Here is a 57671-nt window from a genome sequence, read left to right on the forward strand (position 1 = left end):
AACGCTGGTGGAGCTCTTCTACGAACTGGTCATCGTCTACGTCCTCACCTTCTACTACTTCCCGACCCAGCGGGCAGGCGCCTCGCTCTTCGGCGGCCACTGGTACCAACTGCCCTACGCCGTTCTGATACCCGATGGTCTGCTGCTCTCGACTCCGATGACCTACATGTTCTACCGCGCCGTCACGCAAAATCGCGAGATCCATCTGTTCCGGGGCAGTGCGAGTTTCGCTCCGATTCCCCGTACTTGCCTACGCATACTCGCCGGCGCCGGCCTGATGAACTTCGCGTGGGGCACATGCATACTCGCGATCAACCTCGCCGCGCTCATCTTCGGCACAGCGCCGGCCCCCTCCGACACCCCCGACTTCCCCCCGTTCGGACCCGGCGACCTGTAACCCCCGCCATGGCAGAACCAACGGTTGCACGCGTTTCTGGCTACTCATCTGTTTCCCAGGTCTCTGGATAGGAATTCTCATGTCCTCTTCTGCTGTCGCGATTATCGGTGTGGGCTGTCGGTTCCCAGGAGGAGCGGACTCGCCTGCGGCATTGTGGCAAGTGTTGCTGGACAAGACGGACACGGTTGGTTCGGTGCCGAATGACCGGTGGGACGCCGAGGCGTTGAAGTCTTATCAGCATCCCGACGACGCCGACCGGTTCGCCCGTGGCTGCTTCATCCATGGGGACATCTGGGCGTGGGAGCCAGGAGCATTGTCGGCGTCGCCGAAGGAAGCGGTGGTGGTCGATCCGCAGCATCGCCTCGCGGTCGAAGTGTCCTGGGAGGCGATCGAGCACGCCGGCATCGCGCCGACTCGGCTACGTGGCACGCGGACCGGGGTGTACCTGGGCATGTACGCGGTCGATGCGTTGATGAGTTCGCAACGGCCGCTGCGGGATTGGATCGACGGACTCGATATCTTCGGCAGCCACCCCGGCAACGCTCCGGGACGCATCGCGTTCACCCTGGACCTGCGCGGGCCGGTGATGGCGATCGAGACGCTGTGTTCATCCGGTTTGGTCGCGGTGCACACGGCCGCTCAGGCATTGGTCAACGGTGAGTGCGATACCGCGTTGGCGGGCGGGGTCATGTTGATGGTCTCCCCGGAGACGTTGCATTACGAGGCGCAGTGGCTGATGTCCAAACGCGGCGGGTGTTTTGCTTTCGATGAGCGCGCCGACGGATATGTGCGGGGTGAGGGTTGTGGGATGTTGTTGCTCAAGCGGCTCGATGATGCTCGCCGCGACGGGGATCGGGTGCTCGCGGTGATCCGTGGTTCAGCGGTCACCTGTGATGGGCAGTCCGAACGGCTGACCGCTCCGTCGTCGCAGATGCAGCAGGAGGCATTTCGGCTGGCGTTGACCCGAGCCGAGGTGGATGCCGCCAACGTCGGACTGGTCGAAGCGCACGGTCCGGGTACACCGACCGGCGATCCGATCGAGTACACATCGATCAACCGTGTCTACGGCCGGGGACTGGGTCGCTGTGCGTTGGGTTCGGTGAAAACCAATCTCGGGCATTCGGAGCCGGTCTCGGGAATCGCGGGACTGCTCAAGGCGACATTGAGCGTGTACCACGGCGTAATACCGGCGAACCTGCACTTTCGCCGCTGGAATCCAGCTATTCCAGTCGATCCGGAATCGCGGTTGTTCGTGCCCACCGAGACGACCGCGTGGCCGGTCGACGGTGGTCCTCGGCTGGCAGCGGTCTGCAGCACCGGGCTTGCGGGCACTAACGCACATGTCATCATCGAACAGGCACCGACCTGTGCGCCGGCGCAAGAAGACACGAGTGAACGTCGATTGTTCGTGCTGTCCTGTGCCTCCGCGCCCGCGCTGCCTGCCGCGGCACAGCGGCTGGCCGACCGGCTCGATATCTCGCCGCCCGCCACGCGCGATCTCGCCCATACCCTCGCGGTTCGGCGCGCGCATTCGGTGAAGCGACTGGCGATTTCGGCGTCCGACGTAGGTGAACTCAGTACGCGATTGCGCAGATTCGCTGGCGGTGATCTCAGCGCGGCTGTGGTCGGCCACCCGATCCTGCCGCCCGAGCATCGCGGGCCGGTGTTCGTGTTCACCGGTCAGGGATCGCAGTCTCCGGGCATGTGTCAGGGCTTGCTCGATGTCGATCCGGCGTTCACCGCGGTCATCGACGACATCGAACCGCTGATGGCGGCCGAGGCAGGTTTCTCGGTCCGGCAGATGCTCACCGAACCCCATCGCCTCGTCGGTGACCACAGAATCCAGCCGATCCTGCTCGCCGTGCAGTTGGGACTCGTCGCGATGTGGCGGTCCTGGGGCATCGAGCCCGCAGCGGTAATCGGACTGTCCCTCGGTGAGATCACGGCCGCGGTGGTGACCGGTGGGCTGAGCTTGGCCAACGGCGTGACAGTGAGCTGCCGTCGCTCCCGGCTGGCGCTCGACGTCCAAGGCGGCGCCATGGCCTCGGTGCTGCTGGGCGCCGAGCAAGTCGCCGCCGACATCGCCGCGGCAGGCACCGACCGCGTCTGCCTCGCGGTGCTCACCGCACCCGGCACGACGGTGATCTCCGGCGACCGGGACCAAGTGGAAAACCTCGTCGCCGCGTGGCAGGCCCGCGAGATCAGCGCCGAAGTGATCCGAGTCGACTACGCCTCACACTCCCATCACGTCGACCCGATCCTCGATCCGATCCGGGACCAGACCCGCGACCTCGCCCCGACCGCCCGCACTATCGCGTTCTACGGCACCGCATACCTCGATCCCCGCGAACCGGTGCCGCTCGACGGCGACTACTGGGCAACCAACTTGCGCAATCCGGTGCGGTTCACCGCAGCCTGCGCCGCGGCACTGGAAGACGACTACCGCGTGTTCATCGAGTGCTCCCCACACCCGCTGGCCGTGCGCGCCGTCGGCCAGATCGCGGCTGACGCCGGTATCACCGACGTCCTCACCCTGGGCAGCCTGCGCCGCGGCATCGACGACACCGAAGCCTTCCTGTCCCACGTCGCGGCCGCGCACTGCGCGGGGATCGAACTCGACTGGGCCGCACACTGTCCCGGCGAACTGGTCGACGTCCCCACCTTCACCTGGCAGCGCACCCACCACCGGCCCGAACCGGCCTATGAACTCGTCGCCCCCGGCCTGATCGGCGCCCGCCAGCACAGCCTGCTGGGCGGCCACATCCAGGACCCCGACCATCCCGGACGCCACCTGTGGCAGACACCGATCAGTCCGGACCGCGTTCCGTGGCTCGGCGACCACCGGGTGACCGGCACGCCGGTCATGGCGGGCGCCGGACTCTGCGAGATGATGCTGGCCGCGGCATCGGAAATGCTTGCCGCCGACCATGTCTCGATCTTCGATGTCAGTCTCGACGTACCGCTGTTGCTGGTGCCGGAACCGATGGTCACCGTCCGTGGACTATGCGAACCCGACGGCACCGTCACCGTCACCGTGCTCACCGGATCTGTGGGCAACTCGGTGGTCCACGCACGGGCCAGGGCCGGTACCTGTAGTGCCGACGTCGAGAAGCTGGACCCAGATCTTCTCGATCCGCACGGCTGGGACGACGATCAGCCCGCTAGCTTTTACACCTACCTGCGGGAGCACCACCAGGTCGAGCACGGTCCCTCCTTCACCGGCCTGGAACGCATCCGGCTACGCCCCGGCCAGGACGAGGGTGTCATCACACTGCGTATCCCCGACATAGCTCGCGTGTCGAGCTGGATGATGCGCATTCACCCGGTCTTGCTCGATTGCGCCGTGCAGAGCGCCGCAGCCGTGTGGCGCGGCCGCCATGCGCTGGAATCGGGTCCGGTGGTCGTGGCAGGCTTCGGTGCCGTCGAGATATTCGGACCCACCAATCAAGCCCGCGTCGCGCACGCGGTCCTGCACAACGCCGATGAACGTAGCTGCACCGCCGACATATTGCTGGCTACCGCAGATGGTCGCGGACTTGCCAGAATCACCGGCCTGCGACTGGCCAACATCACCCCACCCCACGAGCGGTTCGGCAACAGGCTCTCCCACCTCGCCCTCGATCGCGCCGAAGTGCCCGCGGCGATTCGCGCTTCGACCGGACGGTGGGTCGTGCTGGCCGAAAAAGGCGACAGCTGGACACCTCGACTGGTCCGTGCGCTGGCCGACCACGGCGTCGAGGTCGAGCTGCGCACCGTCGCGCTCGGCGATCCGATCACCCCGGAATTGTTCACTCCCAACGGAAAACCGGCGCCCGAGACAGTGCTGATGACCGTCGGCCCCGGCATGGATAACGACCCGCCGCAGGCCACCCGAGCCCGCGTGCAGCGGCTGTGTCTGGCGCTGCGTGCGCTCTCGGCGCTGCCGACACCACCTCGAACGTGGGTCGCCGCGATGACCGGTGCGATACCGTCGCTGCGCACCGCCGGCCTGCGCGGGGTATTACGAAGCGCCGCATACGAATACCCGGATCTGGCCGCCAGCATCGCCACCATCGACAGCCCCACAGCGATCCCGCAGCTGGTCACCGAACTCCTCGCGACCGAAGACACGCTGCGGGAAGTCACGTGGCAAGGCACAGACCGCTACCTGCTCCGCTTACACACCACACCCCCCGACGGCGCGTTGGACGCTGAGGCGGAACCATGTGTGGTACACCCCGACGGCGCCTACCTCGTCACCGGCGGTCTCGGCGGTCTCGGTCTGCTGACCGTCGGCTGGCTCGCGGCCCGGGGCGCAGGCCATGTCATAGCCATCGGCCGCTCCGCACCCACCGACCAAGCCCGAACCTACCTCGATCGGGCGAGCACCAACGGGACCACCGTCACCGTGGTGACCGGCGACATCGCCGACCCCGCGACCGCGGCGCAGGCGGTCGCGACCACGACCGACTCCGGTCATCCGCTGCGCGGAATCATCCACTGCGCCGCCGTGGTACAGGACGCCACTCTCGACACTCTCGACAGCGATCTGATCGACCGCGTGTGGCGCGGCAAGGCCGAAGGCGCATGGCAACTGCACCACGCCAGTGCCGCCGAGCCGCTCGACTTCTTCGCCTGCTTCTCCTCACTGGCCGCCCAGCTCGGATCCCCCGGCCAAGCGGCCTACGCCGCCGCCAACGCCTTCCTCGACGACTTCGTCACCTGGCGTATCGCGCAGGGTTTGCCCGCCACCGCCATCCACTGGGGCGCCTGGGCCCAAGCAGGTGCCGGACAAGCCATGTCCGATCGAGGCTTCATCATGATCACACCCGAGGACGGACTCGACGCCCTCGACCGGATCCTCGCCACAGAATGCACCCAGATCGCCTACTCCCCCATCGATCTCGACCGCTGGCTCGCCCCCTACCCCAGAGCCGCCGCCTCAGCACTATTCGCTGGAGTACGCGGCGCCAACGGCAACGGCAACCGTACGAACGAATCACCATGGGCCACACGACTTCTCGACGCCACCAACGACCGGCAACGGCACGCACTGCTGCACGAGCACATCATCGCGATCATCCAAGCCCTGCTCGGCAACACCGCCGCTCACATCACGCCCACCACATCGTTGGTGATGCTCGGCATGGACTCCCTCGTCGCCACGCAATTGCGGCAACGGCTACAACGCAGCCTCGCCGTCACCATCGACACCGCAGTGCTGTGGACCACACCCACTGCGGCCGGACTGACCGACTGGATCCTGCATCGCATGGGACTGAAACCGGAAGACGGCTCAGCCACAACCAATTCCCCGTCCACGGCACCACAACAGGTAAACGCATGAACGGCGCGGCGCGAACCACGGCATCCGAACCGCGACAAGTTGATGATTGCCGCTGGTGAGGTCGTGGCCGCCGAGGGAAGCCGTGCGGTGACGGTTCGAAAGGTCCATAACGGGTGATCCTCGGCGACAAGGGCGCGTTCGACGAGGTTCCTTGCTCATGGTCGCGGTAGGCCGAGGCGAACGTCCCACCGTTCGTCACCGTCAGTGCGGCATCGGGTATGTCACCGGTCGTAACCCGGACCTCGTCCGAGGCCGGATGATCCGAGAACAGAAGGCGCCCTATCCTCCCTGATTCGGCCGTTGATGGAGGCAGCGAGCCAGGCGACGACGTAGGCGACTTCGATGTCCCGCTGCGGCGAATCAACTCCGGACGGCGCCTTGAAGGTGGGCGACCAACAGCAGATCGAGTTGGTTTCCACAGTTGCGCAACGGTTGTAGCGAGTGGGTGGCGCGGGCGAGCAGGACCGCTCCCTCGATCGCGGTGACCACGAACGTCGCCAATGGGCGCGCAGTGTCCGCGGCCAGGCCTGCGGACTCGAAAACCGTTGTGTAAGCCTGGGTCCAGCTGCCGAATGCCGCATCGGCGGCGGCGCGAATCGCCGGGGGTCGTCCCATCAACGGTAGCGGCCGCGATCGGGCAGCCGAGCCGGAAATCATGCTCGGACAACCGCTTTTCCCATCGTCTCACTGCCATCGCAACGATGTCACGCGGGTCGCTGCACTCGGCTGCCTCGACAATCGAGCCCAGGATACGTTCGCCGGCGACCCGAGTCGCCACTGCCACGAGCTCATCCTTACCCCCGGGAAAATGCAGGTAGAGCGATTGCCGCGCGGCCGAGCTCTGATCGAGCAAATCACTGACCCCGGTGCCTTGGACACCACGCTCCTGCATGAGTCGGATAGCGCCGTCGATCAGTCGCTCACGTGGCCCTGGTCTCATTTCCCGTCCTCGAATAGAACGATCAGTCTATGATCAACTTTACACATGCAGACCGATCGTTCTATCGAGACGCCGGAGCGGGGGCCAACATTGAAGACACCGAGGAGGTGTAGGCGGGGATGGATCTGTTTTTCGATGGGCGGAAGGTATGCCGCGCCCCAGAACGCCCCTTCGCCGCCGACGGAGTGCCCACCGATGATGGTGCGGCTGAAGTCGACGTGGCCGTGTAGCGGGGAATCAGAATTCGCCTCCTCGCCTACTGTCGCCTGGGTTTCCCAGAATGGATCGGTGGGAAGATATTGATGAAGTTGTAGGGCAACGCGACAATGAATCCGCGGCTGGCCCACAGTCGCGCGGCTTGGTCATAGCTCCCGGGATCGCCGGTGAATCCGGCCTGGAACTGCACTAGAGGTGCTTGTTCCCCGTCCGCGAGATCGGTGGGGTAGTAATACTGCATTCCCCAGGGCGTTTTCGCGCCACGCGGGAATGCGTCGCTGCACAGCGCATCGTCGCCGTCCTTGAAGCCCAGCGGGAACGAGGCCAGCAGCTGCGCAGTCGATACGGCATCGTCGCAGGGATGCAACTGCTGCGTGGCGGCCACCTGGTGCGAGCCGGGCCGGCCGAAAGCGCGGTGGATCTCGCCCTGCACGGTTGCCGGGTACACCACACCCAGCAGGCCGGGGCTCGGCTGGGAGGGCGCGTTCGGATTCAGTGGCGCCGCCGAAGCGATCGCCGACGATGCGAGGATCGCCGTCACTGCGGCAAGCAGCGTCGTTGCCCGGGTCCTTTTCATTCGACTGCTCCGTGATCGTGCGGGGGCGATTGCGTCCAAGCCGGGTCAGCGCGTGTGGCCTCTCCCACTGCGACCGAGAGCGATACATCTGAGACATTCTGTAACAGATACAACTGACTCCAGAGTAAGTTACGGCCCTGCAGGCTCACTGTCAACTGGAAGCAACCGCATGGCAACCGGCCTCGACCACACCGAACGTCGGAGACGAGACGGCTAGCTCGCGTGTCGTAGTCGGCATCGGACCGCGCCCGGCCCCGAGCTCGATACAAGCTGCACCACAACCGATTTCCACCCCTGGCGACCGATGCGTGAGCACTGAATGTACATCCGGGCCGGATCGACTCCCCCAACCCATGTCGAGTGTCCCCACTGCATCCGAGTAGGCGCCGAATTCCCTTGCAGTGCACAGCCCTACCGACGACCCGGACCGCTCCTTCCAAAAATATTTGGGCGGGTGCACACAGCATAAAATTGGGTCCCGCTCTGGTAACAAACCTCGGCCACCGACGGAGCTACAGTGATTGACCGAGGACCGATATCCCCGGCTCCGCCACGCCGGCTGTCCGGCTGACAGCTGACGATCAAAAATGCCATGGAGTGGATCATGACCTCCGACGAGAAAATCTCCGTGCCGGGCGCCTGTATTGTGACCATCGATATCGACGCGTCAGTCGCACTCGACCCCGGAGGCTATGTGGCGTTTGTCAGCGGTAGCGTCATCTGCGCCCCGAGTGGCATCGGATATGTGACGGTACAAGTGGACCAAATGCTCGGCCTCACTTGCGCATTCGGCAACGGGTGCAGTGACGGAATCACCTTCAACGGCTCGCCTCATCACTGGAGCGTTCTGGTGATCACCGACGGAGAGCCATTTCAGGAATATAGCGAAGGTCAGGCATTTGCCGAACTTCGAGACGAGCGGCACCGGCCCATCGCCACCGAAACGAAGTCAGTTGCCTTCCACTAGCTGACCGCCGAGTTTCAGCCGCGCCTCAACAACCGGTCACATGTGTCGCCCCCGTTCCATCCACCACTGTCCGTGGAAGCACGCGGGGGCGGCCATCTCTACCGCTGAACGGCTCTGCGCACTCGGCCGAGGCGCCAATCCGGCTATGTGGCGCGAACCGTGGATCGAGGCAACCGGTGGGCTCAGAATCGCGTTGTACGCCAAGTATTTCGGGGTTCCGATCGGCCTACTGATAAGCCGCCCGAGCAGTGTCATTGTGGGGCACCACTTTCGTGGGACTGTTTCCAGTGAAACTGTTTTAGTTTGGATCGATCACGAAGCGGTAAACAGCAAGACCATTAGCGGCCCTACGGCAGGACACCGGTCGATAGCCGAGGGCGACCAGGTTACTCAATAGGGTGCGGACATGTCGCTGGACTTCGCGGGATTCGGAAATGCTGCCATGGCCTCCGGCAGGAGGAACAGCCAACAGCATGGCGCCGCCCCTGGAATAGGGATCAATCCGGAGGACTCCAAGGACGAGTCCTGCCGGCGGCGCAGGCCAGCTGCGAATGGCGGTGGTCGGATCCCAACTGGCGATGATCCTATCGGTGGGATGGCCTCGGTCGCGGCCGACGTTCTCGAACCTGTAAAGGTTGGGAACGAAATCGTATCCGCGAGCACCGACGACGTCGAGATAGAAGAAGGCGTTGTCGGCTCGCAACGGATCAAAGGCCCCCTAAAGCTATCGCACTTCCCCAGTGCCACACGCTTGCGATCCAGCCTGGACTTGCTGGTGCGCGGCGGCGTGGTCATCGACGGTACGGGCGGTGCCCGGTACCGTGCGGATATCGGTGTGGTAGCCGGGCGTATAAGGGAAATCGGCGTCCTTCATGGTGTCCGTGCCGAAATCGAAGTAGACGCGACCGACCGGTATGTCCTGCCGGGCTTCATCGATGCACATGTACACGCTGACGGCGCTGTCTGGGATCCCGCAGTGCAATTGGCGATGCTGCGCCAAGGCGTAACCACCTTGGCCCTCGGCCAAGACGGACTATCCTTCGCGCCTGCCACAACGGAAGCTCTGTCGTGGGTCTCGCGCTACTTCCACGCCGTCAACGGCCTATTGGGCACCGGCCCGATCGGAACGCTCGAGCGGACAAAGCAGCCGGCCGGCCGTAGCGCGATCTTCGGCGTCGCCGAACTGTTGGGCCGATACCGCGGCACCACCGCCCTGAACACCGTCTATCTGGTGCCGCACGGCACGATCCGATATTCCGTCATGGGCGGTGTGCCTGGCGCCCCCGACAGCGGGCAGTTGGCGGCCATGATCCGGATGGCCGAGGAAGGCCTCGACCATGGCGCTGTCGGGATCTCCTCGGGGCTGGGCTACCTTCCGGGCAAGTACGCAACATCCGCGGAGTTGGCGGCGGTCTGCCGTCCGGCGGCCCGGCGGGGACTGCCCTACGTCACGCACATGCGTAGCTACGGCGACGCCGCGGGATCGGGCGTGTCGGAGGCGTGCGCGATCGGTCGGCTCGCCGGAGCACCCATCCACATTTCGCATTATCACGGTCCGAGCCCCCTACTGATCGGCTTGATCGACGCCGCATTGAAGACCGACCTCGACATCTCCTTCGACACGTATCCCTATCTGCGGGGATGCAGCATTCTTGCCAAGGTGTTGCCAGACTGGCTCGCTACCCCCGACCTCGATCGGACACTCGACGCACTCGGCGACCGAAACGTGCGCAAGCGGCTCGCCGAGGAAACCGAACCTGCCGTATGGCGCCAGCTCACGCTCGCGTACGTGCCCGGTGACCTATTCGGCTGGGCGGTGGGGATGCGCCTGTGCGATGCCGCCCTTCAGGCCTGCCTCACTCCGGCCGACCTGTGCGCCGAGTTGCTCATCGACACCGCGCTCGGCGCCGGTGTCGTCTTCGATTTCACCGACGACGAGAGCTCGATCAGCGAATTGCTGTGCCACGACGTACATATGGGCGGCTCGGACGGTATCTATCTCGGCGGCCGACCGCATCCCCGCGGATACGGTGCATTCGCGCGGCTGTTGCGCCGTCACGTCCGAGACCTCGGCGATTGGACATGGGAACAGGCGGCGGTCCACCTGGCCGCACGCCCCGCCCAGCGGTTCCGGCTCGCCGACCGGGGTGCGATCACCCGAGGTCGAATGGCTGATCTGACCATCATCGATCCGATCGCCGTCACCGACCATGCGACGTATGCTCATCCCCGCCTGCTGGCTACCGGCATCGATGACGTGATCATCGCCGGTACACCCGTGCTCGCGTCAGGACACCTCACAGGGCGGCTGCCCGGCGCTCCGTTGCGCCCTTGTTGAAGGTGTGGAAAACAATCGGTACCGCCCCTTCCCACGTCGCGGTCAGCTCTTGGCATGCCGCCGGCGCGCAGCTGCCCTTGGGTTATCAGACCGAGGCACAGAGCGCGAGCCGTGCTCACCGGACAGGTGAATCATGACGAGCCTGCCTGGGCCAGGACGTGTCGACAACAAGCCGGTACACGGCCAGGCCGTCGGCAGCCCGGCGGCACGACACCGCACGAAAGCCGTTGGTGATCAAGTCGGCCAAGCTCGTGCGGATTCGATGTTGAATTATCGAGGAACCTCGCCCATGTTGGTAACCGGGACCGAAGTCTATGGCCAGCAATACCGTGTCGACCTCGGCGTGCGGATCGACCTCGGGCACGCCGACGACGAGTCCAGCGGGCGGTGCAGGCCACTGGCGGGCAGGCTCGGTGAATGTCCAGTGCACGATAATTCGGTCCGTTGACCGCCCACGGTCTCGACCGGTCTCCTCGATCCCATACAGGTCGGGGATGAAATCACAACCACTCGCGCCGAGCACGTCGAGGTAAAAATGCGCGTTGTCGGCCCGCAAGGGATCGTAGGCCCAGCGCATACTGCGCAAGCCGCGACGCTGCACAATCTCGCGTGTGCGGAACATCATGGCTCGTCCGATGCCGAAATTTCGCCGGTCGGGGCGAACCACCAGCACCTCCAGGTAGTGGTAGACCGAACCGTACCCACCGTCATCGGCGAGATGCAGCCCCGGAAATCCGTAACTGAAGCCGACCAATTGCCCGCCCTCGTGTGCACCGAGTGCGAGCCCGCCATTACGTGCCAAGGCGGCCAGCAATCGTGGGCCGGGTGCCGGATCTTCTGGTCGAAGCCCGAAAACGTTCCGGTAGAGGGCGATCGGTTCCGCGAGCGCATCTGGACTGTTCAGCTCACTGATGACGAACTTTTCGGTCATCGTTGGCATTCCAGGAAGTTAGCGTCCCGTATGGCCGAAACGTCCGCGACGGACGGCTCGTGTTCATTTGGTTACTCAATAGCAAACGGCGGCCAAAATGAAATGGGACCTGCTGGTACGCGGCGGCACGGTCATCGATGGCACAGGTAACCCTGGTTATCCGGCCGATATCGGCGTCATTGCGGGCCGGGTGGGGCACGGCGGTTCCCTCGGAGATGCGCCGGCCGCTGTCGAGATCGACGCGGCACGACGATACGTCGTCCCCATCTGCCAACCGGCCGCCCGGCGCGGCCTGCCCTGCCCTATGTGACCCACATGCGCACCTACGGCACCGCGGCCGCGAGCGGCATGGCGGAGGCGTGCTCATCGATACGGCACTGGGCGCGGGGTGGTGTTCGACCACTCCGACACCGAGGACTCGATCAGGGAATTGCTTCGCCACGATGTGCACATGGGCGGATCCGACGGAATCTATGTCGCCGGGCAACCGCATCCGCGCGGGTACGGTACATTCGCCCGGCTACTGCGCCGCCACGTCCGCGAGCTCGGCGACTGGACGCGGGAACAGGCAACAGTCCATCTCGCCGCACGACCCGTCCGCCATTTCCGTCTGTTCAACAGAGGCACCATCGCCCGCGGCGAGGCGGCGGACCTGGCGACTATCGATCCGACCACCGTCGGGACCGCGCGACCTACCGCGACCCCGATATCTTTGCCACCGGTATAGACGACGTCGCCGCCGCCGGTGCACCGGTCCTGACAAACGGAAAACTGACCGGCCAGTTGCCCGGGCGTTCCTTTACGACCACATTGAAGACCTAGTAGCCAAAGGGTTTCGGCTATGCCGTGCGCCGCCGAACTCACCAGAGCTGGCACCTACGACCTTTGAACTTGACCGCATTGTGTCACTTGACCTTTCGAGAGCCTCCCGTCGCCATGCATTCGGCGTCACACCGTAGGCGGCACGGAATCGCCGAGTGAAATGCGAGGGGTGCCGGAAGCCGTGGCGGTTGGCGATCGCCGCGATCGAGTGGTCCCGGGTGTCGAGTCGCGCGAGATCGCTGCGTGCGCGTTCCAGTCGCTGCGTGATGATCCATTGTTCGAGGCTTAGTCCCGCGCGTGCACATACTTTGTACAGGTGGCGCATCGAAATGTGGTGAGCGCGGGCGATTCCGGCTGGACTCAAGTCCGGATCGGACAGCCGACGATGCACGTAATCACTAATCTGGGACAGCAGGATATCCGCGGGAAGGACCGTGCCGTCCTCGCCACCGTACGCGGCGGTCGAGATCAGAAGGGCACGCACCATTTCCGCGCAGGCATCGCCCAGTACTGGCGCCCCAGGATCGCTCTCGAGCGGGTCGGCTGACTCGGCCGTCAAGACAATGTGTCGGGCAACCAGGCGATGCAACGGGCTACGTTGCGGCTGATTCAAGGCGGCGCGGATCGTGTCACCGGACAGATCCAGTTTGTCGCGCGGAACAAACAGCGACAGCACCGGGCCACAGCGCCAGTCGAGCTCGAAAGGCGCGTCGAGATCTATCAACATCAGCTGATCTGGCCCGATCTCATGTTGAGTGTCGGCCTGTATCAGACGTGAGGTGCTGCGCAACGGCACTGACACAATGAGTGCCGAACCCGGTGAGTTCCGAATCTGTTTCGGGGTCCGGACCATCTTGAATCCGGAGAGCAGCGACCGCTGTAGACGAAATTCCCCGAATTGCCAGCTATCGAAACGAGCGCGAGCCTCACTGTCGGCAGAGTTGTGGACGATGTGCGCCGGGGCAGAAGCCCCCTGCACGGCGGCGGCAACCACATCGGCACGGTCACGAGGGTCAACCTGGTCGGTGTCCAGAAGCAGTGCCATCACGCCCGCCGTCCGTCGATGACTGGAGTTCGAGTGCACGGGCCCCGTCACTGTGCCCTGACAACAATTCTGCCGCTGGCAGGCGCGGTTCGGTGCGAATCAGCCGGATTTCCGTCGCGGTTCAACCTGCCCGTGGTGAGCAAATCGCCACTGCCGACAGGGGCATCGACATGATCGCTTCGTCGTGCGCGGTCATGCGAGTCCGGCCACCGTGAGTAGCTGGGCTAGGTCTCGCTTGATCAAATGATGATTGTTGCGGGCGAGCTTCTGCAGCGTTTGGCGTGCCGTCCAGTCGTAGCGGATATCTTCTGAGCAGGCCTGTTCGACTCGTTGCAGCGCGAAGACCGCCGCGAAGTCTTCCCTCCGCAGGCTATAGGCGTAGGCGGTTGTCAGGTAATAGCGGACTCGAAGGTCGACACAGCTATTGTCCGTTATGTCTGCATCGGCGGCGAGCTTGATCGCGTGATCGATGCGACCCAGCCGCAACGCGATGTTCATCGCGGTGATTACCACCGCGAGCCCCCCGAAGCCCATCCGGTGGTCGACAGCAGAAGGGGCGAGTGCGTCGGCGAACCGCGCGGCGCTGGCCATGAGCTCCTGTGATCTCCCCGGATCGCCGGCGCCGGCCGCGCCCTCGGCGGCGACCAGGTTCAGCGCTCCGCACAACCTGTGATTTACGGAAGGTTCGCAGGCCAGGCGATATGACGCGGCGAGTGCATAGTCCCGGCTTTCGGCGTAATAGCCCAGTGACAACAACGCGCTGGCGACGTGCCAGGAGCTTGCGGCAGCTAGGAGCGGTTGCCGTGTCCGGGCCAGGATGCCGATCGGTCGGTCGGCAACCAGCCATGCGAGGTCGTAATCACCCACGTGGGTGAGCAGGAGCCGGGCGAGGTGATAAGCGTCTACCAGCAGCTGGCCGGCTTCCTCGACCGAGCCGTTCGACGCTGCCTGTGCGGCTGAGCGAATCGACCGCGCGGCAATCAGCACGCCGGGGAGTCGGGCAGCGAGTTCGGTATATCGATGGCTCGAGTCGAGCCAGAGGGCCCAGCATTCATCGATCGAGCTGCGCAGCGTGGCCAACGACGGCATCGAATGCTCGGCCTCTGTGACAAACGCGCGTGCGGATGGATGATCCATGACGGCACGGTTCAGCGGGACGAGCGGCAGACTAACGTTTCGCTCGACAGGGTGGCCAGAGAAGGACCCGCCGATCAACTCCATGAGATTGTCGAAACGGAGCACTTCAACGAGCCGGTAGGCGATCTGGATGCTGTCGAAGCGCGTGTGGCCTTGTTCGACTTGACGCAACCACTCCTCACTGCGGCCGATCAGCTGCGCGACGACGCGACGAGAAAGCCCCATTCGGCGGCGACGCAACTCGATGCGCTCACCAACGGTCAACACACGACGATTCACTGTGACCTGAACCCTTCGTCAGTGGCACGGTGATCGGGCGTCAACCTCCGAGATCCGCTGCGGAAAGCCGATCCAATGACGTCTCCCGCTATTCAATCTACTCGAAACTTGTTGCGTTGGTGTAACTTTCGTTTGATGGGAGCCACCGAACCGGTCGGTATCCACGACCACCATGGTGCTGTCGCCGAGTCACATTCCCGGTGTTTGCACGGTGGGTTGATGAACGTGCAGTGACAATCAATTGTCGAGCCGTTCGCGCCCGTATGGTTCAAGTCGGGCGAACAACCGTCGTAGCACAGCCGCCCACGACGGCGAACCGCCCACCGAAGAATCACCTGGCACGGTGTTCCGGTACTGGTTCTGCTGCACGCCGATCGTGTCGTCGATGTGCAGCAGAACCAGTCTCACTTCGAGGACTGCAATCTCATTGTGTTCATCGGTGTCGCAGCAAGGGGTTCAAGTCCCCTCTCGCGCACAGATTCCCGTCATGGGTGTCACATGTTCGCACCGTGTGTTCGAGAGCTCTCGAACACACGAAGGGAACGGCCGCCAGGCGCCGCGGACCCCGCCAGGTTTGATCTGCGACAGCAACTCACCGCAGTCCACCCCGTGACGGTAGTGAAATCGGTAAAACGAACCGACCGCCGAGAGCTTCCGATTGATCGTCGACGCCGAGCACGGCGCATCCGCATTCGGCAACGCGGTGACCTTTGCCGATCTCATCCCGGGCGGCAGGCGAAGCTATCCGACGAACCGGCCGAAAATGCTCCAACCGCGCTGTGCGCCAGTCGATTTCATGACCGGCCAGGAAAGTGAAATAATCCCGCAGATCGAACGCGTAAGACCGGACCGTGCCCGGAGACCGCTCGATCGCGGTGAGGTAGGCCAGGAACTCGTCCACCGGCTCGACAACCGCGAACTCCGAATCGACCACCGTCCAGGACTCCCGGCCGCCAGCCGGTGACAACACCTGCTGAACCCGCACCCGCGCCTACTCCTCACCCAGTCGGCCAATTCCCCCGGCGGCGACGCTACGACACTCAACCTGGCATACGGCAATCGTCCCCGGCGCGTCGTGGACACCCCGAGATAACGCCATACACCCCAACCATCAACAGGGCCAACGGTTTACGTCGACTACATCGAGGACATCAACGGAGAGACCCTAGGGAACCTATGTTCGATGATTGGCCGGAGGAGTTCAGCCCGTCACTACGTCGGGTCGTCGAACCTCCGCTGCCCGTCGTCGTCGACCTCGGCCAAGCGATTTCGACCCAGCGCGCGACCTTCGGCGCGAAGAAATCGGTGCCTCTACGGGTCAGTTCGGGCGGCTCGCGCCTGACCGGAAACACGCCCGGACTGTTGTATGCCTGGGCCCGGGCCTGGAACGGGGTGTGGCTGGGGCTCGTGGAGTTCACGGCCACTACCGGCAATGGCCGCGGCCAACTCGTCTTCCGGCAATGGTGCCCCGAGCACTCCCTTGCACCGCCGCCGAACCCCGCTGGCCAGAAAGACCGTCGCCATGATCGCAACAAGCCGTAGCCGCGAGAGTCTCACACACCGCAGACCGAGGAATTGTGCAACCAGCGAATACATGCGCTCCACCGGTTGCGGACAACCGCGGTCATATCAAAGCTCGTCAAATGGTGCCCCGAACATACGCTCATCGAACCAGAATGACGAGTCATGACTACCTCTGAGGAGCGGTCCGGTGACGTCCTTTCCGTTGTCGCGGCCGCCTTCGACGACGAGTCGGACTCGGGCAGTTTCGCGACCGCCGATCTTCTTCGAGTCGTGCGCCGCGATCTTGATCCACCGCCGACATTGGAGGAAGTCATCGCGGCGCTGAACTTGTTGGCGCTACCCAATATCAACGGCGTTCGCGCTGATGGCCACAGCTGGCGGGTCGCGGACCCTATGGATGTGGTCGCACGAAGAATCCATTACCTGGCCGAAGCGGTCGCCGACTACCGCCACGGATACGGCGGCAGCCTTCACCTGGATGACGACGCCTACTGATGTCGGATGTTTCGGTGAGGCTTAGTCGGCTCAGCGTAGGAGTCCACACCTGTCTGCCTGGTGCCGCGCCCAACGGGCGAAAAGGTGCGGCCGAGTTCGCACGAGGTGTCCTTGAGTCGATGGATTGCGTGGCACCCCACCCCTAGGGCGAAGTTCATTCGCGCCGTCGGGAGCATCCACTGCCGCAGCGCAGTCGCGTGCCGGCCCATCTACCAGGCATCGAGTACCCCTGAGCAAGGAGGTCGCAGTGACACTTTTCCATGGAACAGGGCACACAGACCCTCGACAGACGATGCCCAAAGGTGTTGGATGTCACAAAGATCAATCGCTTGGCATCACAGAACCTGCAACCGCCGCACGCAAGCCCAGCAGACACATTGCCTGGGATGGGGGCGCTCGTATGAAGATCGACATCTCATGTCCGCGCTGCGGCGACGGTCACGGCGTTCAGAGTGTTCCCGCCGCGCACGCCGAAGGAGTGTCCACAAGCTACGGCACCGACCTCACGACCGGCGTGGGGATCAGCCCGTCTGGGTTGATGCCGATTCTGGGGACTACGACAGTCGAACGCACGCACACGACCGCACTCGCCCGGAGTTTGTCGATGGCACCCGCGCAACGACCGGTAGGCCGACTCCTCGCTATCGGGTTGGTACTACTGATCCCGGATCTCTTGGCACTGGCAGTACTGGCGCTGGCCCTCCAGCAGCCCGACGAGGTCGGGCTGCTGGCGACACTCTTCGGCGCTGTCTTCTTCCTTGGTGCGTTGGCTATCCCTTCGACCATTGCTTTCTGTATCGCAATCGGGAGGGCCCGCTTCAATACCCGAGTGTCGAGGGGACGCCGAGCAGCACACGTGGTGTGGAGTTCGGCCTTGTACTGCCATCGATGCGGCATGGCGTTCTGGCCGTTCTCTCCTGCGCCGAACATCCCAGCTCACCAAGCATTTCCGCCAGAGAATTTTCGCTGGTTCGTCTGGCACGCCGGAGACTACGTCGACGCATGACTGCCAATCCTGCCGGTAGCGAATCCCCTAGTTGACGTTCCGAGGACCTTGATCCTGGTCAGTGAGTCAACGGCCCTCCGCCGTCGGCTCGGTCTCGCCACTTGATCTGGTAGATCCGTCGACAAGCGTCCGGCCCTGGGGTGTCATTTCCGGTCGGGCGTGACCACGGCCGTCAGCCGGTCCGCCCCCGTCAGCAGTCCGGGCAGCTGAGATCAGTTGACGCGCTTGCTTGGCTGTGATTTCGAGCAGCTCAGCGACGTCGTCGTCACTTTGGCCTTCTCCTCGAAGGGCGGCTGCGGCGGCGGCCTGTTGCGCACGGTGCCGGGTCAGTTCTTCCTCGGCGCGGGCTTCGAGCTGTCGTATCTGCTGGCGACAGATCTCGATGTCGCGATCACGCTTGCTCTCGCACTCAGCCACCGCTGCCCATGCCGCGACGTATTGCTTGACGGCTGTGGTGATGGCCTTTTCACGCTGTCGAGCTTGAGCCCGGCGCGCGCGCACCCGTTCACGGTTGCGCTCCAGGCGATCGTGAACATCGGGCCCACGACGCGGGTGGCGTGAGGGTTTCGAACCTGAAGTCGGCATGACAGGACTCCTCGACCCGTCCACCCGATTCTCCCGCCGATCAGCCTACCAATTGTCCGGCCACCGCGATTCCGTGACCGGGCGACGGGGACACCGCGCTGTGAAAAGCAGCGCGCATACGGCACTGCCGACGCCGGCAGCCGCAAATCAGCAGCTCTGCGCTCAACGCCAGAAGCTGACTTTGCAGCCAACGCTCATCCGATATCAACGACTGTGCTGATCTCTGGAAGGAGTTCTACCAATGCCGCTTCCCCGGTTCGATCCGACTGGGTTGATCGTGTCTATCCCGGCACGGCTGCGCTACGCACCCCACCGCCAGCTGGTGATCATGCTGATCAACACCGAGATGGGGCCTGCGGGGGAAGACACCGACTCGCTTGCGCGCACCGCGATTGTCGCTTTCGATCTCACTGGTGATGTCGAGCGCCTTGTCGACGCCGCGGATCAGGCCGCACGTCGCATAGATGCCTCCCTGGCGTTTGTTGTTGTCGTCGATGACCGTCTGATCGGCCCAGCGCACCAACCACTTCCGGCACCTGGGATCGAGCGCACACTCGCTGTGTTGGCCGCCGGACTCGCTGCCGCGGGCGCACCCATCATGCAAGTCTGGGCAACCAGGCACATCACGCCGGGATCGCGGTGGTGGTCGCTGACCGACATCGAGGACCAGGGCGTCCTCACCGATCCATCCGAATCACCCGCTGCCGCTGATCGCAGAGCGAAGGGCCAGACAGTCTTTAGTTCCAGGCAGGAACTCATGAGCGCCTTCGACCCGGATCCCGATCTCAGCGCAGCGGTTGAGACGTTGCTGCCCGCGGCGAGGATTCGCGCCGAGGCGCAGCGGGGACGGGCGATGGCCAACGACTGCTGGAACAGTCACTACCGTCGCGGCCTGGAATTCGTCCTCTGGTGTGCCGCCGACATCGCCGCAGGCGAGGATGTGCCACCGCAGCGGTTGGCTGAACTTGCCATGGTGTTGGCAGACCAGATGGTCCTCGATTGCTTGCACGCGACCGCGAGAAGCGAATACCAGCCCGTCGTAGAACAACTCTGGACGCTGCTCCTTCGCAGTCTCACCGGGCCCGAGCGAGCCGCGCCCGCCGCACTACTCGCCTACAGCCTTTCTCTGCGCGGCGACGGTCCCCTCGCTCTCATCGCCGTAACCGCTGCCCTCGCAGCTGATCCCCACCACTTCACCTCCAAGCTGCTCTACGCCGTCCTCAACCAGCCCGTGCCCCCATCCCATCTCCCGACATGGAGCCGTCTGGGTGCCGCTGCTGCCGAGGATCTCGGCGTCGACCTCGGAACAACGGATCACTGAGCCAGGCACCGGTCTCTGCTTCCCATCTCTCCAGCCCCGCCTCAACCCGACTGCGCCACAACGTCCACCTGAAAGGAGCCGCCGATGTGCGCTGACACGGATGGCCTCTTTGGTCTGCCGTCGTTCTTCGCTGATGGCGCGATGCCGGTGTGCTGGTCACATCACGGATCGTTCCGCTCACCACTCCGACAAGGGGGTATTTCGTCATGTCCGCAACAGATTCCGGCGCCAGCCCGGCCGAGACGTTCTACCGGGTTCGGCGTCGATTCGGCACACCGGTCGCCGAGGCGTACGCACGCGCCGAGGGCTATGCCTGGGGTTGGCAGGACGCGCGATCGGAACAGGCCGACAGCGCTCAGGCCACCACGTTCGCGCATGCCTATGCGCTCTATCTCGCCGAATTCCTGACGCAGCAACGCTGTTTCGTCCATTCGGTCCCCCGAGCGTGGCAGGCATGGCTGCACGCCGGTGACGTAGCCGCCGAACTGGGCAGGTGCGCGTGATGAACCGGGTACCCACCTACGAGCAATGGACAACGGCCTTTACCGATCGCGGTGCGCTGCTGCTGTGCTTCGAGGCAGTCGGCTATGCCCGCGGGTACTGCGACGCCGCCGGCCTGGGCTCTGGTGATGCAATCGATTTCGGTCATTCCTTTGCCGTGCTCGTCGCCACCGGCCGATCACGTCCGTCCATCCAGGACGCCTGGCACAACTGGCGAAACGGCAGACCCATCGGCCAGCGCACAGCCGTCATCTCGGAAAGGTCGTGACCATGTTCCGGTTGACCCTGACCGCCGAGCCGAAGGCCGTCCGCGCGGCGATTCACCAATTTCTGTGGGCTGATCTCAAGTTCTTGTATTTCGATCCGGTCGAGCTCGCAGACTGGGAGCAGTCGTGGATCGTTTTCCTCAAATCAGCCATCGAGCATGCAGCTACCGATCACCTGATTGTCCGCTCCGACACCGGAACCGAAGTCACACTTGTCCTCGACGACGACCGTGAAGACGCCCTGCTGCTAATCGATGCCCTCGACGCCGAGACCGGCGCCACGGTAGCCGTGTTCGTCTACACCGAACCGTTCCCGCCTCGGGCAGGACGCCCGCCGACGGTGCGCACTCTGGGCCACATCGCCGCCGACGCCGCGCACGCACTGCATACGGCGATCGCCGACCTCAACGGTGCCCTCACCGCCGCTGGACGCGAAACCTGACCCGATGCGTTCGTGCCAGGCTCGCCAGCAGGGGTCGCTCTGGTACTCGCACACATGGCATACGCGCGTGAGCGCCACTCGCGCTCGCCGCGCATCGCATCGCATCGCGATCACCCGTCTTCCGCGCTCGCTGCTTCAGATCTAGAGACCTTGGACGGTCTCGTCGGGCGTCTGCTCGCTCCCGAGGATCGGGAATGGCCCACCGACATCCTGGACTGATCGTTTCGTCGGCGACTTCGCCGCCCGGCGCGACCGTGCGCGAACTCAGCAACTGCGCCGCCGCCATCGCGCGCTGCCGTGAGCGCTGTGCGCACCGCATAACCAGCCATCGCCGCACCCTTCCCAGGGTGGACGGACAGGCGCGCAAACCTACTACGGCCTCGACACCACAGGTCCGCAAACAGTTAGGGGACAATGAAATTGACCGACAAAGACACGATCGATCCCGGCGACGCCGACGAACCATTGCGCACAGCGCTCGACCACATCGCCTACCGTGTCCGCAACGCGGACAAGCTTCCCGACAAACGCGCCGCGGACCGGATGGTCCAGCACGCTCCACAGGCGATGCAGATCGCCGCCTACGCCACCGAGGTGCTGAACCTCTACTGGCGCGGGATCGACGAGGCGATAGCAACCGGACGACTGGCGGGCGGCGACGTCAAACAGATCCCACCCCTCGCCGAACAGCAAAGTCTGCTGGCGGACTGGGCGCTCACCCATGCCCGCGCCTACGAAGGCGACGGTCTTATCGACGATATCGACATCGTTCTCAGCACCCAACTCGGCCTCCTTCAACTCGGCATCGATCCGGCGGTGCTACTTCACCCAAAATAGGTGGGAGACAGTCGAAATGGCCGATTACACCCGCCTCGGCCGCACCATCTTCGGACCTCCGCGGATGGATGATCTGTTCGAGCGCCACCAGGGGATCGCCTCGCGCGCTCACTAAATGGTCTTGGCCTGTGACGATCGCGGTCTTGGCCTGCGGGATCGATCGCGCGCGTATTTGCAGCACAAGTCAGCTGATGCCGAGCCTCCCCAGGAGGGCTCGGCTTTCGTGTGTCAGGAGGTGTTCTGTTATGGGCAAGCTGGGACGCGCCGCTGCCGCCGCGCACCGTGATGCCTGCGCGCTGGTCGATCTGCGCCGGGACCTGAGCGAGGACGAGAAGCTGTTCGTGCTCACTCATTATCAGGAATCGACCAGCACCACCCAAGCCACCGATGGGGCGTTCTTCACCCCACCGGGGTTGGCGCGCGACATGCGCCTCGAGGTCGTCGGCAACCGAATTCTGGATCTGGGGGCGGGAATCGGGCACCTGGCCTTCGCCTGCCGCAACCCATGGGGTCAGGTCAACGGCGACCCCGCCCGGGATCTGGTGTGTGTGGAGCGCAACCCGGAGTTCGTGCGCGTCGGGATGAAGGTCGTGCCCGAGGCGAGCTGGTGGTGCGGGGATCTGCTGCGCGTGCACCGGCAACGAATGCGGCTGTTCGACACCGTGATCGCCAATCCGCCCTTTGGTGCCGTCGCCCGCACCGATGATGGCCCCGGCTACCACGGTGCGCGGTTCGAATACCACGCGATCGCGGTGGCCAGCCAGGTGGCTCGTCATGGGGTGTTCTTGATCCCGCAATCCTCAGCGCCGTTCCGTTATAGCGGTCGCCGCGCCATGGAGCACGACCAGGGCGACACCGAGTATCACCGTTTTCAGGCCGGTACCGGGATCGCCCTGCACGCCAACTGCGGCATCGACACCAGCTACTACCGCGACGACTGGCATCACACCCCGATCGCCACAGAGATCGTCACCTGCGATTTCACCGACATCGCCGTCACACGCCGGCGTCGCTCACTCGCCACGGTCACCCCAATCACCCACGCGTTCGCTCATCAGGGCTCCCCCGACCGAGCCGCGAGCTGACCCCCGACATTGAAGGGACTCCGATCTTTCATGCCCACACCAGCTTTCACCCCCCAAGATCAGGCCAACACCGCCGCCCACGGAACCGCTTTCAACATCTTCGCTACCGACGACGCTCCGGTCCGGGGACGGGTGTTCGTTGACATGTCCGAGCACACGGTGCTCATCGACGGCCGCCGCGAGTCTCGCCCAGCGGTCGAGTTCCGGTTCTTCGGCCTCGTCGTCGATGGTCGCCCGCTGGGAAATCCGCGTTGCCGCACCGAATTTCACCCATTCTCGGCCGGGTCGGCCGCGATGGTCAGTCTCGGCGAACCCGGAGCGCTGCATCTGATCCTGGGCCAGCGCCTCACCGATATCGGCGACACCGCGACCACGCTGCTCACCGATCTGTTGACCGCGATCAGCGTCGAGTTCCTCACCGACTACCGGGTCGCGCGCTATCGCCATTGGGCCGCCGAACAGGTGCGCCTGCAGGCCAGCAGCCTCTACGAATCCGCGCGCGGTCTCGAACAGCGAATCAGGCAGGTCAACGTGCAGGCACAGGCCGACGTCGACGCCTCCTACGCGCTGCTGGCCTCGATGAACCGCCCGCTGTCCGCCTAACCCCGCACCATGCTCGAGCTTCCCCAATCTGTGTTCCCGAGAGGAGTTTTCATGCCGATGCCCACTACTGTTCGTCACGCCGACCTCGGTGATCTGGTCGCGTTGCTCAACCGCCAGCAGGCCACCAAGGTCGATGTCGTCGCCTCCGCGTCAGCGTTGCGATCCCGCGACGGACTGCTGGATTTGTCTGGTGTCGAGCCCATCCTCGACGAGCGCGGAGTCACCGATGTCGACGGACGCTACCGCCCGACCGCCGCCGCGGACTCCCACATCGGTACCAGACTCAAAATCCCTGTGGGCTACCTGAAGTGGCTGCGCGAACAATCGCGCACCGACCTCTACGACGCCAACGTCAACGGTCTCCTCCACGGGCCGGGCCCGCTCACCGACGACGCCGACGAACGGTCGTTTCTGTTGCGGCTGTTCACTTCCGGAGTTCCCGGTGAGGCGGGGGTGTTGCGGGCGTTCCTGTCGGATCGTTACGGGATCATCGACAACCTCGATGTGCTGACCGCGGTGCTCGAGGGCATCCGAGAGGCCGACGCCGATGTGGAAGTGCGTTCGTGTGACCTGAGCGAGTCCAGCATGCACTGCAAGGTGTTCTCCCCCAAGGTCTCCGCGCTCGCGCCGGGATTCCTCGACAACTATCGCAACCCGTTCGACAACCCCGACCTCGACGCCGAACGCCGCCGCGTCGCCGGCGACATCGATCGCTGGCGCCGGGCCGCGTCCCGCGAAGGCCGCGGCTACACCCCAGGCAAGGAGCCAGTGGTCTTTGCCGGATTCCGGTTCTCCAACTCCGAAATCGGCCACCACGCGGTGACATTGAAACCGGAATTGTTCATCAGGATCTGCGGCAACGGGCTCACGCTGCCGATGTTCGCCTACACCAAGCGTCATCTGGGTGACAAGCTCGACACCGGCACGATCGGCGGCTGGTCCCAGAACACCTACCGCAAACGGCTCGCGGTGATCACCGCCGAAACCCGCGACAAGGTCACCGAATGGCTGTCCCCAGAGTTCCTCAAGACCCGTGTAGAGGAGCTCGAGCGTCACGCCACGACCCCGGTGACCAAGCCGGACAGGACCATCGAGGTTGTCGCTAAACAGCTCGGGTTCAACGACGACGAACGCGCCGGGATCTTCGCCCACTTCATCGCCGGTGGCCAGCTCACCGCAGCCGGGATCGCCCACGCGGTCACCAGCTACAGCCAAACCATCCCTGACGCCGACCGCGCCGACACCCTCGACGATCTGGCCCTGCACGCCATGAGCCTTATCTGATGGCCACGTTCACCGTCGTCGGTCTGCTGATCAGCAACGAATTGCGGCTCGCCGCCGTCATCCCTGGCACACCAACCTTCGACGGTCCGCACCCCGATGCCGTTGATTCCCAACCCTGGTATTGCGTCGTCGAAGCACCATCGGTTCACCACGCCGAGACCGCCGCCCGGTTCCTCTACAACCACAACATCGTTCTCGACACCGTCACCGCGTGCGGGCTGGCATTGGATTCCGTCGTCGTCGATAGCAGCGGGACCGCGCGACCGGTGATCGCGTTGCGTCGCGACTGCCAAGAGGTCGAGGTGTGGTTCGAGACCGCCCTCGATATCCCGATCGACCCCGACCGCTCCGACCTCGCCTTCGACCTCCACGCCGACGTGCTGGCCCTGCCACCGGGAGCCGAGATCCCGGGGAGCTCCTGAGGTTTGCGGCACTGAGTCGAATCCGGTTGTGCCCTAACACCCCACCGACACGGGAGGTTCCCTATGGACGAGACCATCACCGGCACCGAGGTCGCGCAGGACAGCGCGTCCTTCGGCGGCCCCACCTCTGCCGATGGCACTACAGCTCCAGCTGAGGGAACTGACGTCGACCTCGCCGCAGAGTTTCTGCGCCGCCAGGGCTTCACCATCGTCGCGACGTCGTGGATATGCCGATATGGCGTGCTGGACGTGATCGCGCAAGACAAGGGGTACACGGTGTTCGTCCGCGTCGCCGATGCCTCGCTACCACCCCGGTGCTGGCCGTTCGCCATGCATCAGCGACTTCGCCGTCTTGCTTTGCTCTGGCTGGCCGAGCAGCACGATCCGGTGTGGCAGTTGCGCTTCGACGCCATCACCGTCGACAGGCCCGAGGACCAAGCCCCTGTCCTCACCCATCACCTGGCGGTGTGCTGATGACGATCGGAGTCGCCCGTTTCGTCGTGGTCGCCGGTGTCAGTGGCCATGTCGTCGAGATGCATGCCGATCTCGGTCACGGTTTGCCCTCGGTGACGGTGATCGGTGATGAGCTGTTGGCCGAGTCGCGTGATCGCGTGCGCGCGGCGATCGCCAATTCCGGTGAGCAGTGGCCCGATGCCCGGCTCGTCGTGGCGTCCTCGGTCCCAGTGACTGGTGGGGGTGGCGGGCATGATGTGGCGTTGGCGGTGGCGGTGCTGGCTGCGTCCGGGGCGATCCCCGCCCAAACCGATTCCGGGACAGTGTTCATCGGTGGCCTGTGCCTCGACGGGCGACTGCAAGGCGAGCGCGCGATCCTGCCCGCTGTCCTCGCCGCCCGCGAGAATCACTATCGCAGCATCGTCGTACCCGAACCGGCGTTGGCGCAGCTGGGGCTCGTCGAGGGCATCGATATCGTCGGTGCCGCGGACCTGCGTGCGGTGCTGGGATGGCTGCGCCAGCAACAGCCGTTACCCGGACCCGACCGCGCTGAGTTCGAATACCCGCCCCCGGCAACCGATCTGGCCAACCTCGTCGGCCGCCCATACGCCAAGTGGGCGCTGGAAGTCGCCGCCGCCGGGGGTCATCACCTCGCGATCGTGGGCCGGCCGGGCTCGGGCAAGACGCTGCTGGCGCAATGCCTGCCGGGAATCCTGCCGCCCTTGACCGACACCCAGGCACTCGACGTCGCGGCCATCGCCTCGGCCGCCGGTGATCTCGGCCGCCACTCTGCGTCGCGGATGCCGCCGCTTGTCACGCCGCATCACTCCACCTCCACGGCGGCCATGCTCGGCGGCGGGTCACGCGCGGTGTTGCCCGGTGTGGTCTCCCGTGCCCATCACGGTGTGCTGTTTCTCGACGAGGTCACCGAACTGAGCTCGCGGGTGCGCGAAGCCTTGCGGGTGCCCCTCGATGAAGGCCGGGTCCGTATCGGCAGGTTGGGATCGACGGTGAGTTATCCGGCCCGGTTCCAGCTGATCGTTGCCGCGAGTGTGTGCCCGTGTTCGGCGGTGCACGAGGGTGATTGTGTCTGTTCCCCGCAGGCCCGTCTGCGCTATCTCAGCCGGTTTGCCGAGCCGTGGACCGATTTGCTCGACATCTGGGTTGATCTGTCCCCCAAGGTATCCCAGCTCGATACCGCGGTCGGGGAAACCAGCGTGGTCGTGCGCGGCCGGGTCGCCGCGGCCCGTGCCGCCGCCGCACAGCGGTGGCAAGAACACGGCTGTCTCATCAACGCCGACGTACCCGCAGATGTTCTGCGCCAGCAGTTCCGGCTTGCGCCATCCATCCTCGCCCCCATCCAAACCGCGGTGCGGACCGGTCGTCTTTCGGCACGAGGCGCGGACCGTGTCCTTCGTCTGGCGTGGACGTTGTGTGACCTGCGTGCCGGTGCCACCCCCAACGAGCAGGACATCGATGACGCGCTGATGCTGCGTCAACGCCCGCCACTGTCACATCGGTGAACGCCGACTGCGATTCGCCGGCGTGGCCTCACACACCGACGCCTCAGCTTGCTGGTGTTGCCGCCTGGACGACTGGTCATCACTGGTCGATGCATCCGAATCCCTTTGGGCTCTAATGCCCACCGATTACAGGAGGTTTGTCATGGCTGAGACCATCACCCGTGCCGAGTTCGAACTCGCCGAACACCTCGGGGCCGCGGGCCCGACGACCGTGCTGGGCGAGGACACGATGACGCGGTGGCGCGCCCAGCATCCGGACTGGAACGGCAAGCACTGGACCTACACCGACCCCGACGCCCACGGCGCGCGCCATCTGCGCCCGATCAACGTCGCCGCGCGCCCGAAATCTTCGCCCTAACCCCCATTCGGCATCCGCGCCCTTCTTGCGCGGTTGATGCCGTCAACGACCCCACTCACATCCCGGCCAGGCAGGCCGGACAGCCCAACCGCTGTCCGGGCCTGCCTGTTTCACGAGAGGAGACCGTTTCGATGCCCAACGACACCGCCACACCCACCGCAGTCATAGAGCTGGATACCTCAAGCGACCTGGACGCCGCCGCGGACACGACCGAGGCTCGGCCCGAGGCCGACAGCGAAGGCGCGCCGGTTCCCAGTAAAGCCGGTGTGCTCGAGGACAAGCACCCGGCGGAGTTGATCGTCGGCGACAATGTGCGCGAGAACTTCCGCCTCGAGGATTACCCCGAGTACACCGAGTCGATCCGTGAACACGGTGTGAAGGAACCGATCTGGGCGATTCGGATGCCCGATGGCCGCCTGGTGGTGCGCAACGGCCAGGTCCGCACGTTGACGGCCCTGGCGTTCGAGCAGGAATCGGTGCCGGTGCGGATCACCGACTTCGACCCCACCGTCGATGCGAAGGAAGCCGAGATCCTTCGGGTCTTCGACCAGATCACCACCAACCGCTATGTCCCACTCACCGAAGGCGACATCGCTGGCGGGATCGCGCTGGCGCTCGAATTGGGTGCCTCCCCGACCCGGATCGGGAAAGCACTCCAGAGGAAACGCGCGGACGTCAATCTCGCCGGAAAGATCGGTGCCTCCCGCACCGCGCGGGGTCTCATCGATAGCAGGCAGCTCGATTTCGAGCAGGCCGCGATCCTGGCCGAGTACGAAATCCTCGGCGACACCGACGCGGTCCAGGAACTGCTCAACGTGGCTCGCGGGCACTTCCACTACACCGCCAAACGCATCGCCGCCGACCGCGAAGAGCAGCGCGCCTTCCTCACCGCCGCGCTGCCTTACGCCGAACTCGGGTGTGGTGTGCTCACCGGTGATCATCCCGAGGTCGCCGACGGGCCAGAGCTCGTGCCCGCGACCGACATCCTCGATGGCGACGGCGCGGCCATCGGCCGCGAGCACATCCGGGCCGACCCCGAAGCCTGGCTGGTGTGGCTCGAACTCGATGAGCACCAGGACGTCGTCGAACGTGACACCGGGGCCATTGTCGACTCCTCCACAGTGGACTGGCAGACCGCAGGCAGCGCCGACCGCACCCCGCGCGAAGGGTTGCGTCACGCCGATGAGGTCGAACGCCGCGATCGCTGGCTCGTCGAGTTCTGGCTGCCGGCCGAACAACTCGACACCCGCGGATGGCGGCGAGGCTGCAAGGACACCGACGATCCCGTCGACGTCGACGTCGACGAAGCCGACAACGCCGTGTCCGACGAGGCCAGCGCGCAGATGCGTGCCGCGGCCGAGGCCAAGGCCGCCGCCGAGAACCGTGAGGCCGAGCGGCAAGCCCGCCGACGCGTGCGCGAACTCAACAAGCAAGGCGAGGCCGCCAAAGAGACACGCGTGGAGTTCCTTGTCCTGTACCTCAAGCGCAAAACCGCACCGCCCAACGCGTGGAAGTTCATCGCCCAAGCGCTGGCGACCAACTCGACCTTGCTCGGGGAGTCCTACGCATTGGAGAACGCGTTCAAGTTGCTGGGACTCGACGGCGGCAGCTGGCGCCGTCACGAGCTGCTCGAGGCGATCGAGTCGGCCAAACCGCCGCGCTGCCTGGTGATCGTGCTGGCGCTGGTGCTCGGAGCCTACGAGAAGCGCACCGGCCGCGACTGCTGGCGCTTCACTGACAAAGGCGTCGAGCACTACATGCGCTTCCTCACCGAGATCGGCCACCAGCTCTCCCCGGTCGAACGCGTCGCAGCCGGCGAACTCGACTACAAAACCATCGACCTCGAAAACCCCGTCCAGACCATCGACCTGGACCAGGCCGCCGAACCGAACGAGGCCACCGATCTCGCACAGGCCGCCTAGCCGACACCCCAGAACGAGGGCTGCTGCGGCCAAGGTTGTTGCCGCCCACGGCTTCACGGTCAGCCTGCGGGCCGCCGTTCGTCTACCGACGTGGCGGCCCGCAGGTCGTCTCGTCGGAGACAGGAGAGCTGATGAACATCACCGAACACCCGGTCATCGACGGCCTCACCCAGACCGCCCGCGGATATCGCGTACGGGCGTTGTGTCTGGTCGATGACCAACCCGCCGACATCGTCGTCAACATCGACACCATCTGCCCGTCGCGGTCGCGCTACCGGGTCGATCTGTTCGACCAGATGCGACTGGGCTGGACCCCGGTGCTGCGTGCTGGTGCCGAAGACTTCGCGCCCCCGCTCGATACTGACCCGGACGAGCGCACCGTCGCGGCATGCCAATCCCTGGTCGACCGTCTTCACGACACCGCCGAGTGGATCGTGCGCACCGCACGCGACCTCGGCCCCCGGTGGTAGGCGCTGGCGATGACCCTCACGACACCACTCGCCGACCGCACCGCTGTCGAGTCACCACTGTCGGCGGCCCTCGCCGCCGCCGAACGAGGGTGGTCGGTGTTCCCGCTCAGCCCCGGGCGCAAGAAGCCCCCGATCTTCAAGAACTGGCCCGAGCACGCGAGCACCGACCCTCAGCGCATCCACCGGTGGTGGTCGTGGAACCCCCGGTTCAACGTCGCGATCGCGACCGGACTCAGCCAGCTCCACGTCATCGATCTCGACGCCACACACCTACGACCCCCGGCCCGGTGTTTCGACGATGCCCTCGCGACGCTGTCGAACCACCTGTCCGAGCCCGCGCCGAGCACCTTGACCATCGCCTCCCCGCACGGCTGGCATCTGTACTACACCGCACCGAGCCAGCCCGAGTTGTCGTGCACCGTCGGACGCATCGGGCAAGGAATCGACTCCCGAGGCCACGGCGGCTATGTCGTCGCTCCGGGATCGATCACCGCTGACGGTGCCTACCGCGTCATAGACGACCTGCCCGTCGCCGACCTGCCGACGGCATTGGTGGCCCTGCTGCGGCCGCCGCCCCTGCGACCCCCGCACCAGTTGACGCAACGGCCCGAGCATCTCGATGCCTATCTTGCTGCCGTCCTCGACCGCGTCACCCACCCCCCGCCGAACACCCGCAACATCACCGTATTCCGCGCCGCATTTACTCTCGGCCGACTCGTGGCCGGCGGCGCACTCGACGAACACCACACCCGCACCATGCTCACCGCCGCCGCGGCCGCGCACATCGGCGTCGACGGATTCAGCGCCGCCGAGCTCGACCGCGCCATCAGCAACGGATTCCGTTACGGCGCTCAGCATCCCCGTCAAATTGGGAGGAATTGCATCTGATACAACAGTGCGCAATTTTACGGTTCCGACACGTGACATGCGGCATCACCGGATTTTCGCGGCGAGTGCTGCGCGATCAATTGGTTAGAAGGTGGGAGGACGCGGCTTCCGATCCTGCCCTTCTTCCCACCTTTCGGGCTGCCGACCGCATGAGCCTCCCCGCGCAAGGTCTTCAGGTCGACCATTTTCGGCCGCACTCTCGTGAATGTCGGTCAGCCAGTCAGTCCGGTCAAAATCTGTCCCCAGGCTTCCATAGCTTTGGCAACCTCGGGGCCAGACATGGCCGCATTTCTGAAGGAGGCAAGTATTGAGCGAACGACACCGCGCCTGCGCTCCCCAAGCGGCGCTTGGGCCTCGTCGGCGAGCAACTCCAGGTTATCGAGCAGATCTCTACGAAGCTCTTCATCCCCGTGCGTGTCTGCCACGATCGCTTCTTCGAAAGCTTTGAGCGCCTTACCGATTTCGACATCGCCCTGCTGCATTATTCCAGCGACGGTTGAGTTGATATTGTCTATTTTCATTGCCGCTTGCCCATAAACTGGCCCGTTGAAAACTTGCGAATAAGCTGGCTCACCGACGACTCTATCGCGGGCCTCATCGTAATCATTCATAATTTCTTGTATCTCCGTAATATAATTAACACCAAGAGAAACGCAAGCCCGCGTGATGGACATAGTGCGTTCAGCGACTGGGCTCAGCCCCGCGTTCCAGCCGTGAGTAAGATACTCAAAGTCGGCCGGTGGGCTAATTCCTGCATCGGGGGAGTTCGCAATCACAATCAGGCTACGTAGGAGGCCAGCGCTCTCGCGAACCCACGATTCAACCTCGTCTTCAGGCTCAAAGCCCGGAAGAGTCGGGACATCTTGAGCAGCCATGAACTCGATCTTGTCCATGATAAAACGACCCCGAGAGGCTAGCTCTGCAAGATGCTTTGAGTAGACGTGACAAGCGATACCGTGCTGCAATCTGAAATATCGGGGAGGTTTCTTCCATACCCGAACTGCGTCGATCAGCAAGTGGTAACGCTGCTCATCTCGAATTTCCTCAATAGCTCTTACCACTTGCGCGACCATCCAGGAGGCAGGAGTCGGCACATCTACCGATATCTCCTCATAGAAGTCAATCCATTGTTGCTGAACAGGCAATCCCTTCAGTTGGGATTGCAAATCTTCGTGGACACTGTCGAGCCAATCTCTATGCTCATCGTCCCAAATTAGATCCTCAGATTGATATTCCAACTCCTGTTCAAACTGACGCGCGCGGGCAATTAGGCGATCGAGGACTTCCGACAACCGCAACACCAGCACGGCCTGGTGTGTTTGAAGTGAGCTCAGCGCCACCAACGTGTCCACTCCGCCATCGTGCTCCCAGATTCACTGCACCACAAGGCAAAGGTTTCACACAAACCGCCCAGTACTTGCATGTAAATCTCCGCTCCCCAAGAGAGGAACCGATCGGCAAGACCCAGCTGGCGTACCCCGGCGGCTCGCAAATGTATTGCACGACAACGTTATACGAGTGTATTGGCCTCATGACTGGATGGACTGCCATTGGGGCAGGCCGCATCACGTGCAACTGCTTCGACCGTTGCCTCGCTCGTGATCCGCTCCGCCCCATCGAGTGTTGCCACCTACCGCCCGGCCCCGCGTGGCGACATACCACCCGATGCCCGAGCACACCAGTACAGCCACGTGGGAATAGCGCACTCACCGAATACCTGCCCTTCACCAGTGACTGCACCACTGAACCCGCAGTAAAGGACCCGCTATGCCCGACTACAGCGTCATCTGGCACATCGATCAACTCGACGCCGACACCCCTGTCGACGCCGCACACGAAGCGCTCAACATCCATCGCAATCCCGAGTCGATCGCCACCGTCTTCGAAGTCCACGACAGCAACGGTGCCCGCTATCGCATCGACCTCGACGGCCACCCACCTGTCCCAGTCGTCCTGCGCGCACCGTCGACGACACCCAGTCGCAGGCTCGCCGCCTGGTTCGCCGACCGGCTCATCGCATGGGCAGCTGTCCTCGACCACGCCCCGCGCGCTGCCTGACCCCTGGCCCCTGTGCTCGCACCGTGAAAGGAACTCGATGGATCCGGTCAAGTTGTGGTTCCGCCTGTCCGAGGTTGTTCCGATCGCCGAACATGCCGTCGCCGCCACCGGGCACACCCCGTCGTTGAGCCAGCAGCTCGACAACGAGCCCGCACAGCCGTCGTTGATGTGGGTCAGCCAAGAAATCCCCGCAGCGCCACGCCCGCACCTCGCCCACCGCGACGCACTGACAGTGGCTAGATCCGCATACCTGTGCCGGGTTCAGCGGTGAGCCGACTCGAGCCGTTGCGGGGCGCCGCCGCGCAATGCGCCTACTGCGTCGGGCAACGCCGGGACCGGATGCCCGGTCACCGCAGCGAGTTGTTCGAGCTCACCTGCCAGGAAATGCAGGACTGCCAACCCTTCACCGCGGCTGTCATCGCGTTCTTCCATCAGCAGTTCGACGCCTTACCAGCCCACGACAAAGTCCTGCACGAGTTCGCCGCCAACACCCATCGCGCCTGGCACGTCCACACCAACACCACCTGTCACGCTCCGCGCTGACCATCCGGGCATCGGCAGATCCAGCCGTCCAAGTCGAATCCGCTCTCGCCCCGCTCAACTCGCGGCGCGGCCTGCGGTTGGCATCGCGGCAATCAACCTTCGTCCTACTTTGAGGAGTTAGTTCTGTGAGTTCGATCGAGCTGTGGTTTCGTCTGAGTGAGGTCGCTCCCCTTGTCGAACACGCGATGTCGGCGTCCGAGCACACCAAATATCCCGACCCGGACGATGATTCGCCCGCGGTGCCGTCGCTGATCTGGGCCAAGGACGACGGCACCTACTTGCTCAGCAACGGGCGGCCCCGCCTGCTCGCCGACCCCACGCAACCCGAGGGGAAGGCACAGGTCGCCTATGCTCAGGACTGGTTTCCTGGTACCGGCCCTGACATCGGCTGGACCCCGGTCGGTGGTGACGACTTCACCGAATACATCGACCTCACCCAGGACATCGACGGCGACCGACTCGGCGATCTGATCCTCAAATGCGCCCAGCTCGATGGCTGGATGGTCCTCACCGTCAGGCCGAGGCAGTACGAGATCTCGTTCAAACCATCGAATCCCAACTCGCACCGCTGACTCACTGCACCCTCCCATCGCATGCACATCGGCGTCCATCGGCTGCTCTGCGGCCGAGACGCGACTGCGGTTGTCAGCTAGTTGCTCCGCTGCCGTCAAACCAGGTTCCGCACACGCCGTTTCGTACTGAGCAGCGCTCGACGTGTGACCGATCCCGCCGCAGACGCCCCACCACACACCACGATGAGAGGAACCGCTCATGTACACCGCAACCGCCACGTCGGTGATCGACCAATTCCGCGACGCCAATGACTATCTGTCGAACTACAGCGAGTCCCCGGTCCAGTACGGCGGGCGGCGTTTCGAGACCGCCGCGCATGCCTTCGCTGCGGCGCAGTCGGATGCCCCGGGGTGGGCAATGGTCGTGCAGTCCGCGCGAACAGGCCGTGACGCCGAGGAGTTCGCGTGGCAGGGGCGCATGCGTAACGACTGGGCCGACGTGCGAGACGCGGCGATGGCCGAGATCCTGCACAGCAAATTCACCTTCAACCCGGAGCTGGGTGAGCAGTTGCTCGCCACCGGCGACGGGTTGCTGGTCGATACCAACGACGACGGAGAGCAGTACTGGGGTCGATGCCTGCACACGGATCTGTATGTCCCGGCCGGACAGAACATGCTGGGACGTGCCCTGATGCGTGTCCGGCGCGAGCTGCGCGGGGACCCGGCTGATCGGTGGCCGCGGGTCGCGCTGACCGGGCACCGTGAACATCTCATCCGCCCCGCCAGTCGTGACTGGGTCCGCTCCGAACTCGACCGGATCGCGGTCAAACTCCGCGACCATCACGACACCGAGATCGCCTCGAGTGGTCTGGCGACCGGTTCCGATACCTGGTGGGCGGAGTCCGCCCTCGCTGCCGGGCTCACGCTGTGGGGCTATCAACCCTTCCCCGAGCAGCCCGCGCGCTGGAGCGCCGAGCAGCAGGCCGTGCATGCGCGGTTGTGTGAGAGCGCGCAGCGTCTGGTCCTCGTCGGTGGTTATCCCGATAGCGGGTTCTTCGATACCCGCAATCAGCTGTTGCTCACCGACGCCGACGCCATCATCGCCGTGCGCGACCCGCGTATCACCCGCGGCGGCACCGTGTCCGCACTCGCACGGCACTGCACCAGCATCCCGCTGATCACCGTCAACGTCGCGCAGCACACCACGACCACCAACTTCCTGCCGACGGCAGCCGACCCGCATCAACTCTGAGGAGGATCGTGATGGCCGCAGTCATATTCGACGATCCCGGTCAGCTGATCACCGCGCTCCCGGCGATCTACCGGCGGCCGATTCCCTCGCGCCCTGGTGCTCATCGCGCTAAGCAGCATCGCGCCCAGCATCGGGCGGGTCGATGAGCTGTCGTGCTCGACCCCTACCGCTGCGGCGCTGGAGGATTCCCCCTCGAGGCGATCACGACCCGGCTCGCGCGAATCCTCACCGACCACCACCCCGACACCATCGAGGCCGTCGTCATCGATTACCACCAACTCGGCCACGACGCGGCTGCACACGCTATCACCCGCTGACGGCTGGGCTCACCGAACTGATCACCGCCGCGGGTTGTGAACTCACCGGATCCTGGCACGTCGCCGCGCTCGAACCTGGACAACTCTGGTCGTCCCTGATCGGCCAGAACTCGTACGGCGTCCTGGCCGACCCGGCCCTGGACAAGATCACGCGGGATCCGCTCGCGCGCCAACAAGCCGAGGCTCTGGTGATCCTGGCCCCTGATCCGGTCTGCGCGATTCTGGTCGACAGAGCGCTGGCCGCGATCACCGACAGCCCCGACACACCGTCGACCGCAACGAGCCGCCACCGGCTGCTGGTCGTACTCGCGGGTGTCGACGCCCTCGGTGCCGGGCACGAACCCACCCCTGCCCAGTTGGCCGAGGTCGCGGTGGCGGTGGCGCTGCACGATCCGCTGGTGCGTGATTGCATGTACGGGGTCGCCATCAGCGCCAGAGCCGCCACCGCCCAGACGTTGTGGGCGAGGCTGACCGGGTCCTGCCTGAACCTGATCGCAGCCAGGTCGCCGGGATGCTCAGCGCGACAGCGTTTCTGGCAGGCAACGGCGCCCTCGCGGCACTCGCGATCCGCACCGCCTTCTCCTGCGGGACCGACCAGCACACGGCCAAGCCATCGGTGTCGCCCTCGACAGCGGCGTCCGCCCGCACATGCTGCGCCGTCTCGCTCAGCTTGGACGGCGTAGCGCCGCCGAACTTGGCGTCAAACTCTGACACCCCCACGGCCAGCGAGCCCGCGCATGCCGCCGCTGACGGTTCGGCACCGAGCGGCCATCACGCCAACCAATTTCGATGGCCATCCATACGGCGTCGTTTCGAAACCTGTTCCTCGACAAGTAGGGAGTAATCAGTCATGGCCGGAGACACCGTCATCACCGTTATCGGAAACATCACTCACGACCCGACGCTGACCATCACACCCTCCGGTGCGGCCGTCGTCAATTTCACGGTCGCCTCGACCCCCCGCTATTTCGATCGCAACACCAACGAGTGGAAAGACGGCGAAGCGTTGTTCATGCGCTGCAACGTCTGGCGAGATCAAGCCGAACACGTCGACGCGTCGCTGACTCGAGGAGCGAGAGTGCTCGTCTCTGGTCGGCTCAAGCAACGCAGCTTCGAGACCCGCGAAGGCGAGAAGCGCACCGTCGTAGAGCTCGAGGTCGACGAGGTCGGCCCGTCGCTCAAGTATGCGACCGCCAAAGTCACCCGGGTCAAGCCACGGTCGAACTGGGGCGAGGCAACCAACACCGCCGCAGCCGGCAGCGGAGCTGACGATCCGTGGGTAACAACGGGCTCCCGTGAACCTGCCTTCGCTGGCGCCGGCGCGAGCGACGAGCCAGGCTTCTAACCCCTTGCCCCGTGTGTGCACCTGGTGCACACACGGGGTCTTCGAGTGGGCAGGGATGCCCGTCTGTCCGGTCGTCCAGCCCGAACGAGGGCTACCAGGGCGGCGGCCGACACGGCAGGGCCCGCGCCCGGCATCACCGAATTTCCCTCACGTCCCTGACGGATTCTCCGGTCAGGCACGGAAATTCGGTGCTGCACGCCCAGGCGCGTTCCCTACCGCGCCGACCGCCGCCCTGGTCGAGAGCGCCCTCAGGCTGGCCGCCCGGCCAGCCGACCATCCCCCGTGGATCGTCACGGTCACACGGGGCTGGTTCCTGTCCGCTCGTCCGAAAGGGAAATTCGATGACCAGCACCGAATCACAGACCTTTATCGACGCGCTCACCCACATCGACTGGCACCTCGACGCCGGTCGCCATGCCCAGGCCCGCAAAGAGTTCGAGCGCGCCCTCACCACCCTCGCCACTCCGCAAGATCTTCAGCGACTCACCACCCTGGCCGACGCCTTCGCCAAAGAGCCCTACGTGGTCGCGAAGGCGCGCCTGCGCTCGCTGTATCGACGCTCGGACGCGGAGTTGAAGGCGTGGCTCAACATGTTCGTCACCCGCACCGACCCAGGCTTGTTCCGCCCGGTCGAGGACAAGCCGCGCTGGATCACGGCCGTCCCGATCACCGCCGTCAACTGGAAGGTCCGCCGCATGGTCGCCCGCGACCCCAACCGCATCCAATACCGCTCCCCCTCGGTCGCCACCGAGATCGCCGCCGAGATCGCCTGGGAAAAGCCCGAGCACATCGCCGCGCTCAAAGCCAAGCGTCGTCCGGTGCGCGAACCGCGTCTCGTCACCGACTACATCCGCACCCGATTCCTGCGCGACGCCCAACCCGCGTTCGAACCCTCGGCGTGGGATCGCAATTACGTCCGCCAAGTCGCCGAGCAGATCCTCGCCGAACGCGACCGCGCCGGGTTGCGCACCCGCGACGACTTCGACCCGATCTCGATCGCGGCCACCCGCACCGGCATCGATGTGCGCGACGACGACCGACCGGCGTTCCAAGCCAACGGCAACGGGTTGGACTACGACCGCACCACCGTGCCGCCGTTGCAGGGCTGGGTGTGCGTGTACTGCTTCGGCGAACGCGCCTGCTCCGATCACTTCCGCACCGACACCGACGGGCAGCGCGTCAGCGACGACGGACTCTGTGAGTACTGCCATGACAACGGCCGACCCGGAATCGCCGCCCTCCCGGCCGGGTTCACTCTGGCCGAGGAAGTCACCGCCTACTGCCAGTACCTCACCGACCACTACCCCGCCGTCGCGCCCGCACTGCTCGACTCCTTGCGCGAGCGCTCGACCGGCATCGTACGCGGATTGGTTCTGGCCTTCCTCGACAATCGGCACCGGGTGAACGAATCGTCAGCACCCGTCACCACCTTGACGCCGGTGGCACTGCGTCGGGCACGCTGCCGTTCCTGCTACGCCACCGATCGCCTCGTCGACACCCACGACCTGTGCGAGACCTGCCGCACGCACTACCGCATCGCCGCCTGATCGTCCCGCACCGCCCGCACTAGGCCGGGCATCCAGTTCCCGGTCCGCCGCAGTGACCACGCCTGCGGCGGACCGGCCACGACCTACTCTCCTCTGCCGGAACGAGCACCGCATGTCACGACCCATCACCCACTCCTCACCTCACGCACCCACCCCCACACCTCCGCGCACCCTTCTACTTCCAGCACCCCACCTCTCCATCTCTCTCCTCTTCCACTCTCACCTCCCTCTCCACCCCTTCTTTCACAAGCAGACCTCTTGCATCCAGGATAACGATTCGATAACGACCAGGGAGTTTGCTGGATTTGATACTAAATAGGCAAGTCTGGCGCCTGGACTAATTCTCGGTTCGGGTGCTTGCTGGAGATATGACCGCGACGATTCATAAAGTCGTGGCAGGCAATGGGTATCAATACTATCTCCGTAATGTCGCCGCGAATGATGTGTCCTCTCGTGGCCGCTCCAGCCTTGCTGACTATTACTCCGCGCACGGGGAAGCTCCGGGACGCTGGCACGGCTCCGGCCTGGCCGCGTTAGGACTCCACTCTGGTGACGAAGTCACCGAAGAACAGATGAAATCCCTGTTCGGACTGGGCCGTCATCCGAACGCCGACGCGATCGAAGCCAGCGTCTACGACGAGCAGATCCGCCTCGGTGCCAAGCACAAGGACGCTGTCCGTGCCGCCGATAAGGCGAGTCGTTTAGGTAACCCGTTCCGGGTTTATACCGAGGTTTCCGAGTTCCGAAAGCGGTGTTCCGAAGCATACGCTGAACACAATAAAGCGAACGGATGCCACCCGGACGACACCATTCTCGAAGAGGATCGGGCGCGGATTCGGACGCATGTCGCGTTCGATATGTTCACAGACGAGTACGACCGGCCACCGATTGATGCGCGCGAATTGTCGGGGTGGGTGGCCAAGAACTCGCGCCCGAACACCACCGCCGTCGCCGGTTTCGACATCACTTTCTCCCCGGTGAAGTCGGTATCGGTGCTGTGGGCCGTAGCGCCACGATCGGTGTCGGAGAAGATCGAGGCCGCCCACCACGCCGCTGTCAAGGATGCGTTGCGGTGGCTAGAGAAGCACGCGATCTTCACCAGGCTCGGCCGTAACGGTGTCCGGCAGGTCGATGTCGAGGGCTTGGTCGCCGCGGTTTTCACCCATCGCGATAGTCGCGCGGGTGATCCGGACCTGCACACTCACGTGCTGATGGCCAATCGGGTGCGCACGCTCGATGGCAAGTGGCGCACCCTCGACGGTGCCACGATCTACGCGGTGTTGGTGACGGTCTCGGAGATCTACAACACCCGCCTCGAGCATCACCTCGAGCGGATGGTCGGTGTGGAGTTCGCCGAACGCGCCGACCAGGACCCGTCCAAACGCCCGATCCGGGAGATCGTCGGTATCCCAGCGGCGTTGATCAGTGCGTGGTCGCGGCGCGATACCGCGATCAGCGCCCGGCTCGGGCAGCTCGCCGCGGAGTTCCAAACCCGCCTCGGGCGTGAGCCGACGCCGAAGGAAATGTTCGACCTGGCCGAGATCGCCACGTTGCAAACCCGTCCGGTCAAACACGTGTTGCGCTCGCTCGCTGAGCAACGCTGCACGTGGCGGGTAGAGGCTCAGCAGCTGCTCGGTGGCCGGGAAGCGTTGGCGAGCATGATGAGCGCGGCGTTGAATCCGGTCCGTGTTCCCCGTCCGACGATCACGGGGCAGTGGATCACGCGCACCGCCGAGCGGGTGGTCGAGGTCGTGTCCGAGCACCGCGCGACGTGGCAGGTGGCGAATCTGCGCGCGGAGATCGAACGCCAACTTCGCGGGCAGGTGGCCGGCGAGGATTGGGAACGTGTCGCCGAGGCAGTTTTGGCCGAGACCATTTCCCCGGTGCTCGCCGTCGCCTTGCCCGATCCGGATCTGACCGATCAACCCGAACTCCGCACGGTCCCGACCGTGTTGCAGCGTCGCGACAGCACCAGCGTCTACTCCTCAGCGCTGTCGCAGCGCTATACCTCGGCCGACATCTTGTCGGTCGAGGCGCAACTGATTGAGATGGCGGTACAGCCTGGTGCACGCCAGCTTGCGCCCGACATCGTCGAGACTGCGGTGCGCGAATTCAACACGGCCAACCCTCAGCGCCGCCTCAATGCCGGCCAGATCAGCGTGATCGAGGGCTTCGCCAGCTCAGATTTGCGGGTCCGCACGACCAACGCGCCCGCGGGATCAGGTAAGACCACCGCGATGGCGGTGCTGGCCGATGCTTGGCATCGCAGCGGTGGGCAGGTCCTCGGGCTGGCGCCGACCGCGGCCGCGGCGGCGGTGCTCGGTGAGTCGATCCATGTGCGCGTCGAGACCGTCGACAAGGTCCTCGATGTCTTGAGCAACCACACACCGGGCCCCGGCAACCCGGCGCTCGAGCGTGAATTTCCGCCGCCGTTGCCGCAATGGGTCCTCGATATCGGCGCCGACACGTTGGTGATCGTGGACGAGCATGTCAAAATCGGCAACCGGAAACGTCTTCGCCTGCTGCGGTTTCTGGCCGATCGCGGTGCCACGATCCGCTGCATCGGTGATCCCCGCCAACTTGCGGCGATCGAAGCCGGCGGCGTCGACGCCGACATGGACGCCGCCACTCCTGAACCCGCACTCACCCTCAGCCATGTCGTGCGATTCGACTCCGGCGCCGAAGCCACCGCGAGTTTGCAGCTACGCGAAGGCGATCCCACCGCGCTGGGCTGGTACCTGGACAACGGTCGCATCCACTCCGGCCATCAAGGCGCCACACACGACGACGCGTTCGCCGCGTGGACCGCCGACCACCTCACCGGTCGCGACACCATCATGCTGGCCGCCAACCACACCGTGGTCAGCGAACTCAACGCGCGGGCACGCGCCGACCGCCTCGCCCGCACCGGCGCCCCGGTAGGTGCGCAGTGCGTCCTGATCGACAACAACGCGGCCTCGGTCGGCGACACTATTCGCACCCGCCGCAACAATCCGCGGTTGCGGTTGGGTGCACGCGATTGGGTGCGTAACGGCTATGCCTGGACCGTCACCGCGGTCCACGAGGACGGCAGTCTCACCGCCATCCATCAACGACCCGGCGGCGAACTCGGCGACAGTGTCTGGCTTCCGGGCGACTATGTGGCCGAGCATGTGCGCCTCGGGTACGCCACAACGATCGATTCCGCGCAGGGAATCACCGCTGACACCTGTCATGTCGCGCTCACCGGAAGCGAGTCGCTCCAACAACTCTACGTCGCACTCACCCGCGGAGTCTTCGCCAATCACGTCTACGTGCCGACCGCGTTGGACGGTTCGGAAGGCTCCTTCTGGTCCGACCCGGCCGTGTATCCGCGCACCGCCGTGGAGATTTTGTTGCGCGTTTTCGGTCGAGACGGCACCCAAAAATCAGCGCACACCATGCTGCGTGACGCACTCGACCCGCACCGGCGTCTGGCCCGGGCACTCGATATCTACCTCGACGCGATCGGTCTCGCCGCCGAAAACGCCCTCGGCCCCGACGGTCTCGAGCGCCTCGACACTGCTGCGGACGCGCTGATTCCCCACCTCACCGACTATCCCGCCTACCCAGTCCTGCGCCAACACCTGGCCACCCTCGCACTGTCCGGGCGCGACCCGATCACCGCGCTGCGCGATGCCGCCGATGCCCGCGAACTCGACACCGCCGATGACGTTGCCGCCGTGCTGGACTGGCGTCTGGACTCTTCCGGCATGCACTCCGCCGGCCCGGGACCGTTGCCGTGGGCGGCCGGGATACCCGAGGGGCTGCGCGCCGACCACGACTGCACCCAACTCAGCGTCCGCGCACGCATCGTGACCGACCTCGCCCACCAGATCCGTACCGACGCCCGCACATGGACACCCGCGACAGCACCGCGCTGGGCGCGCCCGCTCATCAGCGCCGACCCGCAACTGGTCGAAGAACTCGCCGTGTGGCGCGCCTCGCTACAGGTCGATGACCCGGACATGCGCCCGACCGGGCGCCCCCGCTACAGCGTGCTCGAACGCGAACACCAGCAACTCCTCGACACCCGCGTCACCACCGCGCTCGGCGACCCGCACAACCCGGCCAACAAGTGGGCACCCGTGGTCGAACGCATCGAAGCCCGTGTCGTGGCCGACCCGTGGTGGCCGCTCATCGCCGACAAGATCGAGGTCGCCGCCCGCGCCGGAATCGACATCGAAACCCGCCTCGCCGACGCCGCACCGGCGCGGCCGTTGCCCGATGAGATGCCTGCCGCCGCCCTGTGGTCACGCCTGGAACTCGAGCCGTCCGCCCTCGACACCCCTCACGGCCACACCCTGCGCCCGGACTGGCTCACCGACCTGCACGCCGTGCTCGGCGAGCCCGCCGCCGAACATGTCATCGCCGACCCCGCCTGGCCGCGCCTGGTCGCCGCGATCGACCGCGGACTCGGCAACGGATGGACACCCCACGACCTGCTCAGCGCCGCGCACGAACTCATCCTCAGCGCCCAACCCGACGGCGCACCCGCACTGCGCCCCGACCAACTCGCCATCGCCCTCGCCTGGCGCATCGACGCCCTCCAACACGAACCCGCCCATTCCCAACCCGCCGACACCCCGGACTCGACCATGAACCCAGACAGCAATCCCCCCGACCACCGACCTCCCGCTACCACTCGCCACGACACCGCCGACCAACCGCCAGTCCCGCCGTCCGCCACCAACACTCCGACCGCGACCGCACTCTCGGAGCAAGTCGCCACGATCGCGGCGCTACTCGCAGCCGGGGACACGCAGGCCGCCCGGCGTAGCTTCCGCGAGCTCACACGCGATCTCACCGACGCCCAACGCGACATCATCGAACGCGTCGCAACCGTGCTCTACCGGTATCCATTCATCAACGCCACCGCCCGATTGCGGTGGGCCGCAAACCGCTACCCCGAACACCACGACCTCATCACCGCCTGCACCCCCACCGACGACCCACACACCTACCGGCCAACGCCCGTCCATCCCAAACACCGGCCACCACGCGACCACCGCGAGGTCCCCGCCCAAGATCACCCCGATCAGATCGACCCCACCCGAACCCGACCACTGGCCTCCGACGCCGAAACCGCCGCCGCACACCAGCACCAGGACTATCGCGACACCCGCGGCGACGTCGACGACGACCCCAAAAACTGGCCGATACCCCGAGGCGTCGACCACCCCTACTGGGTGGCCAAAGCCCACCGAGACCTCATCCCCAACGGACCCGAATACGCAGAAGGCGAACCCGACCACGACAAATTCGCCGTCCGCAGAACCCGAGCCCTGCCGTGTGTCACCTGCGGAATCGGACGCGCCGTCAACGACGCCATCCCGAAACATCCACGCCGCAGCGACGACGGCCTGTGCGCAGAATGCCGCGACAACAACGAAACCCCCATCCCCGACCACCACCCCGCCGACCACATCCGCGCCCGCTGCGACCACATCGCCACCACGCATCCACCCAACACCCTCCGCGGCCTGCTAGCCCGGGATTGGCACGCCGCCGCAACCCTCGCCGAACGACTCGCCATCAGCACCTGGGTCGACACCCATCCGCTGCCAGACCGCCCGACCACCCAACCTGCCGCAGCCAATGACCCCCTCGCGCAGAATCCGTTGATCAGGCTCACCGACGCCCAACTCCAACAGCACATCAACGACTTCGAACTACGCATTGCTCTGGCAGACAACGACGCAGTCCTCTACGGCCCGGCGCCCGAGTCACCCAGCATCGACACCGATCAATCGCCATACCAAACGAGCGAATCAAGCACCGACAACCCCGAACAGATCACCGAATACCAGCAGCGCATCGATGACCTACGCACCGAACAACAACGGCGTACCCAACTCACCCCCGCACAACAAGCCAATGAACGTCAGCTACAGCAGCCATCACATACCGCCGACGACAGCGACTTCGAGCTCCCAGACGACCCGGCAACACCTCAACACGACATCGACTTGGGACTGTGAACAGTCCCTTCAAGCTGAACTGATCGAGGCTGGCCACCAACGTCCCAAATGCCGATTCCCAGACAGATCGAGACTAGGGCGGACTGGGCCACCACCAATCTGTAAGGGCCTCACCAGCGGTTCCTCATCTGCCGGAGGATCAGATACGGGGCATCGGCAGCCCCGTACAGGCTCGGCGGGCTTGGCCGCGGTCGCCTTGGAGGGGGAAGGTTCGGGTACTTCCTCCGGAGCTCGTCGAAAATCCACTCCTCCTGCGCCAAAGCTTCGCTTTGCTCCTTCTGCTGCCGCGCCAAACCCTCCTTACACCAACGGTCTCTAGCACGGTGCTCCTTGACGAAACTGATGAAGATTGCGAGGAGTCCCAAGCCGACAAGGCCAACAGGGACCACCAACACCAAGAGCTCCATACCCAAGTGTTGCTGGACAGCTCATGATCCGGCAGCGATCAGTCAGTCTTGACAGAGACCCGCGCCAGGCGTCCCTGCAGTGCCGAATACCGCGCCTACTGAACGGGCCCAGCGTGAAACAGCGGAACGCCACCCCTCCGTGTCGATCCCTCTACCTCGACCATCGGTTCCCAAATCTCCCCGTTACCTTCTTCGTGGGCCCGGACACGGGCTCACGGTCGCCAGGCCCGGTATGACTAATTCCCCTGTCTTTCTCATGATCCGGGGGGTGGTGTCGCCGGGTCATGGTGGCGTCGACGGACCACTGATGGGGACAGGGCTGCTGGTAGGTCTCTTCGTAACGTGGGTGCCGGGCGTTGACGCTTGATCGGGCGGCCGTCCGAGATTCTCGACGCGATGAGGAACTGCGAAGTGGCACAGGCGTATGCCGTGTTCTGCGGCATTGACGTGGTTAAAGGCGAGCACCATGCCGTCGGTCTCGACAGCAACGGCAAGCGGTTGTTCGACAAGGCACTACCCAACGACGAATCGCGGCTACGAGCAGTCTTCGACCAACTTGCCGCCCGCGGCCCGCTGCTGATCGTGGTCGATCACCCAACACCATCGGCGCGCTGCCGGTCACGGTCGCCCGCGCCTGCGGCCACGATGTGGCCTGTCTGGCTGGGTTGTCGATGCGCCGTATCGCTGATCTCTACCCGGGCCAGGCCAAAACCGACGCGCGCGCGACGCCTACATCATCGCCTGGCCCGACGCCGCTGCGATGTCCTCTACGCCATGCTCAAAACCAAAGAGCCATCTCGCAATTCCGGCGAAGCCGCGTGAGAGTCGGCATCATGACGCCAGGCCGGCCAGCTCCTCGATCGCGGGCGCCAACCGCATGAAGATCTCGTCTTTTTCGGTGAACAGCGGGGGCAGCCGACGGCGATATTCCTGCGCCCGCTTGGTCTCCGGGTCTGCAACGACGGCGGCCTGAACCCGTTCATACGCCTCCCGACTGTCGTATTCCCAGACCGCGACAACCCGCGCATCCTCGGTCTCCCACCGCCCGACCAGACGCGCGCCATGACGCAGCTGGACGGGCAACAGGTGTTCCTGAAAGAAGTCGTGGAAGATCGCCAGATTCTCCTCGACAGCCCGATAGATCCGCATCCGATAGATCACCATTGCCCCCGTTCGAGCCTCATCGGAACCAACCGGTCACCATGCTGCCACGACACGAACCACCCGACCCGATTGACGAAATCCATAGGGCCACCCCGGGTGAGGCATCGTCTACTGAGCTCTGGACCACTCTGTCTCGAACTCGTCTCGTGTTATCTCTGCAGCGTCGAACTCCGGTTGGCTGGTGATCTCGTCGACGGGTGCGATCGGTATCTCCGCGAGTCCGGCGGTGGCTGTTTCGTGGTTTTCGTCGGCCCATTCGCGGTGTCCGTCGCGGTAGACCTGGACACGGCGTGTCTCGTAGTTGTCGTCGCCGACTTCGTGGAAATAGGAAACCGGCTCGTCGTCGAAGTCGTGGTGCCAGATGACTTTCACGTATTTCATGCCTTTAGTTCCTTCCCGATCGAACGATTCGCCCTGTGAGATCGAGGGGTTCGGTGTTGGGGACGACGAAGACGCCGGGTCTTCCTTGGACGACGGTGAGTCCGGTGACGTCGATTTCCAGAAAGTGGGAGAACTTGGCCCCGGCCCAGGGTACGCGCAGGAAGGCGGCGGATAGCTGGGCTGGTGTTCGGGTGCCTGGTTCGATGTCGGTGAGGTACTGGCCGTCTCCGTATCGTGCGTCTTTGGGATTGTGTTCGCGTAGTGAGGGTCGTAGCTCTTGGCTGTCGAGGATCGCGTCGTGGCCTTGCTCGTTGGTGTAGTGGTACAGCGAATTCGGTGTGGGGTCCGCCGGTGTGTGGGCCGGGGCGGGGCTCGAGGGGTCACCGGTTTGGGTGTTGGAGCATTCGTTCGGGATCAGGCCGAGGGGATCTGACCATGTGGTGGGGTTGTACGGGTAGGTGCTGGGGTTCGCGGCCGCGGTGAGTCCGAGTGGGTCGGTGGTGAGGTAGCGACCGGTGGTGGGGTCGTAGGTGCGGTGCAGGTTGTAATGCAGTCCGGTTTCCGGGTCGTGGATTTGACCGGGGTATCGCAGCGGTGTGGCGGCCTGGCCGGTCCAGTCGGTGTTGCCCCAGAGGTCGGTCGTGGCGGCCGCGGCGCTGTGGGCGGTGTCCGGGTCGATGAGTTCAGTGGGTGCGCCGACGAGGTCGGTGACGATGGCGTAGAACTCGCGGTCGATGGTGTCTTGGTCGGTTGTTTGAGTGATCGGTGTGTGTGAGTTCGGTTGGTATTGCCAGCGTGTAGTGGTTGCTTCGCTGGTGGTTTGTTCGAGGAGTTGAGTACCGTCCCAGGTGTAGTCAATACGTTCCAGAACGGTGCCGTCGGCGGCGAGGTGTTGTTTGGTGGTTCGCCGGCCGAGGGCGTCGTAGGTGTAGTGCCACCACTGGCGGTCCCGGGTCCAGACGTCGGTGAGCTGGTCGAAGCTGTTGTAGCGGTAGTGCCAGATGTCAGGTTTGCGGGACAGCCTGGTGGTGGTCTTGCGGATCAGTCGGCCGGATTGGTCGTAGTGGTAGCGCGTGCGACCGTCGCGGATGAGGAGGTTGCCGCGGTATTCGCGCGTGGTGGCGTTGTTGTCGGCGGGGTGCGTCGGGTGTGCGGTGGTGATTGGGTCGAGGTCGATGGGTGGTTGATCCTGGGCGCCGGTGCCCCTGGCCGACGTGGTGTTGGTGATGTTGCTGAGTGCGTCGTAGGTGTAGTTCTCGGCGGTCGCGCCATCGTGGGTGATGGTGGTGACTCGGCCGATGGGGTCGAGGTCGTAGTCGTAGCGTTGTGGGTCGCGTTCGGTGTGGGTGAGGGTGTGGCTGGTGAGGTATCCGTCGGGGCGGTAGGAGTATTCGTCGTGGCGTAGCCGGCGAGGCTCGGGCCGGGGGGTTGTGTGGAGGTCCAGTGATGCCCGGGGGAACCCGGTGACGGTTTGCGCCGCGACTCGGCTACCGCGGGAAAAGTCGAGTGCGACGGCGACTTCCCCGACCTGCCAGCCGGTGAGCCGACCGAGCGGGTCGTAGGCGAAGGTCAGGGCGTGGTCATCGGCGGTGAGGTTGCGTACACGGCCGGTGAGGTCGTGGGTCCAGGTGGTGGTGGCGCCGGTGGGGCTGGTTCGTCGTGTCCGGTGTCCGTGGTCGGTGTATTCGTGGCGCATCACCGGTTGGTTGTCGAGTTTCTGGGTCGCCAGTTTCCCGGTCGGTGTGTAGGTGAATTCGAGTGTGTGGGTGGGTTTTTCGCCGGTGCCGGTGATCGCGGTGAGGATTCGTCCTGCTGGGTCGTGGGTGTAGCGGACCCAGTCGCCGGAGTCGGAGCTGATTTCGGTCAGCCGACCGAGTGGGTCGTAGCTTTGGTGCCGGGTCTCGCCTGTCGCGGCGGTGATCGTGGTGACGCGTCCGGCGTCGTCGTGGGTGTATCGGGTTGTGGCGTGGTTGTAGTCGGTTTCTTCGACCAGGCGCCCGGCGGTGTCGTAGGTGTAGGTCCAGGTGTGGCCCAGCGGATTGGTGACTGCGTTGAGCCGTCGTTCGGTGTTCCAGGTGTAACGGGTGGTGGAGCCGTCTGGCTCGGTGCGGGTCGCCAGTAGATCGAAGGCGCCGTAGGTGAATCGGGTGGTCTCACCCGCGGGGTTGGTGTGGGTGAGGATGTTGCCTTCGCCGTCGTAGGTCCATGATTCGGTGGTGCCGTCGGGGTCGGTGCGGGAGTGCAATGTCCCGTGTGGTGACCAGTGGTAGTGGGTTGTTTCGCCGAGGGGGTTGCTCACGCACACGGGGCGGCCTGCCGTGTCGCGGTGAATACAGGTGACACCGCCGTAGGGGTCGGTCACCTCGATGGGCAGTCCTGCGGCGTTGACGTCGATGGAGGTGCGGGCGCCGCCTGGCTGGGTGATCGTCGCGAGAGCACCGTTGGCGTGGTAGGTGTATTCGGTGCGCGCCCCGGTGGCGTCGATGGCGGCGACGAGATTGGCATGCCGGTCGTATTCGTGGCGCCACACGGTCCCGTCAGGGCGGGTGATGGTGGTGGGCCGGTTGCGCCACAGGTATTCCAACGCGACGGTGTGTCCATCGGGGCGGGTGAGTTCGGCGATGTCACCGTCGGCGGTGTAGCGGTAGCGGGTTGTGCCGCCGTCGGGTGCGGTGACCAGCAGCGGGTTGCGCTCGGCGTTGTAGTCGATGTGGGTCCGGGCACCGGCGGGGTCGATGAGGTCGCGGAGCTGGAGTTCGCGGTCGAAGCCGTGGCTGGTGACCGCGCCGAGGGAGTTGGTGATGGTGGTGAGTCGTCCAGCGCCGTCGGCGAATTCGTGATATTCGAAGTCGGTGTTCAACACCGCCCCGGTGCCGCGCTGGAAGATCACGCGGCCGGTGTCGTCGTAAGTGTTGACCATCTGGTTGCCGTTGGAATCGGTCCACGACGTCATGCGGTAGGCGTCGTCGTAGGTGTAGCGCATCGTGGCACCGGCCCCCGAGGTGACCGCGACGAGCATGCCTCGGTCGTATTCGAATTCCTTTACACGCGTGGCTGTTTCACCGTGCTCGGCTGGGTCGAGGAGGGACAGGCCGGTGATTCGTCCGGCGGTGGTGTCGATTCGCAGGTGGTAGCCGCCCGAGTGTGAGACCGCGATGGGCTCGGCGTCGGTGTTGTAGTGGAAGCGGATGCGGTTGAGGTGCCGGTCGGTGATCGCGGAGACCGCGTAGTTGCCGAGGCGGGATTCGATGCCGCCGAGGGCTGGTTCCGGGGCGAAATGCCAGAGCAATTCGCGGTCTCGATCGTGGATGCGGTAACCGCCGGTCTCGGTGCGGGTCAACCTCCAGCGTTGTCCGCCAGTGACCGGCGCGACCGGTTCGCCGGGTGCGGCGTGGGGGTAGGCGAGCAGGAGTCCGTCCTCGCCGATGAAGGTCACGCCGTGGTGGTCGGCAACGAGGCGCATGTCCAGGGTCGAGGACCAGCACGGCCCGAACCAGCGGCCGAAGCGATAGTTCGAGCGGTGGGTGCGCCGCAGGACCAGCGACAGGATCCCTGGCAGGTCGATGTCGGTTTCCGGGAGCAGGAACTCACCGGTCGCGATGTCGACCGGGTCCTCGGTGCAGGTCTTCTGTTCCGGGGTCCGGTCGGATTCGTGGCCGGGCTGCTCGGCGTGGTCGTAGGCGTTCTGGTCGGCCTCGGCGCGCTGCTGCGGACTCGTCTCCGCCGGGGTGTGGTCCGGTGCGGGGTGAGTGCTCGGTTGATCGTTATTACCCGGGTAGGTGTCACCGCCGTGGTCGGTGGTGGCGGGTGATTCATGGTGCGGCGCAAGCGGTGTGGAGTCGGTACCGGGGTGGCTCGAGTCGGGCTCGGGGTGGGCTATTGGTGTTCGGTCGGTGTCAGGGTGTGGTGTTGGTTCGGTCTCGCTGTGCCGTGGCGGCGGGTCAGTGTCCGGGCGCGCCGCCGAAGACGGCTCATCGGGGCGCGGTGATGAGGAGGCATCCGGGTCGGCGGGCCGTGCCGTGGGAGCCTGGTCGTCGGCTCGGGACGGCGCCGTATCGGTGTCAGGTCGCTGCGGAGTTTCCGGCGCACGGTTGGCGGGGTCAGTGCGAGGGCCGGGGGCCTCCGATTGTGGTGCGCGGGCATCAGGTTGGGTGTCCGGCGGGGTGTGCGGTGCTGTCGCGTATACGCATCTGACGCCGGCGGCGAGATGCAGGGGGGGGAGATGGGGGGGGGGCGGGCGGAGGGGGGGGGGGGGCTGGCCAACGAGTCCCCGCCGGTGCTGCACACGCACGACCGCTACGGCCACCGGGTCGACGAGGTGGAGTTTCATCCGCACTGGCACGACCTGATGAATGTCGCTGTGTCGCACGGCCTGCACGGCGCGCCGTGGCTGGACGAGCGACCCGNCGTCATGGGTGGCCGGTGTTGTTTTCGGCGCGGGTGTGGGCGTGTGGGTGCCGAGGCTGGTGGCGCGGTCGGTGATCCGGACGGCGTCTTCGACCTTGTTGACTGCTGTGGCAGTGGTTTTCGCGACACCGGCGCCGCCGGTGGCCGCGGTCAGCAGAGCATCACCGGTCAGGCTGCCCGCGAACTCGAAGGGGTTTCGCCGGGCATCGGAGAGCACCGAGGACACCACCGTGCCAGGATCGGCGGCGGCCACGACCAGCCCGGTGCCCAGGTTCGACATGCTCGACAAGTATTCGGCCGGATGGGTGAGGTTGTAGGTGTCGGTCGGATTCACCGTCCGCACGAACTGCACCATCGAGGTCAGGCTCGTCAGCACCCCTGAGTTGAAGCTTTCCTGGCCGTATTGGTAGACCTCGGCGAGATCGCTGAGGTTGTTCGACCAGCGTTCGGTGAACGGTGGTTCCGTCGGCGCGGTCGAGGCCGCCTCGAGCAACTTGGCTGTCGCGGTCGCTGCCGCGCCATCGCGTTGCGCGCGTGCGCCGAGCAGGATGTCGCGGGCGATATTGCGGATCGGGGTCCAGGTGTCGGGCAGGGTGCGCCCCGACTTGTCCTCGTCCGACAGCGCGTTCCATTCGTTTTTCTTCGCGCGTTCCTCGGTGTCGGCGTCATCCCACTTAGCGATCGCGTCAGCCGCTTTGCTCTGCGCGGAAACGAGTTCGCTGTACCAGTTGTCCAAGGCACCCGCGGCTTTGCCCATCGCATCCGCGCCGTCCCACCACAGCTTGGGCTGCTTGTCGAACACCGCATTGAAAGCGTCGGCGGCCGAGCCGGTCCAGTTCGCGGTGTCGATACTCCGCAGCGCGCTGCCCGTGGAGTCGATACTGGTACCCATCTTCCGCAGCGCTTCCGCAGCGTCGAGGATCGCCGCGGGCTCACCGCGGATCAGTTCCTTCGGATCCCGGGTCTCCCCCAGTTCACGTTCATCGACCTGACCACCGGTCGCGCTCGCGACCCGATCACCGAGATCATCCAGCGCCTCCGCCGCACCCTCAGCACCGACCCTGCGCGCACCCGAGGCGAGCGCGTCCAGGCCGGCGTCAACGGCTTGGCCCGCCGCCTGAACGCCGGACTCGACCACACCCTCCACGGCATTGCCGACACTGTTGATGAACTTGTCGAATCCGATCCCCACCTACTTCTCTCCCCCCGGTTTCATGATCTCCGCGGCCTGTTGCGCGGCACCGGTGTTCCAACCGAGCTGCTCACCGGTGCCATAGCTACCCAGATTCGCCAACGCTTGCGGCCCGACCGCTTCGATCACCTGCACGTTCGTGCCGATCTTCGCGAACGCCCGATCGAAGGAATCACCGCTGTAGTCAGAGTTTCGGACATGGTTGAGTCCGTTATCGGCCACAGTGGCCTCCCACGACCGCGACGTGATCTCGTCCTTGGACAAATGCGGGTTGCCGACCAGATGCGTCCACACCTGCTTCATCGTGTCCGACGCCGCCTGATCCATCATGTGATAGCGCCCCGCCGCCAACCCCAAAACCTTCGCGATCTCGTTGCCCGCCCGCACCAAATACCGCACACCCCACGACCAGCGATCGGTGAACCGCTCCATCGCCTGCTGCACGTTGTGCCGACCAGCCTCCAACGGCGACAACGCCAACAACGAAAATCCACGCCCCGTCGCCGCGGTCTCCTTCACCCCCAGCTCCGACAACTCCCCGATGATTCTGTTGATCCCCTCGGCGGCCTTCACCAGGACCTGCGGATCAACTTCCAGCTTCTCGCCCACCGCTACCCCTCCCCGCTCCGCACGGTCAGCTCTGGAGGAAATGCCATCGGAGCCGCACCACCGATATCTACCGCCACGGCGGTCGGGCGAGCACGCTGCGCGGCGCCGATGATCCGCTGACCGAGGACGGCTTGGTAGCGGTACGCGTGCTCGGGCTCGACGCCTCGCGCGGTCATGTTGCGGGCGAATTCCTGCACGCTGGTGAATGTGCAGACCCAGTCGACACCACCGAACTCACTGACGTACAACCGCCCGTCGTCGGTCAACGGCCCCAGGAGGACGGCTTGCTCGAACGCCGCGCACAGGGTGTTGGGCTGTCCGAAGCCCGAGTAGAAGGCGGCGATCTCTAAACGCAGCGCCGCACAGCCCTGGTCACGATTCCTCACCATGACCAGCCCTCTCGGGTTCCCCATCCGACCAGCCTTCCACACCGCCTATCCGTTGCGACCGGTCACGAGCAGACCGCCAACAGCCCTTTCGTAGCTCGCCCAGCCATGCCTACGAACTATAAGACGCACACCAGACGCCGCCGGTTCCGCCAGCAGACTGCCACCCCAGCACAACCGTCCCACAGCGCACCCGCCCCCATCCGCTTGCGCGGCACTCTGGCGACGTCTTCCCCTAGTTCATCCGTCGGAGTTCTTGGGTCCCCGGACGGTTTTGACCCTGCCGCCCTGATTGGCCGCCTCGGAATTCGATTTACAGGGGTTCGAGCGGGTTTCGCTGTCTCCGTAGTAGGTGAATGTGCCGCGGTTGTCGGGATTGGTGAGCTCACCGGCAGGCATGGATGCGGCCAGTTGGCGGAGATAGCCTTGGCCGGGCTTTTCTACCAGCATCCGCCCGGTCAGGTTGTTGCCGCCCGGGTCGGCGGTTCTGGAAACCGTCAACCCGAACACGGGGTCGATCCCATTGTCAGGGGGCGAGTCGCTCGGTCGAATCGGCAAACGCCTCGGCGTGGCGCACACCACCATCCGCACCGCACTCCAACGCCGCGGCATCTTCGGGACGCAACACTCCTGACCGGACTCAGCAATAGTTCTGCATGTGTCCGTTCGCGTCCCCAGCACGGCTCGTACAACATCTACACCGCCTTCTCGCCGCCCTGTGCTGCTGATCTCAGCCGATGCCGAGCTAGTAGTTCGACGACATCGTCGTCGTGGCGACAGTCAGCGGTGAGCCGAAAGGATGTCCAGCAAGCTGAGCAGGCTCCAGTGGGATCTGGATTCCTACCGATGAGCACCCTGCCGTCGTGGAAGCACGACGACGGTGGTGTCCTGCACGATCGAGTGCGCGGACCATCCCCGCCGGGGCGCGGGAGCCCGCCAACCCGGACACTGTGCGTCATTGCTCTTTCGGACCATCCCCCGCGCGGGCGCGGGGGAGCACATCGCGTCATAGGTCGTCGGGTGCCGACGAGCGGGATCATCCCCGGGGGGCGCGGGGAGCACTCGGTGTCGGCGGTGGTGTACTCAGCGGCGTATGGATCATCCCCGCAGGCGCGGGGAGCACTTTTCGGGAGCGTCCCGCCGGTCGAAGAGCAGCGGACCATCCCCGCGGGCGCGGGGAGCACTCTCCACGACACCTGACGCGGTCCCGTTCCGCCGGACCATCCCCGCGGGCGCGGGGAGCACGAGTACGCCTTTTTCGTGTTTGCTTGGCTGTGGGGACCATCCCCGCGGGCGCGGGGAGCACCACGACGGGCACTGGACCGACGATCTCGGGCGCGGACCATCCCCGCGGGCGAGGGGAGCACCCGGTCGGGCTTGGGCTTGGTCATGATGTCCCCGGACCATCCCCGCGGGCGCGGGGAGCACGCTTGTACTGCCCGCACTCGTTCAGTCAGGAACGGACCATCCCCGCGGGCGCGGGGAGCACGATGCCGTCACCGCAGTGGGCGCCACGCTCACCGGACCATCCCCGCGGGCGCGGGGAGCACGAGGACCAGCCCTACCTCTGCGCCGTCGGGCGCGGACCATCCCCGCGGGCGCGGGGAGCACCACCAGCACATTGTTGAGGCGCGTGAATTCCTCGGACCATCCCCGCGGGCGCGGGGAGCACAGGGCCTGGGTCGCGGTGTAGGTCAACACGTGCGGACCATCCCCGCGGGCGCGGGGAGCACCACCGACGAGTTCCCCGATCTCCGCCGTGCCAAAGGACCATCCCCGCGGGCGCGGGGAGCACGGTCACTCGGTCTTCTGGGCCTTCTCCATTACGGACCATCCCCGCGGGCGCGGGGAGCACCTCGCACAGCCTCGGAGGACAGGTCGAGCAGGCGGACCATCCCCCGCGGGCGCGGGGAGCACCGCGACCCGGTCACTCGCGGACTGAACCCCACCGGACCATCCCCGCGGGCGCGGGGAGCACGTGGTGCATGGCCGCGCGCAGCAGGATCTTGCCGGACCATCCCCGCGGGCGCGGGGAGCACGGACAGCATCACCGCACGCCGGGCGCCGTTCCAGGACCATCCCCGCGGGCGCGGGGAGCACCTCGCTCGATGATCGTCATCGCGCTCATTGTCCGGACCATCCCCGCGGGCGCGGGGAGCACGATTTGGGCAACGGTGTAACCGTCGATGATGGCGGACCATCCCCGCGGGCGCGGGGAGCACATCGGCATGCCGGTGTGGTTGTGGGACAAGACAGGACCATCCCCGCGGGCGCGGGGAGCACGCGGCGTCGGCGATGCGGTGGCGGGTCTCGGCCGGACCATCCCCGCGGGCGCGGGGAGCACGACTGGCCGCCGTGGCGCTGGCCGCATCCACACGGACCATCCCCGCGGGCGCGGGGAGCACCCCTGTCCGAAGACGAGATGATCGGGACTTGCAGGACCATCCCCGCGGGCGCGGGGAGCACGGCCAGCGCGGAGTTGTGCCGGGAGCTCTCGGAGGACCATCCCCGCGGGCGCGGGGAGCACGCTGATCTACAACTGACGGCCGCGCCGATCGGCGGACCATCCCCGCGGGCGCGGGGAGCACGCCATCCACCGCGCCTGCGCGTCGATCCGTTCCGGACCATCCTCGCGGGCGCGGGGAGCACCGGCCGGACCATGCCACGGGCGGACACGATGGCGGACCATCCCCGCGGGCGCGGGGAGCACAGCATGTGACTGACCACCGTGCGATCGAACGGCGGACCATCCCCGCGGGCGCGGGGAGCACTCGACAACCTCGTACCGGCCGGGGCCGAGCGGCCGGACCATCCCCGCGGGCGCGGGGAGCACCAAGCTGCGGTCGCGGTGCCCGTGCACGAACCCGGACCATCCCCGCGGGCGCGGGGAGCACGTCCGGCTGTTCTTGACCGCCGCTGCCTCGCTCGGACCATCCCCGCGGGCGCGGGCAGCACCGAACGTTTCCGCCGGTTTCCACCTGGAGAAACGGACCATCCCCGCGGGCGCGGGGAGCACTCAAGCAGTCGTTCTTTCACGTCCGGCAGCAGCGGACCATCCCCGCGGGCGCGGGGAGCACACTTGTTGACCTGGCTGTTTGCAGCCGTCAGGCCCATTTTTGATTCGGTTTGTTTTGGTTCGGGGCGGGATGGGGGCCTGGGATCGCTACTTGGGTTTGAACTTGCGCCGGGCTACGCGGCGACGCCATACGGTCTCGGACTGGTGTTCTGCTTGGCTGGTTGAGCGGGTTGTCATGGCGGTCGGTGCTGGGGTCGCGGTGACATAGTCCGGAGTTGTCATCCGGCGCATAAGTGTCAAGCCGTCGTAGTCCACGGGAGTCCAGTCGTGGCCGTGGACCTTGAATGCGAGGCGTTGTTCGTTGCGTGCGGTATACACCATGATTGCTCGCCCTTCCGCGACGAACTCGATGATGCGCTGCCACATGAGTTCTCGGACACGCGCAGAGATGTTCCCGACGAACACGCCTGGGCTGATTTCGAGTAGCCATCGGGTGAGATGTCCACGCAGGCCAAGTGGTACGGCGGTGAGGACGACGGTGGTCAAAAGTCGTCTCCGTATCCGACTCCACCCGCTACTGGAGTCTCTCGGTCGTCCCATAGTGAGATCACGTCGAAGTCGAGTTCTTCAAAATCTGTTGTATCGAGGCCGCTCTCATCGCGCAGCAGCTTCTGTATGTCTCGTGCGCAGCGCTCCAGGATCTTGCCGCCGTAAATCGCATCACGCACTCGCCGACGAGTCGCCGCACTGAGTTCTTCGGGCTCTTCAGCAGCGATATCGAACGCGATAGGAATGGTCAGCTCGGCTTTGTACAGGTCTGCGATGTCGTAGACGAATGCGCGGTGGTGGCCGGTATGGACGAACCCGAGAGCAGGTGCACATCCGAGGGCGACGATGACCGAGTGCACGATTCCGTAGAGCGCGGAGTTCGCTGCTGAGAGCGCCTGATTGATGGGTTCGCCTGCATCCCAGTCATCTTTATTGTAGTTTCGCCGAGACCATTCGACTCCGGTCCGTTCGGCGTGCTGACGATAGACCGCTCGTACCCGAGCGCCTTCCCGTCCACGCAGCTGCTGCATCAGCAGCCCTGAAACGTCTTCGCCAGGGAAGCGCATCGCGTACATTGCTCGGGCAACCTTCAAGCGTGATTGAGTGTTCGTCACTGCGCGAGCTTGCGCTTCGAGCAGTCGCGACGAGCGTGAGAGTGTAACGCCGTGTGCGTAATAGCGCACGCCGCGCTCCCCCACCCACACCACAGTCGATCCGCTGTCGGACATCAACGAGATCGCTTGGTGGGTAATGGTTGTTCCTGGACCAAGCAACAACACACCGACCGCCGCAGCTGGGATATGGGTGGTACCGCGCTCGTCGGTGGCCGTTATCGCGTTGCTGTCCCGGTTGACCACACATCTGTCCAGGTACAAGAACGAAATCCTGTCCGAGATGCGCACCAGCTCCTTGGACTCGGACGTGTGGCGACCGATGGTGTTCATCGTGGGCTGTCGGACGTGGTCGGGTAGGCGAGGGTGAGTAGACCGCATCCGTAGGATTTGGCTCGCCCGATGCCGAATGAGAG

At 65.1% G+C, this 57671-nt stretch carries 52 protein-coding genes, 4 pseudogenes and 2 CRISPR repeat arrays (2 of these 58 running past the window's edge); of the genes and pseudogenes, 37 read left to right on the forward strand and 19 right to left on the reverse strand.

Going from position 1 to position 57671, the window contains the following annotated elements; all coding sequences use genetic code 11:
• Positions 1–397: the 3' end of a spirocyclase AveC family protein gene (locus tag DBO33_RS26180; protein WP_107657437.1), read on the forward strand. It extends 620 nt beyond the left edge of the window; 397 of the gene's 1017 nt are visible here — the last part of the coding sequence; its start codon lies off the left edge, out of view; it ends in the stop codon at positions 395–397.
• 79 nt (positions 398–476) lie between these two features.
• A complete protein-coding gene (locus DBO33_RS26185; protein ID WP_107657438.1) occupies positions 477–5723 on the forward strand; it encodes a type I polyketide synthase in 5247 nt (1748 codons plus the stop codon).
• A gap of 360 nt (positions 5724–6083) precedes the next feature.
• Here DBO33_RS26185 and DBO33_RS43640 read toward each other — a convergent pair whose 3' ends face one another.
• From DBO33_RS43640 to DBO33_RS26195, 3 genes and pseudogenes are all read right to left on the reverse strand, one after another.
• Positions 6084–6338: an LmrA/YxaF family transcription factor gene (locus DBO33_RS43640; RefSeq protein ID WP_199857078.1), complete on the reverse strand. Its 255-nt coding sequence runs from the start codon at positions 6336–6338 to the stop codon at positions 6084–6086.
• A gap of 175 nt (positions 6339–6513) precedes the next feature.
• Positions 6514–6663: pseudogene (locus tag DBO33_RS44780) on the reverse strand (helix-turn-helix domain-containing protein); the annotation flags it as partial.
• Between the two features lie 256 nt (positions 6664–6919).
• Positions 6920–7420: a hypothetical protein gene (locus DBO33_RS26195; protein ID WP_107657440.1), complete on the reverse strand. Its 501-nt coding sequence runs from the start codon at positions 7418–7420 to the stop codon at positions 6920–6922.
• 640 nt (positions 7421–8060) lie between these two features.
• Here DBO33_RS26195 and DBO33_RS26200 point away from each other — a divergent pair.
• On the forward strand, positions 8061–8423 hold the full coding sequence (locus DBO33_RS26200; RefSeq protein ID WP_159080535.1) for a hypothetical protein: 363 nt from the start codon (positions 8061–8063) through the stop codon (positions 8421–8423).
• A 298-nt stretch (positions 8424–8721) separates the two neighbouring features.
• On the opposite strand, the gene DBO33_RS43645 is transcribed toward DBO33_RS26200, so the two are convergent.
• Positions 8722–9126 carry a hypothetical protein gene (locus tag DBO33_RS43645; protein WP_199856765.1) on the reverse strand — a complete coding sequence of 135 codons (405 nt, stop codon included), beginning with the start codon at positions 9124–9126 and terminating at the stop codon, positions 8722–8724.
• A gap of 48 nt (positions 9127–9174) precedes the next feature.
• Between DBO33_RS43645 and DBO33_RS26205 the strand changes: the two genes are divergently transcribed.
• A complete protein-coding gene (locus DBO33_RS26205; RefSeq protein WP_199856766.1) occupies positions 9175–10761 on the forward strand; it encodes an N-acyl-D-amino-acid deacylase family protein in 1587 nt (528 codons plus the stop codon).
• A 115-nt stretch (positions 10762–10876) separates the two neighbouring features.
• Here the strand turns inward: DBO33_RS26205 and DBO33_RS26210 are convergent, their stop codons facing one another.
• Positions 10877–11692: a GNAT family N-acetyltransferase gene (locus DBO33_RS26210; RefSeq protein ID WP_159080536.1), complete on the reverse strand. Its 816-nt coding sequence runs from the start codon at positions 11690–11692 to the stop codon at positions 10877–10879.
• A 97-nt stretch (positions 11693–11789) separates the two neighbouring features.
• Here DBO33_RS26210 and DBO33_RS26215 point away from each other — a divergent pair, with 97 nt between their 5' ends.
• Both DBO33_RS26215 and DBO33_RS26220 read left to right on the forward strand, forming a co-directional pair.
• On the forward strand, positions 11790–12002 hold the full coding sequence (locus DBO33_RS26215) for a hypothetical protein (RefSeq protein ID WP_107657444.1): 213 nt from the start codon (positions 11790–11792) through the stop codon (positions 12000–12002).
• Positions 12003–12143: 141 nt separating this feature from the next.
• Complete coding sequence (locus tag DBO33_RS26220; RefSeq protein WP_159080537.1) at positions 12144–12419, forward strand: hypothetical protein; 276 nt, start codon at positions 12144–12146, stop codon at positions 12417–12419.
• Between the two features lie 72 nt (positions 12420–12491).
• On the opposite strand, the gene DBO33_RS26225 is transcribed toward DBO33_RS26220, so the two are convergent.
• The 3 genes from DBO33_RS26225 to DBO33_RS44785 form a co-directional block, all read right to left on the reverse strand.
• Entirely contained in the window at positions 12492–13559 is a 1068-nt protein-coding gene (locus tag DBO33_RS26225) for a helix-turn-helix domain-containing protein (RefSeq protein ID WP_107657446.1), read from the reverse strand.
• Positions 13560–13751: 192 nt separating this feature from the next.
• On the reverse strand, positions 13752–14960 hold the full coding sequence (locus DBO33_RS26230; RefSeq protein WP_159080538.1) for a helix-turn-helix domain-containing protein: 1209 nt from the start codon (positions 14958–14960) through the stop codon (positions 13752–13754).
• A gap of 607 nt (positions 14961–15567) precedes the next feature.
• A complete protein-coding gene (locus DBO33_RS44785) occupies positions 15568–15960 on the reverse strand; it encodes a site-specific integrase (RefSeq protein ID WP_199856767.1) in 393 nt (130 codons plus the stop codon).
• 191 nt (positions 15961–16151) lie between these two features.
• On the opposite strand from DBO33_RS44785, the gene DBO33_RS26240 reads away from it, so the two are divergent.
• The 19 genes from DBO33_RS26240 to DBO33_RS26330 all read left to right on the forward strand — a co-directional run bounded on the left by DBO33_RS26240 (position 16152) and on the right by DBO33_RS26330 (position 30960).
• Positions 16152–16517 (forward strand): hypothetical protein, encoded by a 366-nt coding sequence (locus tag DBO33_RS26240; RefSeq protein WP_107657448.1) that lies wholly within the window; start codon positions 16152–16154, stop codon positions 16515–16517.
• A 144-nt stretch (positions 16518–16661) separates the two neighbouring features.
• On the forward strand, positions 16662–16994 hold the full coding sequence (locus DBO33_RS26245) for a hypothetical protein (protein WP_107657449.1): 333 nt from the start codon (positions 16662–16664) through the stop codon (positions 16992–16994).
• 400 nt (positions 16995–17394) lie between these two features.
• On the forward strand, positions 17395–18000 hold the full coding sequence (locus tag DBO33_RS26250) for a hypothetical protein (protein WP_159080539.1): 606 nt from the start codon (positions 17395–17397) through the stop codon (positions 17998–18000).
• A gap of 216 nt (positions 18001–18216) precedes the next feature.
• Positions 18217–18561 carry a hypothetical protein gene (locus DBO33_RS26255; RefSeq protein WP_107657451.1) on the forward strand — a complete coding sequence of 115 codons (345 nt, stop codon included), beginning with the start codon at positions 18217–18219 and terminating at the stop codon, positions 18559–18561.
• 265 nt (positions 18562–18826) lie between these two features.
• Positions 18827–19906, forward strand: coding sequence for a DUF4192 domain-containing protein (locus tag DBO33_RS26260; RefSeq protein WP_107657452.1), 1080 nt, complete (start codon positions 18827–18829; stop codon positions 19904–19906).
• 206 nt (positions 19907–20112) lie between these two features.
• Entirely contained in the window at positions 20113–20409 is a 297-nt protein-coding gene (locus DBO33_RS26265; RefSeq protein ID WP_107657453.1) for a hypothetical protein, read from the forward strand.
• Entirely contained in the window at positions 20400–20675 is a 276-nt protein-coding gene (locus DBO33_RS26270; RefSeq protein ID WP_159080540.1) for a hypothetical protein, read from the forward strand. The genes DBO33_RS26265 and DBO33_RS26270 overlap by 10 nt, the downstream gene beginning before the upstream one ends.
• Before the next feature lie 2 nt (positions 20676–20677).
• On the forward strand, positions 20678–21115 hold the full coding sequence (locus tag DBO33_RS26275) for a hypothetical protein (RefSeq protein ID WP_159080541.1): 438 nt from the start codon (positions 20678–20680) through the stop codon (positions 21113–21115).
• A gap of 414 nt (positions 21116–21529) precedes the next feature.
• The gene (locus tag DBO33_RS26280) at positions 21530–21952 is read left to right on the forward strand and encodes a hypothetical protein (RefSeq protein WP_107657456.1); all 423 of its coding nucleotides are present in this window, start codon (positions 21530–21532) and stop codon (positions 21950–21952) included.
• Positions 21953–22197: 245 nt separating this feature from the next.
• The gene (locus DBO33_RS26285) at positions 22198–23037 is read left to right on the forward strand and encodes a class I SAM-dependent methyltransferase (RefSeq protein WP_107657457.1); all 840 of its coding nucleotides are present in this window, start codon (positions 22198–22200) and stop codon (positions 23035–23037) included.
• Positions 23038–23067: 30 nt separating this feature from the next.
• Entirely contained in the window at positions 23068–23640 is a 573-nt protein-coding gene (locus DBO33_RS26290; RefSeq protein ID WP_107657458.1) for a hypothetical protein, read from the forward strand.
• A 51-nt stretch (positions 23641–23691) separates the two neighbouring features.
• On the forward strand, positions 23692–24924 hold the full coding sequence (locus tag DBO33_RS26295; protein WP_107657459.1) for a hypothetical protein: 1233 nt from the start codon (positions 23692–23694) through the stop codon (positions 24922–24924).
• Complete coding sequence (locus tag DBO33_RS26300; RefSeq protein ID WP_107657460.1) at positions 24924–25346, forward strand: hypothetical protein; 423 nt, start codon at positions 24924–24926, stop codon at positions 25344–25346. The genes DBO33_RS26295 and DBO33_RS26300 overlap by 1 nt, the downstream gene beginning before the upstream one ends.
• Before the next feature lie 63 nt (positions 25347–25409).
• Positions 25410–25820 (forward strand): YraN family protein, encoded by a 411-nt coding sequence (locus tag DBO33_RS26305; protein ID WP_107657461.1) that lies wholly within the window; start codon positions 25410–25412, stop codon positions 25818–25820.
• A complete protein-coding gene (locus tag DBO33_RS26310) occupies positions 25820–27322 on the forward strand; it encodes a YifB family Mg chelatase-like AAA ATPase (protein ID WP_107660597.1) in 1503 nt (500 codons plus the stop codon). The genes DBO33_RS26305 and DBO33_RS26310 overlap by 1 nt, the downstream gene beginning before the upstream one ends.
• A gap of 142 nt (positions 27323–27464) precedes the next feature.
• Positions 27465–27680: a hypothetical protein gene (locus tag DBO33_RS26315; RefSeq protein WP_107657462.1), complete on the forward strand. Its 216-nt coding sequence runs from the start codon at positions 27465–27467 to the stop codon at positions 27678–27680.
• Positions 27681–27811: 131 nt separating this feature from the next.
• A complete protein-coding gene (locus DBO33_RS26320; protein WP_107657463.1) occupies positions 27812–29602 on the forward strand; it encodes a ParB/Srx family N-terminal domain-containing protein in 1791 nt (596 codons plus the stop codon).
• Between the two features lie 131 nt (positions 29603–29733).
• Positions 29734–30072 carry a hypothetical protein gene (locus DBO33_RS26325; protein ID WP_107657464.1) on the forward strand — a complete coding sequence of 113 codons (339 nt, stop codon included), beginning with the start codon at positions 29734–29736 and terminating at the stop codon, positions 30070–30072.
• Positions 30073–30081: 9 nt separating this feature from the next.
• Positions 30082–30960, forward strand: coding sequence for a bifunctional DNA primase/polymerase (locus tag DBO33_RS26330; protein ID WP_107657465.1), 879 nt, complete (start codon positions 30082–30084; stop codon positions 30958–30960).
• Between the two features lie 212 nt (positions 30961–31172).
• Here the strand turns inward: DBO33_RS26330 and DBO33_RS26335 are convergent, their stop codons facing one another.
• Positions 31173–32312 (reverse strand): hypothetical protein, encoded by a 1140-nt coding sequence (locus DBO33_RS26335; protein ID WP_107657466.1) that lies wholly within the window; start codon positions 32310–32312, stop codon positions 31173–31175.
• A 415-nt stretch (positions 32313–32727) separates the two neighbouring features.
• Here DBO33_RS26335 and DBO33_RS26340 point away from each other — a divergent pair, with 415 nt between their 5' ends.
• The 11 genes and pseudogenes from DBO33_RS26340 to DBO33_RS26390 form a co-directional block, all read left to right on the forward strand.
• Complete coding sequence (locus DBO33_RS26340; RefSeq protein WP_107657467.1) at positions 32728–33018, forward strand: hypothetical protein; 291 nt, start codon at positions 32728–32730, stop codon at positions 33016–33018.
• A gap of 37 nt (positions 33019–33055) precedes the next feature.
• Complete coding sequence (locus tag DBO33_RS26345) at positions 33056–33289, forward strand: hypothetical protein (RefSeq protein ID WP_107657468.1); 234 nt, start codon at positions 33056–33058, stop codon at positions 33287–33289.
• Complete coding sequence (locus tag DBO33_RS26350; protein WP_107657469.1) at positions 33286–33561, forward strand: hypothetical protein; 276 nt, start codon at positions 33286–33288, stop codon at positions 33559–33561. The genes DBO33_RS26345 and DBO33_RS26350 overlap by 4 nt, the downstream gene beginning before the upstream one ends.
• A gap of 125 nt (positions 33562–33686) precedes the next feature.
• The gene (locus DBO33_RS26355; protein WP_107657470.1) at positions 33687–34133 is read left to right on the forward strand and encodes a DUF3085 domain-containing protein; all 447 of its coding nucleotides are present in this window, start codon (positions 33687–33689) and stop codon (positions 34131–34133) included.
• Between the two features lie 199 nt (positions 34134–34332).
• Positions 34333–35325 (forward strand): NADAR family protein, encoded by a 993-nt coding sequence (locus tag DBO33_RS26360; protein ID WP_107657471.1) that lies wholly within the window; start codon positions 34333–34335, stop codon positions 35323–35325.
• Between the two features lie 152 nt (positions 35326–35477).
• On the forward strand, positions 35478–35642 hold the full coding sequence (locus DBO33_RS44125) for a hypothetical protein (protein ID WP_234391044.1): 165 nt from the start codon (positions 35478–35480) through the stop codon (positions 35640–35642).
• Between the two features lie 20 nt (positions 35643–35662).
• The gene (locus tag DBO33_RS44790) at positions 35663–36325 is read left to right on the forward strand and encodes a DUF4192 family protein (RefSeq protein ID WP_407670628.1); all 663 of its coding nucleotides are present in this window, start codon (positions 35663–35665) and stop codon (positions 36323–36325) included.
• Between the two features lie 167 nt (positions 36326–36492).
• A complete protein-coding gene (locus DBO33_RS26370) occupies positions 36493–36987 on the forward strand; it encodes a single-stranded DNA-binding protein (RefSeq protein WP_107657473.1) in 495 nt (164 codons plus the stop codon).
• 341 nt (positions 36988–37328) lie between these two features.
• The gene (locus DBO33_RS26375) at positions 37329–38534 is read left to right on the forward strand and encodes a hypothetical protein (RefSeq protein WP_107657474.1); all 1206 of its coding nucleotides are present in this window, start codon (positions 37329–37331) and stop codon (positions 38532–38534) included.
• 368 nt (positions 38535–38902) lie between these two features.
• On the forward strand, positions 38903–44533 hold the full coding sequence (gene mobF, locus DBO33_RS26380; protein WP_234391045.1) for a MobF family relaxase: 5631 nt from the start codon (positions 38903–38905) through the stop codon (positions 44531–44533).
• Between the two features lie 818 nt (positions 44534–45351).
• A pseudogene (locus tag DBO33_RS26390) lies at positions 45352–45682 on the forward strand (IS110 family transposase); the annotation flags it as partial.
• A gap of 89 nt (positions 45683–45771) precedes the next feature.
• Here DBO33_RS26390 and DBO33_RS26395 read toward each other — a convergent pair.
• From DBO33_RS26395 to DBO33_RS26405, 3 genes are all read right to left on the reverse strand, one after another.
• Complete coding sequence (locus tag DBO33_RS26395) at positions 45772–46089, reverse strand: NIPSNAP family protein (protein ID WP_107660599.1); 318 nt, start codon at positions 46087–46089, stop codon at positions 45772–45774.
• A gap of 123 nt (positions 46090–46212) precedes the next feature.
• The gene (locus DBO33_RS26400; RefSeq protein ID WP_107657476.1) at positions 46213–46485 is read right to left on the reverse strand and encodes a DUF6881 domain-containing protein; all 273 of its coding nucleotides are present in this window, start codon (positions 46483–46485) and stop codon (positions 46213–46215) included.
• A gap of 4 nt (positions 46486–46489) precedes the next feature.
• The gene (locus DBO33_RS26405) at positions 46490–50791 is read right to left on the reverse strand and encodes an HYD1 signature containing ADP-ribosyltransferase family protein (RefSeq protein ID WP_234391402.1); all 4302 of its coding nucleotides are present in this window, start codon (positions 50789–50791) and stop codon (positions 46490–46492) included.
• On the opposite strand from DBO33_RS26405, the pseudogene DBO33_RS44130 reads away from it, so the two are divergent.
• Positions 50720–50890 (forward strand): annotated as a pseudogene (locus DBO33_RS44130) (DNA alkylation response protein); the annotation flags it as partial. The gene DBO33_RS26405 and the pseudogene DBO33_RS44130 sit on opposite strands and share 72 nt — an antisense overlap.
• A 471-nt stretch (positions 50891–51361) precedes the next feature.
• Here the strand turns inward: DBO33_RS44130 and DBO33_RS44600 are convergent.
• The 7 genes and pseudogenes from DBO33_RS44600 to cas6e form a co-directional block, all read right to left on the reverse strand.
• Positions 51362–52084, reverse strand: a pseudogene (locus DBO33_RS44600) (putative T7SS-secreted protein); the annotation flags it as partial.
• Positions 52085–52693 (reverse strand): hypothetical protein, encoded by a 609-nt coding sequence (locus tag DBO33_RS26410; protein ID WP_107657478.1) that lies wholly within the window; start codon positions 52691–52693, stop codon positions 52085–52087.
• Positions 52694–52695: 2 nt separating this feature from the next.
• Positions 52696–53106 (reverse strand): hypothetical protein, encoded by a 411-nt coding sequence (locus tag DBO33_RS26415; RefSeq protein WP_234391046.1) that lies wholly within the window; start codon positions 53104–53106, stop codon positions 52696–52698.
• 213 nt (positions 53107–53319) lie between these two features.
• On the reverse strand, positions 53320–53589 hold the full coding sequence (locus DBO33_RS26420) for a hypothetical protein (protein WP_107657480.1): 270 nt from the start codon (positions 53587–53589) through the stop codon (positions 53320–53322).
• A gap of 584 nt (positions 53590–54173) precedes the next feature.
• Positions 54174–54935: a CRISPR direct-repeat array (repeat unit 29 nt; unit sequence CGGACCATCCCCGCGGGCGCGGGGAGCAC).
• Positions 54936–55028: 93 nt separating this feature from the next.
• Positions 55029–56156: direct repeats of the CRISPR family, unit length 29 nt; unit sequence CGGACCATCCCCGCGGGCGCGGGGAGCAC.
• 86 nt (positions 56157–56242) lie between these two features.
• The gene (gene cas2e, locus DBO33_RS26425; protein WP_107657481.1) at positions 56243–56641 is read right to left on the reverse strand and encodes a type I-E CRISPR-associated endoribonuclease Cas2e; all 399 of its coding nucleotides are present in this window, start codon (positions 56639–56641) and stop codon (positions 56243–56245) included.
• Positions 56638–57588 (reverse strand): type I-E CRISPR-associated endonuclease Cas1e, encoded by a 951-nt coding sequence (gene cas1e / locus DBO33_RS26430; RefSeq protein ID WP_107657482.1) that lies wholly within the window; start codon positions 57586–57588, stop codon positions 56638–56640. The genes cas2e and cas1e overlap by 4 nt, the downstream gene beginning before the upstream one ends.
• Positions 57585–57671, reverse strand: the end of a protein-coding gene (gene cas6e, locus DBO33_RS26435; protein WP_107657483.1) for a type I-E CRISPR-associated protein Cas6/Cse3/CasE. 603 nt of this gene lie beyond the right edge of the window; the window shows 87 of its 690 coding nt (coding positions 604–690); its start codon lies beyond the right edge, outside the window — the gene reads right to left on this strand; the stop codon is at positions 57585–57587. Before cas6e ends, cas1e begins: the two co-directional genes overlap by 4 nt.

Origin of the sequence: Nocardia suismassiliense (assembly GCF_900269665.1) — a bacterium.
In the GTDB taxonomy this organism is placed as follows: Bacteria; Actinomycetota; Actinomycetes; order Mycobacteriales; family Mycobacteriaceae; genus Nocardia; species Nocardia suismassiliense.

Coding starts and splice junctions, on each gene's coding strand:
- DBO33_RS26185 (WP_107657438.1), top strand. CDS start 477: ATGTCCTCTTCTGCTGTCGCGATTATCGGTGTGGGCTGTCGGTTCCCA.
- DBO33_RS43640 (WP_199857078.1), bottom strand. CDS start 6,338: ATGGGACGACCCCCGGCGATTCGCGCCGCCGCCGATGCGGCATTCGGC.
- DBO33_RS26200 (WP_159080535.1), top strand. CDS start 8,061: ATGACCTCCGACGAGAAAATCTCCGTGCCGGGCGCCTGTATTGTGACC.
- DBO33_RS26210 (WP_159080536.1), bottom strand. CDS start 11,692: ATGACCGAAAAGTTCGTCATCAGTGAGCTGAACAGTCCAGATGCGCTC.
- DBO33_RS26215 (WP_107657444.1), top strand. CDS start 11,790: ATGAAATGGGACCTGCTGGTACGCGGCGGCACGGTCATCGATGGCACA.
- DBO33_RS26220 (WP_159080537.1), top strand. CDS start 12,144: ATGGGCGGATCCGACGGAATCTATGTCGCCGGGCAACCGCATCCGCGC.
- DBO33_RS26225 (WP_107657446.1), bottom strand. CDS start 13,559: ATGGCACTGCTTCTGGACACCGACCAGGTTGACCCTCGTGACCGTGCC.
- DBO33_RS26240 (WP_107657448.1), top strand. CDS start 16,152: ATGTTCGATGATTGGCCGGAGGAGTTCAGCCCGTCACTACGTCGGGTC.
- DBO33_RS26245 (WP_107657449.1), top strand. CDS start 16,662: ATGACTACCTCTGAGGAGCGGTCCGGTGACGTCCTTTCCGTTGTCGCG.
- DBO33_RS26250 (WP_159080539.1), top strand. CDS start 17,395: ATGAAGATCGACATCTCATGTCCGCGCTGCGGCGACGGTCACGGCGTT.
- DBO33_RS26260 (WP_107657452.1), top strand. CDS start 18,827: ATGCCGCTTCCCCGGTTCGATCCGACTGGGTTGATCGTGTCTATCCCG.
- DBO33_RS26265 (WP_107657453.1), top strand. CDS start 20,113: ATGTCCGCAACAGATTCCGGCGCCAGCCCGGCCGAGACGTTCTACCGG.
- DBO33_RS26275 (WP_159080541.1), top strand. CDS start 20,678: ATGTTCCGGTTGACCCTGACCGCCGAGCCGAAGGCCGTCCGCGCGGCG.
- DBO33_RS26280 (WP_107657456.1), top strand. CDS start 21,530: ATGAAATTGACCGACAAAGACACGATCGATCCCGGCGACGCCGACGAA.
- DBO33_RS26285 (WP_107657457.1), top strand. CDS start 22,198: ATGGGCAAGCTGGGACGCGCCGCTGCCGCCGCGCACCGTGATGCCTGC.
- DBO33_RS26290 (WP_107657458.1), top strand. CDS start 23,068: ATGCCCACACCAGCTTTCACCCCCCAAGATCAGGCCAACACCGCCGCC.
- DBO33_RS26295 (WP_107657459.1), top strand. CDS start 23,692: ATGCCGATGCCCACTACTGTTCGTCACGCCGACCTCGGTGATCTGGTC.
- DBO33_RS26300 (WP_107657460.1), top strand. CDS start 24,924: ATGGCCACGTTCACCGTCGTCGGTCTGCTGATCAGCAACGAATTGCGG.
- DBO33_RS26305 (WP_107657461.1), top strand. CDS start 25,410: ATGGACGAGACCATCACCGGCACCGAGGTCGCGCAGGACAGCGCGTCC.
- DBO33_RS26310 (WP_107660597.1), top strand. CDS start 25,820: ATGACGATCGGAGTCGCCCGTTTCGTCGTGGTCGCCGGTGTCAGTGGC.
- DBO33_RS26315 (WP_107657462.1), top strand. CDS start 27,465: ATGGCTGAGACCATCACCCGTGCCGAGTTCGAACTCGCCGAACACCTC.
- DBO33_RS26320 (WP_107657463.1), top strand. CDS start 27,812: ATGCCCAACGACACCGCCACACCCACCGCAGTCATAGAGCTGGATACC.
- DBO33_RS26325 (WP_107657464.1), top strand. CDS start 29,734: ATGAACATCACCGAACACCCGGTCATCGACGGCCTCACCCAGACCGCC.
- DBO33_RS26330 (WP_107657465.1), top strand. CDS start 30,082: ATGACCCTCACGACACCACTCGCCGACCGCACCGCTGTCGAGTCACCA.
- DBO33_RS26340 (WP_107657467.1), top strand. CDS start 32,728: ATGCCCGACTACAGCGTCATCTGGCACATCGATCAACTCGACGCCGAC.
- DBO33_RS26345 (WP_107657468.1), top strand. CDS start 33,056: ATGGATCCGGTCAAGTTGTGGTTCCGCCTGTCCGAGGTTGTTCCGATC.
- DBO33_RS26360 (WP_107657471.1), top strand. CDS start 34,333: ATGTACACCGCAACCGCCACGTCGGTGATCGACCAATTCCGCGACGCC.
- DBO33_RS26370 (WP_107657473.1), top strand. CDS start 36,493: ATGGCCGGAGACACCGTCATCACCGTTATCGGAAACATCACTCACGAC.
- DBO33_RS26375 (WP_107657474.1), top strand. CDS start 37,329: ATGACCAGCACCGAATCACAGACCTTTATCGACGCGCTCACCCACATC.
- mobF (WP_234391045.1), top strand. CDS start 38,903: ATGACCGCGACGATTCATAAAGTCGTGGCAGGCAATGGGTATCAATAC.
- DBO33_RS26395 (WP_107660599.1), bottom strand. CDS start 46,089: ATGCGGATCTATCGGGCTGTCGAGGAGAATCTGGCGATCTTCCACGAC.
- DBO33_RS26400 (WP_107657476.1), bottom strand. CDS start 46,485: ATGAAATACGTGAAAGTCATCTGGCACCACGACTTCGACGACGAGCCG.
- DBO33_RS26415 (WP_234391046.1), bottom strand. CDS start 53,106: ATGGGGAACCCGAGAGGGCTGGTCATGGTGAGGAATCGTGACCAGGGC.
- cas1e (WP_107657482.1), bottom strand. CDS start 57,588: ATGAACACCATCGGTCGCCACACGTCCGAGTCCAAGGAGCTGGTGCGC.